61 protein-coding genes (1 of these 61 cut by a window edge) are annotated in these 55,151 nt (G+C 58.5%); 23 read left to right on the top strand and 38 right to left on the bottom strand.

Annotated elements, in window-relative coordinates:
- From Q7U49_RS10960 to Q7U49_RS10915, 10 genes are all read left to right on the top strand, one after another.
- Window positions 1-30: the end of a hypothetical protein gene (locus Q7U49_RS10960; protein WP_304764310.1), read on the top strand. The gene continues 750 nt to the left of window position 1, outside the view; 30 of the gene's 780 nt are visible here — the last part of the coding sequence; its start codon lies off the left edge, out of view; it ends in the stop codon at window positions 28-30.
- 79 nt (window positions 31-109) lie between these two features.
- Window positions 110-667, top strand: coding sequence for a hypothetical protein (locus tag Q7U49_RS10955; protein ID WP_304764309.1), 558 nt, complete (start codon window positions 110-112; stop codon window positions 665-667).
- Window positions 668-673: 6 nt separating this feature from the next.
- On the top strand, window positions 674-1,768 hold the full coding sequence (locus Q7U49_RS10950; RefSeq protein ID WP_304764308.1) for a DUF4238 domain-containing protein: 1,095 nt from the start codon (window positions 674-676) through the stop codon (window positions 1,766-1,768).
- A 503-nt stretch (window positions 1,769-2,271) separates the two neighbouring features.
- On the top strand, window positions 2,272-2,763 hold the full coding sequence (locus Q7U49_RS10945; protein ID WP_304764307.1) for an Lrp/AsnC family transcriptional regulator: 492 nt from the start codon (window positions 2,272-2,274) through the stop codon (window positions 2,761-2,763).
- 427 nt (window positions 2,764-3,190) lie between these two features.
- Window positions 3,191-4,282 (top strand): TRAP transporter substrate-binding protein, encoded by a 1,092-nt coding sequence (locus tag Q7U49_RS10940; RefSeq protein WP_304764306.1) that lies wholly within the window; start codon window positions 3,191-3,193, stop codon window positions 4,280-4,282.
- Between the two features lie 16 nt (window positions 4,283-4,298).
- Complete coding sequence (locus tag Q7U49_RS10935; protein ID WP_304764305.1) at window positions 4,299-4,823, top strand: TRAP transporter small permease subunit; 525 nt, start codon at window positions 4,299-4,301, stop codon at window positions 4,821-4,823.
- Window positions 4,816-6,141 carry a TRAP transporter large permease subunit gene (locus tag Q7U49_RS10930; RefSeq protein WP_304764304.1) on the top strand — a complete coding sequence of 442 codons (1,326 nt, stop codon included), beginning with the start codon at window positions 4,816-4,818 and terminating at the stop codon, window positions 6,139-6,141. The genes Q7U49_RS10935 and Q7U49_RS10930 overlap by 8 nt, the downstream gene beginning before the upstream one ends.
- 20 nt (window positions 6,142-6,161) lie before the next feature.
- Window positions 6,162-6,998, top strand: coding sequence for a sulfite exporter TauE/SafE family protein (locus tag Q7U49_RS10925; protein ID WP_304764303.1), 837 nt, complete (start codon window positions 6,162-6,164; stop codon window positions 6,996-6,998).
- A gap of 145 nt (window positions 6,999-7,143) precedes the next feature.
- Window positions 7,144-8,730, top strand: coding sequence for a gamma-glutamyltransferase family protein (locus Q7U49_RS10920; protein WP_304764302.1), 1,587 nt, complete (start codon window positions 7,144-7,146; stop codon window positions 8,728-8,730).
- A 91-nt stretch (window positions 8,731-8,821) separates the two neighbouring features.
- A complete protein-coding gene (locus Q7U49_RS10915) occupies window positions 8,822-9,400 on the top strand; it encodes an NnrU family protein (protein WP_304764301.1) in 579 nt (192 codons plus the stop codon).
- On the opposite strand, the gene Q7U49_RS10910 is transcribed toward Q7U49_RS10915, so the two are convergent.
- The 3 genes from Q7U49_RS10910 to Q7U49_RS10900 form a co-directional block, all read right to left on the bottom strand.
- Complete coding sequence (locus tag Q7U49_RS10910; protein WP_304764300.1) at window positions 9,401-9,613, bottom strand: DUF2788 domain-containing protein; 213 nt, start codon at window positions 9,611-9,613, stop codon at window positions 9,401-9,403. It lies immediately after the preceding gene.
- Window positions 9,613-10,455 (bottom strand): DUF2189 domain-containing protein, encoded by an 843-nt coding sequence (locus tag Q7U49_RS10905; RefSeq protein WP_304764299.1) that lies wholly within the window; start codon window positions 10,453-10,455, stop codon window positions 9,613-9,615. Before Q7U49_RS10905 ends, Q7U49_RS10910 begins: the two co-directional genes overlap by 1 nt.
- A gap of 142 nt (window positions 10,456-10,597) precedes the next feature.
- Window positions 10,598-11,158: a Spy/CpxP family protein refolding chaperone gene (locus Q7U49_RS10900; RefSeq protein ID WP_304764298.1), complete on the bottom strand. Its 561-nt coding sequence runs from the start codon at window positions 11,156-11,158 to the stop codon at window positions 10,598-10,600.
- A gap of 186 nt (window positions 11,159-11,344) precedes the next feature.
- On the opposite strand from Q7U49_RS10900, the gene Q7U49_RS10895 reads away from it, so the two are divergent.
- On the top strand, window positions 11,345-12,244 hold the full coding sequence (locus Q7U49_RS10895) for a recombination-associated protein RdgC (RefSeq protein WP_304764297.1): 900 nt from the start codon (window positions 11,345-11,347) through the stop codon (window positions 12,242-12,244).
- A 27-nt stretch (window positions 12,245-12,271) separates the two neighbouring features.
- On the opposite strand, the gene Q7U49_RS10890 is transcribed toward Q7U49_RS10895, so the two are convergent.
- From Q7U49_RS10890 to Q7U49_RS10855, 8 genes are all read right to left on the bottom strand, one after another.
- Window positions 12,272-12,868 (bottom strand): rhodanese-like domain-containing protein, encoded by a 597-nt coding sequence (locus tag Q7U49_RS10890; RefSeq protein WP_304764296.1) that lies wholly within the window; start codon window positions 12,866-12,868, stop codon window positions 12,272-12,274.
- 48 nt (window positions 12,869-12,916) lie between these two features.
- Window positions 12,917-13,237, bottom strand: a complete 321-nt coding sequence (locus Q7U49_RS10885) for a hypothetical protein (RefSeq protein ID WP_304764295.1) — start codon at window positions 13,235-13,237, stop codon at window positions 12,917-12,919.
- A 33-nt stretch (window positions 13,238-13,270) separates the two neighbouring features.
- Complete coding sequence (locus Q7U49_RS10880) at window positions 13,271-15,046, bottom strand: DUF3373 domain-containing protein (RefSeq protein WP_304764294.1); 1,776 nt, start codon at window positions 15,044-15,046, stop codon at window positions 13,271-13,273.
- A gap of 43 nt (window positions 15,047-15,089) precedes the next feature.
- The gene (locus Q7U49_RS10875) at window positions 15,090-15,710 is read right to left on the bottom strand and encodes a cytochrome b/b6 domain-containing protein (protein WP_304764293.1); all 621 of its coding nucleotides are present in this window, start codon (window positions 15,708-15,710) and stop codon (window positions 15,090-15,092) included.
- Between the two features lie 14 nt (window positions 15,711-15,724).
- Window positions 15,725-17,236 (bottom strand): tetrathionate reductase family octaheme c-type cytochrome, encoded by a 1,512-nt coding sequence (locus Q7U49_RS10870; protein WP_304764292.1) that lies wholly within the window; start codon window positions 17,234-17,236, stop codon window positions 15,725-15,727.
- A gap of 370 nt (window positions 17,237-17,606) precedes the next feature.
- Entirely contained in the window at window positions 17,607-17,798 is a 192-nt protein-coding gene (locus tag Q7U49_RS10865; protein ID WP_304764291.1) for a DUF2892 domain-containing protein, read from the bottom strand.
- 94 nt (window positions 17,799-17,892) lie between these two features.
- Window positions 17,893-18,561: a Crp/Fnr family transcriptional regulator gene (locus tag Q7U49_RS10860; RefSeq protein ID WP_304764290.1), complete on the bottom strand. Its 669-nt coding sequence runs from the start codon at window positions 18,559-18,561 to the stop codon at window positions 17,893-17,895.
- 12 nt (window positions 18,562-18,573) lie between these two features.
- Entirely contained in the window at window positions 18,574-18,771 is a 198-nt protein-coding gene (locus Q7U49_RS10855) for a heavy-metal-associated domain-containing protein (protein ID WP_304764289.1), read from the bottom strand.
- Between the two features lie 76 nt (window positions 18,772-18,847).
- On the opposite strand from Q7U49_RS10855, the gene Q7U49_RS10850 reads away from it, so the two are divergent.
- Window positions 18,848-21,073 carry a cation-translocating P-type ATPase gene (locus tag Q7U49_RS10850; protein WP_304764288.1) on the top strand — a complete coding sequence of 742 codons (2,226 nt, stop codon included), beginning with the start codon at window positions 18,848-18,850 and terminating at the stop codon, window positions 21,071-21,073.
- Window positions 21,074-21,150: 77 nt separating this feature from the next.
- Here the strand turns inward: Q7U49_RS10850 and minE are convergent, their stop codons facing one another.
- From minE to rquA, 13 genes are all read right to left on the bottom strand, one after another.
- A complete protein-coding gene (gene minE / locus Q7U49_RS10845; RefSeq protein ID WP_296163054.1) occupies window positions 21,151-21,411 on the bottom strand; it encodes a cell division topological specificity factor MinE in 261 nt (86 codons plus the stop codon).
- A 4-nt stretch (window positions 21,412-21,415) separates the two neighbouring features.
- Window positions 21,416-22,231: a septum site-determining protein MinD gene (gene minD, locus Q7U49_RS10840; protein ID WP_304764287.1), complete on the bottom strand. Its 816-nt coding sequence runs from the start codon at window positions 22,229-22,231 to the stop codon at window positions 21,416-21,418.
- A gap of 23 nt (window positions 22,232-22,254) precedes the next feature.
- The gene (minC, locus tag Q7U49_RS10835) at window positions 22,255-23,061 is read right to left on the bottom strand and encodes a septum site-determining protein MinC (protein ID WP_304764286.1); all 807 of its coding nucleotides are present in this window, start codon (window positions 23,059-23,061) and stop codon (window positions 22,255-22,257) included.
- 456 nt (window positions 23,062-23,517) lie between these two features.
- Window positions 23,518-24,861 carry a c-type cytochrome biogenesis protein CcmI gene (ccmI, locus tag Q7U49_RS10830; RefSeq protein ID WP_304764285.1) on the bottom strand — a complete coding sequence of 448 codons (1,344 nt, stop codon included), beginning with the start codon at window positions 24,859-24,861 and terminating at the stop codon, window positions 23,518-23,520.
- The gene (locus tag Q7U49_RS10825) at window positions 24,858-25,325 is read right to left on the bottom strand and encodes a cytochrome c-type biogenesis protein (RefSeq protein WP_304764284.1); all 468 of its coding nucleotides are present in this window, start codon (window positions 25,323-25,325) and stop codon (window positions 24,858-24,860) included. The genes ccmI and Q7U49_RS10825 overlap by 4 nt, the downstream gene beginning before the upstream one ends.
- Window positions 25,322-25,846, bottom strand: a complete 525-nt coding sequence (locus Q7U49_RS10820) for a DsbE family thiol:disulfide interchange protein (RefSeq protein WP_304764283.1) — start codon at window positions 25,844-25,846, stop codon at window positions 25,322-25,324. Before Q7U49_RS10820 ends, Q7U49_RS10825 begins: the two co-directional genes overlap by 4 nt.
- Window positions 25,843-27,810 (bottom strand): heme lyase CcmF/NrfE family subunit, encoded by a 1,968-nt coding sequence (locus tag Q7U49_RS10815; RefSeq protein ID WP_304764282.1) that lies wholly within the window; start codon window positions 27,808-27,810, stop codon window positions 25,843-25,845. Before Q7U49_RS10815 ends, Q7U49_RS10820 begins: the two co-directional genes overlap by 4 nt.
- A 46-nt stretch (window positions 27,811-27,856) precedes the next feature.
- Window positions 27,857-28,300: a cytochrome c maturation protein CcmE gene (gene ccmE, locus Q7U49_RS10810; protein ID WP_304764281.1), complete on the bottom strand. Its 444-nt coding sequence runs from the start codon at window positions 28,298-28,300 to the stop codon at window positions 27,857-27,859.
- Between the two features lie 14 nt (window positions 28,301-28,314).
- Complete coding sequence (gene ccmD, locus Q7U49_RS10805) at window positions 28,315-28,455, bottom strand: heme exporter protein CcmD (RefSeq protein ID WP_304764337.1); 141 nt, start codon at window positions 28,453-28,455, stop codon at window positions 28,315-28,317.
- A gap of 19 nt (window positions 28,456-28,474) precedes the next feature.
- On the bottom strand, window positions 28,475-29,212 hold the full coding sequence (gene ccmC / locus Q7U49_RS10800; protein ID WP_304764280.1) for a heme ABC transporter permease CcmC: 738 nt from the start codon (window positions 29,210-29,212) through the stop codon (window positions 28,475-28,477).
- Window positions 29,209-29,904, bottom strand: a complete 696-nt coding sequence (ccmB, locus tag Q7U49_RS10795) for a heme exporter protein CcmB (RefSeq protein ID WP_304764279.1) — start codon at window positions 29,902-29,904, stop codon at window positions 29,209-29,211. The genes ccmC and ccmB overlap by 4 nt, the downstream gene beginning before the upstream one ends.
- Entirely contained in the window at window positions 29,901-30,536 is a 636-nt protein-coding gene (ccmA, locus tag Q7U49_RS10790) for a cytochrome c biogenesis heme-transporting ATPase CcmA (RefSeq protein ID WP_304764278.1), read from the bottom strand. The genes ccmB and ccmA overlap by 4 nt, the downstream gene beginning before the upstream one ends.
- A gap of 69 nt (window positions 30,537-30,605) precedes the next feature.
- On the bottom strand, window positions 30,606-31,334 hold the full coding sequence (gene rquA / locus Q7U49_RS10785; RefSeq protein ID WP_304764277.1) for a rhodoquinone biosynthesis methyltransferase RquA: 729 nt from the start codon (window positions 31,332-31,334) through the stop codon (window positions 30,606-30,608).
- Window positions 31,335-31,623: 289 nt separating this feature from the next.
- Between rquA and Q7U49_RS10780 the strand changes: the two genes are divergently transcribed.
- From Q7U49_RS10780 to Q7U49_RS10770, 3 genes are read left to right on the top strand one after another with little or no spacing between them, the layout of a single operon-like run.
- Window positions 31,624-31,974: a c-type cytochrome gene (locus Q7U49_RS10780; protein ID WP_304764276.1), complete on the top strand. Its 351-nt coding sequence runs from the start codon at window positions 31,624-31,626 to the stop codon at window positions 31,972-31,974.
- Between the two features lie 26 nt (window positions 31,975-32,000).
- Window positions 32,001-32,591: a NapC/NirT family cytochrome c gene (locus Q7U49_RS10775; RefSeq protein ID WP_304764275.1), complete on the top strand. Its 591-nt coding sequence runs from the start codon at window positions 32,001-32,003 to the stop codon at window positions 32,589-32,591.
- A gap of 29 nt (window positions 32,592-32,620) precedes the next feature.
- The gene (locus Q7U49_RS10770; RefSeq protein ID WP_304764274.1) at window positions 32,621-33,106 is read left to right on the top strand and encodes a cytochrome C; all 486 of its coding nucleotides are present in this window, start codon (window positions 32,621-32,623) and stop codon (window positions 33,104-33,106) included.
- 58 nt (window positions 33,107-33,164) lie between these two features.
- Here the strand turns inward: Q7U49_RS10770 and gstA are convergent, their stop codons facing one another.
- The 3 genes from gstA to Q7U49_RS10755 all read right to left on the bottom strand — a co-directional run bounded on the left by gstA (window position 33,165) and on the right by Q7U49_RS10755 (window position 35,685).
- Window positions 33,165-33,773: a glutathione transferase GstA gene (gene gstA, locus Q7U49_RS10765; RefSeq protein ID WP_304764273.1), complete on the bottom strand. Its 609-nt coding sequence runs from the start codon at window positions 33,771-33,773 to the stop codon at window positions 33,165-33,167.
- A gap of 97 nt (window positions 33,774-33,870) precedes the next feature.
- The gene (locus Q7U49_RS10760; protein ID WP_304764272.1) at window positions 33,871-34,461 is read right to left on the bottom strand and encodes an NADPH-dependent FMN reductase; all 591 of its coding nucleotides are present in this window, start codon (window positions 34,459-34,461) and stop codon (window positions 33,871-33,873) included.
- 9 nt (window positions 34,462-34,470) lie between these two features.
- The gene (locus Q7U49_RS10755) at window positions 34,471-35,685 is read right to left on the bottom strand and encodes a 6-phosphofructokinase (protein WP_304764271.1); all 1,215 of its coding nucleotides are present in this window, start codon (window positions 35,683-35,685) and stop codon (window positions 34,471-34,473) included.
- Between the two features lie 172 nt (window positions 35,686-35,857).
- Between Q7U49_RS10755 and mnmG the strand changes: the two genes are divergently transcribed.
- The 7 genes from mnmG (at window position 35,858) to Q7U49_RS10720 (ending at window position 43,058) form a co-directional block, all read left to right on the top strand.
- Window positions 35,858-37,900, top strand: a complete 2,043-nt coding sequence (gene mnmG, locus Q7U49_RS10750; RefSeq protein ID WP_304764270.1) for a tRNA uridine-5-carboxymethylaminomethyl(34) synthesis enzyme MnmG — start codon at window positions 35,858-35,860, stop codon at window positions 37,898-37,900.
- Entirely contained in the window at window positions 37,900-38,571 is a 672-nt protein-coding gene (gene rsmG, locus Q7U49_RS10745) for a 16S rRNA (guanine(527)-N(7))-methyltransferase RsmG (protein WP_304764269.1), read from the top strand. Before mnmG ends, rsmG begins: the two co-directional genes overlap by 1 nt.
- 35 nt (window positions 38,572-38,606) lie before the next feature.
- Window positions 38,607-39,221 carry a LysE family translocator gene (locus Q7U49_RS10740; RefSeq protein ID WP_304764268.1) on the top strand — a complete coding sequence of 205 codons (615 nt, stop codon included), beginning with the start codon at window positions 38,607-38,609 and terminating at the stop codon, window positions 39,219-39,221.
- Window positions 39,222-39,304: 83 nt separating this feature from the next.
- On the top strand, window positions 39,305-40,090 hold the full coding sequence (locus tag Q7U49_RS10735) for a ParA family protein (RefSeq protein ID WP_304764267.1): 786 nt from the start codon (window positions 39,305-39,307) through the stop codon (window positions 40,088-40,090).
- A 23-nt stretch (window positions 40,091-40,113) separates the two neighbouring features.
- On the top strand, window positions 40,114-40,629 hold the full coding sequence (locus Q7U49_RS10730) for an alpha/beta hydrolase (protein ID WP_304764266.1): 516 nt from the start codon (window positions 40,114-40,116) through the stop codon (window positions 40,627-40,629).
- A 12-nt stretch (window positions 40,630-40,641) separates the two neighbouring features.
- Window positions 40,642-41,646 (top strand): ParB/RepB/Spo0J family partition protein, encoded by a 1,005-nt coding sequence (locus Q7U49_RS10725; RefSeq protein WP_304764265.1) that lies wholly within the window; start codon window positions 40,642-40,644, stop codon window positions 41,644-41,646.
- A gap of 110 nt (window positions 41,647-41,756) precedes the next feature.
- Window positions 41,757-43,058: a cytochrome c gene (locus Q7U49_RS10720; RefSeq protein WP_304764264.1), complete on the top strand. Its 1,302-nt coding sequence runs from the start codon at window positions 41,757-41,759 to the stop codon at window positions 43,056-43,058.
- Here Q7U49_RS10720 and Q7U49_RS10715 read toward each other — a convergent pair.
- From Q7U49_RS10715 to kduI, 5 genes are read right to left on the bottom strand one after another with little or no spacing between them, the layout of a single operon-like run.
- A complete protein-coding gene (locus tag Q7U49_RS10715) occupies window positions 43,012-44,115 on the bottom strand; it encodes a Gfo/Idh/MocA family protein (protein ID WP_304764263.1) in 1,104 nt (367 codons plus the stop codon). The genes Q7U49_RS10720 and Q7U49_RS10715 overlap by 47 nt on opposite strands.
- Entirely contained in the window at window positions 44,112-45,050 is a 939-nt protein-coding gene (locus Q7U49_RS10710; protein WP_304764262.1) for a sugar kinase, read from the bottom strand. The genes Q7U49_RS10715 and Q7U49_RS10710 overlap by 4 nt, the downstream gene beginning before the upstream one ends.
- A 35-nt stretch (window positions 45,051-45,085) precedes the next feature.
- Entirely contained in the window at window positions 45,086-45,886 is an 801-nt protein-coding gene (kdgR, locus tag Q7U49_RS10705) for a DNA-binding transcriptional regulator KdgR (RefSeq protein ID WP_304764261.1), read from the bottom strand.
- A 30-nt stretch (window positions 45,887-45,916) separates the two neighbouring features.
- Window positions 45,917-46,678 (bottom strand): 2-dehydro-3-deoxy-D-gluconate 5-dehydrogenase KduD, encoded by a 762-nt coding sequence (gene kduD / locus Q7U49_RS10700; RefSeq protein ID WP_304764260.1) that lies wholly within the window; start codon window positions 46,676-46,678, stop codon window positions 45,917-45,919.
- Window positions 46,679-46,696: 18 nt separating this feature from the next.
- A complete protein-coding gene (gene kduI / locus Q7U49_RS10695) occupies window positions 46,697-47,533 on the bottom strand; it encodes a 5-dehydro-4-deoxy-D-glucuronate isomerase (RefSeq protein ID WP_304764259.1) in 837 nt (278 codons plus the stop codon).
- 183 nt (window positions 47,534-47,716) lie between these two features.
- Here kduI and Q7U49_RS10690 point away from each other — a divergent pair, with 183 nt between their 5' ends.
- Window positions 47,717-48,064, top strand: a complete 348-nt coding sequence (locus tag Q7U49_RS10690) for a cupin domain-containing protein (RefSeq protein WP_304764258.1) — start codon at window positions 47,717-47,719, stop codon at window positions 48,062-48,064.
- An 8-nt stretch (window positions 48,065-48,072) separates the two neighbouring features.
- Here the strand turns inward: Q7U49_RS10690 and Q7U49_RS10685 are convergent, their stop codons facing one another.
- From Q7U49_RS10685 to uxaC, 6 genes are all read right to left on the bottom strand, one after another.
- Window positions 48,073-49,356, bottom strand: a complete 1,284-nt coding sequence (locus tag Q7U49_RS10685; protein WP_304764257.1) for a TRAP transporter large permease — start codon at window positions 49,354-49,356, stop codon at window positions 48,073-48,075.
- The gene (locus Q7U49_RS10680) at window positions 49,356-49,880 is read right to left on the bottom strand and encodes a TRAP transporter small permease (RefSeq protein ID WP_304764256.1); all 525 of its coding nucleotides are present in this window, start codon (window positions 49,878-49,880) and stop codon (window positions 49,356-49,358) included. Before Q7U49_RS10680 ends, Q7U49_RS10685 begins: the two co-directional genes overlap by 1 nt.
- Window positions 49,881-49,944: 64 nt before the next feature.
- Window positions 49,945-50,928 carry a TRAP transporter substrate-binding protein gene (locus tag Q7U49_RS10675; protein WP_304764255.1) on the bottom strand — a complete coding sequence of 328 codons (984 nt, stop codon included), beginning with the start codon at window positions 50,926-50,928 and terminating at the stop codon, window positions 49,945-49,947.
- Between the two features lie 107 nt (window positions 50,929-51,035).
- On the bottom strand, window positions 51,036-52,106 hold the full coding sequence (gene uxuA, locus Q7U49_RS10670) for a mannonate dehydratase (RefSeq protein ID WP_304764254.1): 1,071 nt from the start codon (window positions 52,104-52,106) through the stop codon (window positions 51,036-51,038).
- A gap of 39 nt (window positions 52,107-52,145) precedes the next feature.
- The gene (locus Q7U49_RS10665; RefSeq protein WP_304764253.1) at window positions 52,146-53,609 is read right to left on the bottom strand and encodes a mannitol dehydrogenase family protein; all 1,464 of its coding nucleotides are present in this window, start codon (window positions 53,607-53,609) and stop codon (window positions 52,146-52,148) included.
- Between the two features lie 16 nt (window positions 53,610-53,625).
- Entirely contained in the window at window positions 53,626-55,047 is a 1,422-nt protein-coding gene (gene uxaC / locus Q7U49_RS10660) for a glucuronate isomerase (RefSeq protein WP_304764252.1), read from the bottom strand.
- Between the last annotated feature and the right edge of the window lie 104 nt (window positions 55,048-55,151).

Raw genomic sequence — 55,151 nt, 5'->3', positions numbered from 1 at the left:
GAGACGATTAAGCAGACGCTGAAAATTTAGCTCTTTTGTTTAAAGGCGTCATAGGCCGAAGGTTATTTTCAATTGACACCTTCGGGTAGCAAAGGAGTATTGATAGTAGATGGACATTCTCACATTCTTGTCAGAAGCAATTAAATCCTTAGCATGGCCAACCGCCGCAGTTATTTTGGCGCTGATGCTCAGGAAGCCTGTCGTTGAGCTCCTGCCATTCCTTCGAAATCTAAAATATAAAGAGCTTGAAATCGAGTTTTCTAAAGAGGTGGCTGAACTAAAAGCCGTTGCGGCGGGATTGGAGCCTACAAAAATACAAGAACAGCTCACGCAAGCCTCCACAGAGGCTCGTCTATTAAATCTTGTTTCGTACTCCACTCGCGCTGCCATTATGGAGGCGTGGCTTGAGGTCGAATCTGCGGCCACCACAATCGCTAGTTCCTTCTGGAATAAGCCACCAAACGAGATATTTAGAAACTATCCAAAACTTGGTGAATACCTGCTTCAATGCAAAGTAATAGACAAAAATCAGCTCGAAACATTCAACAAACTTAGGCAGCTCCGTAATAAAGTTGCACATGCGAAAGAGTTGAATCTCAGTGAAAATGATGCTAAGTCGTATATTGAACTAGCGTCAATGTTAGCAGCGCATATACGGGCCGCATAATTAACCGTGGCCACAAATAAAAACCAGCATTTCGTTCCCAGGTGCTATTTAAAGTCTTTTACCCACAACGGTGAAAACTTGGCCATAAACATTCTTAATTTGGATAGGAATCGCTGTATTTCTGGTGCTCCAGTAAAGAACCAGTGCTCTGGCGATTACTTTTACGGTCAAGATTTCCAACTTGAGAGTGCGATTCAAAGAATAGAAGGTGAGTACGCTGCAGTCGTATCACGGATTCATAAGCCCGGCTACCATTTAACAGAGGCCGATCGCGTTGTTCTGCGGATTTTTATGATCTTTCAGTACATAAGAACTGAAGCCGCCTCACGTCGCAATGTAGAAATGCTCGACAGCATGAATAGCGTCATTGATCCAGGCATACCGGATTTCAAACCATCCATCAAAGAGGCCGTTCAGATGGCGATGCGAAATTTCTCCAGCATGATGCATGTCATTGATGACCTGAAGGTTTGTTTATTGCGTAACAGGACATCCCGACCCTTCGTCACGTCGGACGATCCCTCCGTAATGAGCAACCGCTGGCATATGGTGGATCCCCGGGTGCAGCATAATTCTGCGGGAATGATGGCTTGTGGGGTAACTTTCTTTCTTCCACTGAGCCCCCGTGTAATGTGCGTGGCCTATGACGGCGACGTTTATAACCTTTCACACGAGAGAGGATGGTCGGACTTGCGCAGAGATCGAGATGTTGCTGCAATCAATGAGCATCAGTTCTTAAATGCTCAGGCCAACATTTACTTTCGGGAATGGGAACATCGCGAATGGGTTTACAGAAGTTGTCGTTCTATCGAAAAGCAAAGGTTACTGTTTCGACACCGCGTAAATTATGCTGTTCTCGACCGAGTAGAAGGAGACCACAAAGTCTACCGTACAGTAAAAAGAAAAGAAGCCGACGACCATAATGAGGCATTAATCCATACCGAGTCACTCATGCCGCGCCCGTTATCATGGCCAACTCAATTGAAAATGCGCTCGAATGGGTACGTTTACACAAACGGCACTGGCGCAGGATATATACGCGCTGCGCAAACATCGTTCAGGAATGTGGGTGGCTATTGGAGAGAGTCATCTTCGCCTTGACATCGCATTGATCAATGCGAACCATGTCACTGACGCATTCCATACGACACATGCTTGATGGTACTTCGGGCTGAAGGACTGCAGCAGGCACTCCAATTGGAGGGAGAGGATGCCCGACATGACGCCAAACGGAAGTACATCGCTGTCGGTTTTTTGGCGTCACGTGTAAATGAAATTAACACGCGTAGAGCCAACCATTCGACACACATTACCCTTCGACGATGACAGTCAGCTTAATGATTTTCCTGAGCAAAGTTGAATGACTGCTTCCGCCGACGACGGCTGACAGCTTTGGGCACTCAAGAGTCAGCGACGACGGACCGGTTGACGGCAGCCAAAGTGCTCAGCTCTGGCAAGTTCAGACGCTGCGAGACCCAATCGCGGTGATCAATGGTGTAAAGTTGTTTACGACTTCAACTCGACTATTGTCAATTTGCCAGGCCGCTAACCCGCATGAATGCCAGGTGCCTGTTTACGACTATATTTGCACCGAATAGCAAACCATGACCACACCACCCCCTGTTCCCCAAGAAGCGACCAGCGCCACCTTGAGCAAGCTGGACAGCGCCTTGCTCAATATTTTGGTCAAGGATGGCCGTGCCTCCTTTGCCGACATTGCACGCCAGCTTGGCGTGTCTCGGGCCTATGCCCGCGCCCGTGTGCAGGTGCTCGTTAGCAGTGGTGTGATCGAGCTGTTCGGGGCGGTCATCAACCCGGAAAAGCTGGGCAAAGTGATTTCGACTTTTGTTGACATTCGTGTGGCACCTGCGGCGCTTGAAGCCGTCGCCCAGGAGTTGGCAGACTGCCATGAAGTGGTGAGTCTCTACATCATGAGTGACTTGCAAAGTTTGCACATCCATGCGCTCACCGACAGCATGGAAACTTTTGACGCCTTTGTGCGCAAGCGCATCTTCAACCGGCCTGAAATTTTGTCCGTGGACTGCAAGACGCTGATGACCCGTGTCAAAAACCGGCGCGGTGGCGCCCGCCTTTAGAAATGCAAGCGGGTCAGACCGCTTGCAAAGCGACTTGCTCTGACCTCAGCTGATTAAGGGTTTACCCCGTTGTGGTGCAGGTGCACGTTAGATGTGCACCGAGGGGCTTCGTTGCCAATTGTCATTTTTGGTGGCTGTTTTGAGTCGTTGCGCGAACTCAAGCAAACCAAAGTGGTGCTCATCACCATACAAATGACCTTGAAGACCTCATTTAACAAACATTCGAAACAATCATTTTTTGAAAAACTCGCTTTTTCCGTGTGCGGCGACTTTTCAGGGGCTTCCTTTTTATTTAAATAAACTCTTATAAAACAACAACTTAAATCAATTTTTATGATGGCATGGCTTTTGCATAGGGGTAGATAGACCGCCTTACAAACGGTTTCGTACGACTGTTAACCCTCAATTGCAACTGGAGCCATTTCACATGACACTGATTCGCCGCAAATTTCTCACGACCGCTGCCTTGTCTGGTGGTGTATTGAGCGCACCGTCGCTCGTTCAAGCCCAAAGCAAGGGAACTTTCAACTGGAAAATGACCAGTGCCTACCCCAAGGGGTCGCCGTTTTACTTCGATGGCCCCGGCAGCGCCACCGACCTGGCCAAGCGCATCAAGGAGATGTCTGATGGTCGGCTCAACATTCAGGTGTTTGGCGCGGGTGAGTTGATCCCGGCCTTTGAGGGCTTTGACGCCGTACGCGCCGGCACAGTGGAAATGAACCACGCCAACAGCTATTTCTGGACCGGCAAAACCTTTGCCGCGCAGTACTTCACGGCGGTGCCTTTTGGCATGAACTTCCAGGGCATGAACGGCTGGCTGTACGACGGCGGCGGCATTGACCTGTGGAACGAGGTGTACGCGCCCTTTGGCATGGTGGCCATGCCGTGTGGCAATACCGGGGTGCAGATGACCGGCTGGTTCAAAAAAGAGATCAAGACCGTGGCCGACCTGAAGGGCTTGAAGATGCGTATTCCCGGCCTGGCGGGCAAGGTGTACGCCAACCTGGGTGTCGATGTGAAGGTGCTGCCAGGCGGTGAAATTTTCCCGGCGCTGGAGCGCGGCGTGATTGATGCGGCCGAGTTTGTTGGCCCGTTCCAGGACCGTCGCCTGGGGCTACACAAGGCGGCCAAGTACTACTACACCACCGGTTGGCACGAGTCGGCCACGGTGTCCGAGTTGTTGATCAACAAGGCGGCCTGGCAAACGCTGCCCAAGGACTTGCAGGCCATTGTGCAAAACGCCGCCGCAGCCTGCAACGTGATCAGCGAGGCCTGGTGCCAGAAGGCCAATGCCGATGCCATGGAAGACCTGATCAAGAACCAGAAGGTCATCGCCAAGCCGCTGCCTGAGGGCGTGATCAAGGCGCTGCGGACGGAAACCGACAAGGTGCTGACCGAAGCCGTGGCCAAGGACCCCATGACCAAGAAGGTGCACGACTCTTACATGGCGTTCATGGCCAAGTACCAACGCTGGGCCGATGTCAGCGAAGGTGCTTACCACAGCACCGTGCGCGGTTAAGCCCAGAGTCCCACCCATGCAGAACACGATCACCCGTGCCGTTGTCGGCATCGAAGCGTCGATTGACCACATTGGCAAGCTGACCGCCTGGGTGGCGCTGGCCATGATCTCACTGGTTGCCGTCAATGTGCTGCTGCGCTACGCGTTCAGTCTGGGGTCGGTCTGGGCGCAAGAGCTGGAGTGGCATCTTCTGGCAGCACTCATCTTGCTGGGCATGAGCCATGCGCTTTTGCGTGGGGACAACGTGCGGGTAGACCTGTTTTACGCGCGCTACAGCACCCGCGCCAAGTATGTGGTGGACGTGGTGTCGGTGCTGTTGATCATGGTGGTGGCGCTGCTCTTTGTGGTGCTGTCACTGGGTTATGTGGGTCAGGCTTATGCCATCAACGAACAGTCGCCAGACCCCGGTGGCATCCCCTTTAGATGGTTGGTGAAGGGGCTGATTCCGCTGGGCTACAGCCTGCTGGTGCTGCAGTCGGCCGGGCAGTTGATGCGCATTGTGCAAACCTACCGGGCACCAGGGGAGTTGGACGATGTTTGAACCCCAGACTTACGCCATCTTGATGCTGGTGGGTTTTTTCTGCTTGCTGATGATCGGTATTCCGGTGGCCACCAGCCTGGCCACAGTGGGCTTTGTCTTTGGCTATCTGGGCTTTGGCGATTCGTTGTTCAGTCTGCTGCCGGCACGTTTTTACGGCATTGTGGCGGGTTACCAGTGGATGGCCATTCCGCTCTTTGTGTTCATGGGTGTGATGCTAGAAAAGTCGCGCCTGGCCGATGACCTGCTGGATGTCATGGGCCACATTGCGGGTGGCCTGCGCGGCGGCATGGGGGTGGGCATTGTGTTGTTCGGTGTGCTCATGGGCGCCACGACCGGCATTGTGGGGGCCACGGTGATCACGCTGGGCCTGCTGGCGCTGCCCACGCTGGTGCGCCGCGGCTACGACAAAGGTCTGGCCTGCGGGGTGATTTGTGCTTCGGGCTGTCTGGGGCAAATCATTCCGCCCAGCCTGATCCTGATTTTGCTGTCAGACATCATGCAGTTGTCAGTGGGTACGCTGTTTGCGGCGGCGGTGGGGCCGGGCATGATGCTGGCTGCGCTCTACATCGTCTACCTGCTGGTGCGTGGCATGCTGGACCCGAACGCCATGCCACCGATTCCGCTGGCCGAGCGCAACGACGTCACCCGGCGGGAACTCGGGGTGCGGTTTATCAAGGTGGTGGTGCCGCCGATCATGCTGGTGGTGGCGGTGCTGGGCTCGATTGTGGGCGGGGTGGCTGCCCCCACCGAGGCCGCCTCCATGGGGGCGGTGGGGGCCGTGCTGATCACCGCGCTGTCAGGCCGTTTGAATTGGAAAACCCTGCACGCCGTGGCGCTCGACACCAGCAAAATCACAGCCATGATGATGTTCATCCTGATGGCGGCGCAGGTGTTTGCGTTGTCGTTTCGCGGGCTCCATGGTGAAGACTTGATTGCCCGGCTGTTCGAGATGCTGCCAGGGGGTGTCGACACCGCCGTGTGGTTCATGATGCTGATGATTTTTCTGCTCGGGTTTTTTATCGAGTGGATCGAGATCAGCTACATCGCGGTGCCGCTTTTTTTGCCAATTTTGCTGGCGCAGGGTGTTGACCCGGTGTGGTTGGCCATGTTGATCACCCTCAATCTGCAGTCCTCGTTTTTGACGCCTCCATTTGGCTGGGCCTTGTTTTACCTGAAAGGCGTGGCGCCGGTGGGTATCTCGATCAAGGACATTTACAAAGGGGTACTGCCATTCATTGCCATGCAGGGTGTCGCGCTGGTGATTTTGTTCAAGTTTCCCCAGGTGGCATTGTGGTTGCCCCAGGCGATTGGCTGGTAAGCCTCAACGAGGGCGTTTGCATGGAACTGTTTAACAACTACAGCGCGGCTTGGCTGCTCGGGCTGGCGCTGGCTTTGCTGGCGACCGGCGTGGTGGCGGGCATTCTGGCCGGGCTACTGGGCGTGGGCGGCGGCATTGTCATCGTGCCGGTGCTCTATCACTTGTTTACGCTGCTGGGCGTTGACGAATCGGTGCGCATGCACGTCACGGTGGGCACCTCGCTGGCCACCATCATTCCGACATCCATCATGTCGTCGCGGGCGCACCGCAAGCGCGGCAGCCTGGATCTGGCCTTGCTGAAAAAGCTCATGCCGTCGGTGGTGGTGGGTGTGCTGGTGGGCTCGGTGCTCAGCGGTTTTCTCAGCGGGCGGGTATTGACGGCGGTGTTTGCGGTGATGGCGCTGCTGGTGGCGATCAACATGGCGTTCAAGCGTGACGGTTTTTCTTTGGGTGACGGCCTGCCAGGGCCTGTGGGCACATCGCTGATCGGTGGCGCCATTGGCGGCATTTCCACGCTCATGGGCATCGGTGGCGGCACCCTGAGTGTGCCTATCTTGAATGCCTACCGCACGCCCATGCACACCGCCGTGGGTACCGGGGCGACGCTGGGCATGGTCATCAGTTTGCCGGGCGCTTTGGGCTTTCTCATCAACGGTTTGGGGGTGCCCAACCTGCCGCCAGCCAGCGTGGGGTATGTCAATTTTCTGGGCATGGCGCTGATCGTGCCGGCCACCATGGTGACCACGGCCTGGGGTGCGCGGCTGGCCCATGCCATTGATGCCCGGCGTTTGCGCCAGGTGTTTGCCCTGTTTCTGACGCTGACCTCGCTGCGCATGTTTTACGGCTTGCTGAGCTAGAGACCATGACATCTTCATTAATCAGTTGGGGTCAGAGCACGTCGCTGCGCGAGTGGTCTGACCCGCAAGCCTATCACCCGAGTTGGGGTCAGAGCACGTCACTGCGCGAGTGGTCTGACCCGCAAGTTTTTCCAAGGAGACTCCCATGATTCACACACGCACCGCCCTGGGCGGCATGCAGGTAGCCCCCCACCACCTGGCGGCGCAAGCGGGCCGCGATGTGCTGCGCGACGGTGGCAACGCGGTCGAGGCCATGGTGGCAGCAGCCGCCGCCATTGCCGTGGTTTATCCGCACATGAACGCCCTGGGTGGCGATGGCTTCTGGCTGATCCATGAGCCGGGCAAACCCCCGGTGGCCATTGACGCCTGCGGCTTTGCGGCCGGTCTGGCGGACCGGGCCTTTTATGACGGCCTGGATGCGATTCCGTCACGCGGCCCCAAAGCAGCGCTCACCGTCGCTGGCACCGTGGGCGGCTGGGCCAAGGCGCTGGAGGTGGCGGCACCGTGGGGCCAGGCCCTGCCGCTCTCAAGGCTGCTGGCCGACGCCATACGCCATGCGCACGACGGCGTGGCCGTGACGGCCAGCCAGGCGCAGCTCACCCAGCAAAAGTTTGACGGCCTCAAAGACGCGCCCGGTTTTGCCGACACCTATCTGGTCAATGGTTTGCCGCCACCTGTGGGCCACGTGCTCAAGCAGCCGGCCGTGGGTCGCACCCTGGCGACGCTGGCCGAGCGCGGGCTGGATGATTTTTACCGTGGCGAGCTGGCCCAGCGCATGGGGGCCGAGCTAGAGCGGGTCGGCAGCCCGCTGCGCACCGCCGACCTGGCGGCCTACCACGCCCAGATTGTGGAACCCTTGGCGGTGCGCCTGAATGACTGCACGGTCTACAACTTGCCGCCACCCACCCAGGGCTTGTCGGCACTGATGATTCTGGGGCTGTTTGAGCGACTGGGGGTGACCGAGGGCGAGGGTTTTGCCCACCTGCACGGCCTGGTGGAATCGACCAAGCGTGCTTTCCGGGTGCGCGACCGCGTGGTCACCGACCCCAGGCGCCTGCCCGCCGACCCCAAGAGTTTTCTCACCCCCGAGGCGCTGGACGCGCTGGCCAGCCAGATTGACCCACAGCAGGCGCTGCCTTGGCCCGACATGGCGGCACCCGGCGACACGATCTGGATGGGCGCCATTGACAACAAAGGGCGCTCGGTCAGTTTCATTCAAAGTGTGTACTGGGAGTTTGGTTCTGGCGTGGTACTGCAAGACACGGGTGTGACCTGGCAAAACCGGGGCACCAGTTTCTCGCTCGACCCAAGCGCCCTGAACACGCTGGAGCCCGGCCACAAACCCTTTCACACCCTGAATCCATCGCTGGCCTTGTTTGATGACGGCCGCGTCATGCCTTACGGCACCATGGGTGGTGAGGGCCAGCCGCAAACCCAGGCAGCGGTGTTCACCCGCTATGCGCGCTTTGGGCAAAGCTTGCAGCAAGCGGTGACAGCACCGCGCTGGCTGCTGGGCCGCACCTGGGGTGATGTCAGTACCTCACTGAAGCTGGAGAACCGATTCGCCCCGGCGCTGGTGGCGTCCCTCAAAGCGGCGGGGCATCAGGTCGAGCTGCTGGACGAAGCCTTCAGCGACACCATGGGTCATGCCGGCGCCCTGGTACGCCACCCCACTGGCCTGATCGAAGGCGCTGCCGATCCGCGCAGCGACGGTGCGGCCTGCGGCGTCTAGCCTTGATGCTGGGGATGCCCAGCCTGTGGTCAAATCAAAAGCTTGTTTCATCCACGTCGCACGCTTTGAGCGAAAGATCACCACGCGTCCTATGCTTTACCTGATCCTGGGGCTGTTGCTGTTTGTGGGCACGCATTCGGTGCGGATCGTGGCCGACGGCTGGCGTACCCGCACCCGGGCCAGGCTGGGGGCTTTGCGCTGGCGTGCGCTGTACACACTGCTGTCCTTGCTGGGGTTTGTTCTGATCACATGGGGCTTTGGTCAGGCGCGGCAAATGCCGGTACAGCTGTGGAGCCCGCCGCTGGCGCTGCGCCATCTGGCGCTGTTGTTGACCTTGTTGAGCTTTGTGCTGCTGGCCGCTGCTTACGTGCCGGGCAACCGGATCAAGGCACGCCTGCACCACCCCATGACGGCTGCCGTGATGCTCTGGGCGCTGGCCCATTTGCTGGCCAACGGCAACCTGGCCCATGTCATCTTGTTTGGCACGTTTCTGGTTTGGTCAGTTCTGGTTTTCCTGGCTGCCAAAAAACGTGACGAGCAGGGTGACACACGGTATTCACAGGGCAACACGGGCGCAACTGGCATTACCGTGGCGCTGGGGGTCGCGCTCTGGATCGCGTTTACGCTCTGGCTGCACGGCCTGCTGATCGGAGTTCGGCCTTTTGGCTGACTACTTAATCCCCATCAGCCACTGGATCATGTACTTGGCAACAAAACCCACCATGCCAAAGGCCAGTCCCAGCATCATGACAAAAAAGCCAAACTTGCCCGCCTTGGACTCCCAGGCCAACTGGCCAATGATGAACAACATGTAGAGCATCAGGCCACCGACGCCAAAAGTCATGCCAAAGGCGGCGATTTGCTCCTCGGTAAAACCAAACATCAGCGCTGCTCCTGTTCCGGCAAGGCAGACACGTCCAGCAGGTCGCGGTAAGCGTGCCAGCTGGCATGGCCGAGCAGCGGTACCAGCAGCACCAGGCCGATGAGGGCCGTGGCAAAACCCAACAAGGTCAGCAGCATGATGAGGGCACCCCAAAAGGCCATGGGCACCGGGTTGGCAAAGATCACCTGCCAGCTCGCCGCGATGGCCTGCCCGATGCTGACCTGACGGTCCAACAACAAGGGGATGGTGATGACCGTCGAGGCAAAAATGGGGGCTACCAGCGCCCCACCCAGGGCCAGCCAGATCTCGAACAGCCAACCCTCCCTGGCCAACACCACCTGTTCAATAAAAACCAAGGGCGAGGTGATGGGCACAGGTGCCAGCCAGGTGATCAGCCCCGCAGAAACAAGTACCCAGGCGGTGCCCGCCAGCGCCAGCAAGACACCAAACTGCACCAGGCGCCATTGCGCCTCGCCCCAGGCTTGCACCCGGCCATGTTTCCAGTTGAGCCAGGTTTCCAGCACCTTGGCCAAACCGGGTTTGTCACCACGCTCCAGACCACGGCTCAAGGCATACAGGCTGGTGGCCAGCACCGGGCCCACCAACAAAAAACCCGAGAACGCACCCGCCATGAACCAGAAACGATCATGCGCCAGCCACAGCATGAGCGCGCCAATCAGTGCGATCGCCACCCCGTGCAAAACGCTGATCCAGCCGCAGCGCATCAGGTCATGCCAGGCCCTGAGCAACCACGAGATCGGCTGAGCCGTGCCAATGGTACGGACGATGATCGAGGCGCTGGAGGAAGCCGGATTTCGGGCAGATGGCAAAGAGTTGGACATGGCTGGTAAAAATTGAAACAGGCGAATATTGCCATAAGCGGGCAAGCGGGCCGTTGCGGGTCCAAAAAGACCAGGGGCGGCATCCGCGCTTTGCGAATGCCGCCCCTGAGGGTCTGGCGCCAACAACCCGGCTTGTCAAAACTCAGACTTTGGGTTGCATCATGCCCTTGCCACCATGCATGCCTTTGTGTGACCCGCGGCCTTGCATGGCATGGGCATCAAACACCTTTTGCTGTTCCGGTGTCAGCACCGCATAAAACGCCTTGGTTGACATGGCGCGCTGGTCCATGGCGGCGGTCATCTCGCCCATGTGCTGGGCACGCAGCTCTTTCATTTTGTCCAGGCGCTCGGGCGTGGTGAGCTTGCTCATGTCAGGCATGGCCGCAGGCTGGCCTTTCATGCCGGCAGGACCTTTGTGACTGGCCAGAAAGTCGGTCCAGGCCGCTTCTTGCGTCGGGGTGATCTTGAGTTGCGCTTTCAGGGCTGCATGGCGCTTGTCCATCATGACCTGCATCTTGGCTGGATCCATCTTGCCCATGCCACGCTGGCTCATGCCTTGACCTTGCATCATGCCTTGACCTTGCATCATGCCATGGGGGCCTGACATATCGCAGGGCGCACCCCCCATGGGGCCTTGTGAATAAGCCAAGCCGGCAGCCATCAGCAAACCGGCAACCAGGGAAATTTTGAGATTGGTTTTCATCGTCATGTCCTTCAAGTTAAGACCAATGACCAGAAAGTGGCATCGGCGTGAAGAGAAGTGTGCGCCGCCTGTGTATCGCGACCATAAGGATGCGTGAAAGCTTTGTAAAGTTTTTCAGCCCGTTTTTTCCGGAATTAATGGGATGATTGGCGGTTTCGCATTGTCGTTATCTTTAGAAAGTTCTCTGTGTTCAAGAATGTCATCATGTACCGCATCGCTCCGGGTTGGAGCCTGACCGCCGAGCAAGTGGAGGCCCGCCTGCAAGACAACCCTTTTGTTGAATGTGGTGCCAGTCAGGAAAAATCAGTGGGGTGGGTGGCACCGCGTGGCGAGGCCAACGGACCGCTGCTGGAAGCGGTGGCAGGCCAATGGATTTTGAAGCTCATGCTTGAGGTCCGTGCCCTGCCCGCCTCGGTGGTCAACCGCAAGGCCCAGGAGCGGGTCGCCCAGATCGAAGCCAGCACCGGCCGAAAACCAGGCAAAAAGGAGACTCGTGACCTGAAGGACGACATCCGGTTAGAGTTGTTGCCGATGGCGTTCACCAAACAGTCCAGCACCCGGGTCTGGCTCGACCGGGAAGCGCAGTTGCTGGTGACCGATGCCGGCAGTCAGGCCCGTGCTGACGAGCTGATCACCCTGCTGGTGCAAGGCCTGCCGGGCCTGGCCTTGAGTTTGATCGACACCCAGATCTCGCCGGGCGCCGCCATGGCCGACTGGCTGGTCAGCCAGGAAGCCCCGCAAGGCTTCAGCGTGGACCGGGAGTGTGAACTCAAGGCCGCCGATGAATCCAAAGCGGTAGTGCGTTATGCCCGCCACAGGCTCGATACCGAAGAGGTCAAGCAGCACATCGAGGGCGGCAAAATGCCCACCCGCCTGGCCCTGACCTGGAACGACCGCGTTTCCTTTGTGCTGACCGAGGGCCTGCAGCTTAAAAAGCTGGCTTTTCTTGACGTGGTGTTTGAAGGCGCCAGCGCTGGCAAGGACGACGGCTTTGACGCCGACGTGGCGATTGCCACCGCTGAGCTGCAAAAGGCGCTGCCGGCGCTGCTCGAAGCGCTGGGGGGTGAGCGGGTTCTGCCCGGCTGAGTCAAGCCAGGCACTTACTTGGGCCAATCAGGGCACCGGTCGCGTGCTCAGTGGCCTGTTGACGCTGACCGTGGTCAGGCCCAGCGCCTGCCAGTCCGTCATGCCACCACGGTAGTATGAGATTTTTTCGACCGGATAGCCCATCCTCACGATGATGGCGATGCCGGCGGGACTTTGCAGGCACATCGGGCCATGACAGAACGCCACGATCTTGATGGCTCTGGCGCAGTCCCAGGACTTATCTGAACGGCGTTGACAACCCAGCACATCGAGCCGGTCTTCCAGCTCGTTGTAGGGAATGTGGTAGCTGTTGGGGATGGTGGATTTCAGCGGCTCATCTTCGTCGCGCATGTCGATGACCATGGTGGCCGGGTCGTTGAGGGCGTGCAACACCTCGATCTCGGTGACCGGGGTGACGCCGACCTGCGGCACCAGCGCCTGCACAAAGCCCTTACCAACGCCACTGGCTGTTTTGCTGCGCTTGATCACCAGGGGCCCGCCGGGCGTTTGCACCACAAACTCGGTGCTGTCCCGGGTGATGCGCAGCGGTTGGTCGTCCGTGGCCTGCGCGCATCCGGCCCAGGCCATGCCCAGCGCAACAGCCCAGACCATGCGTTTGTTCATTGCTTGAACCCCAGGGTCAGTGAAAAGCAACCGACCCTGGCGCTGGCCTCAGCATCCGGCCGTCTTCTTGAACGACTTGCTGGTGTTTTTGCCGTCTTTTTCGAAGCGGGCCCGGATCTCGTCGCCTTCGACAATGCGCTTGTCCTTGAATTTCTCCAGGGTCAGGTCATCGGTGATGGTGATGGTGACAGGTGTGCCAGCCTTGACGTCCTTCAGAACGGCGGTGGCCGACTTGCCGTCAGCGGCCATCGTGATCTTGGTGATCGGGCCGACCAGCTTGCCTTCGTCGGCCAAGGCATTGACGCTAAAGGCTGCGCCGGACAGGCCCAGCACGGCGGCGATGATCAGGGAAGAAAGTTTGGATTTCATGGTGTACTCCTAAATGAAATGAATGGGTAAAGATCAGAACTTGACTTCAAAAGTGGCATACAGGTTGGTGGCGTCTTCCAGCGGCGTGGTGGTCATCAGGTTGCCATTGACATCGCCGATGGCAACCGGTGCGCCAACCCAGTTGTTGCTGCCGGTGTAGTCAAACTTGTAGTACTGCACACCAACGCGGAAAAACGCCTTGCTGAAGAAGCTTGAAATGGGCTGGCGGTCCAGTTCCTGGATGTAATAGGCTTCATAAACGTCGCCACGGGTACCCATTTTGGCGGTCCACATGTCGTCTGCGGCCGGGGCAAAGGTGATCCAGTTTTTCGAGCCATGGTTCCACTCGAAACCAAACTTGGACCGCGAAGGCAGGTCATACCGCACGCCAAGGGCCACTGCGGTGCCCTTCTTGGTGCTGGGCGCTTCCGGGTTGAAAAAAGCACCGGTCATCAAACCCTGAAAGCCAAACTGGGCTGACACATTGTTGTTCGGGCGCGTGATGCTCATGCCCACATCGCCAAAAACCTGCAGGGTGCCAGGTCCGACATTCTTGTGCGTGCTCATGAAGCCGACACCAAACCAGTCGATGTCACCCAGATTGGTTTTCGGCGCCGTGTTGCCAAAATAGGTGTTGCTCATGGTGGGCGCATCAAAGATGTTCATGCCGCGGTTCCACTGCAGCCAGACACGCAGCGGGTCGGTGTCGATCGGCACCACAGAGATGCCCACCATGTCGGTGTCTTCGAGCGAGTTGCCGGTAAAGTCGGTAAAACCGCTCTCAAACCCACGACCGTAGCAGAACTTGGCATAGGCACCCGGCAGGGCATCAATCTCGGGTGCATAACCCAGGGTGACGCCGTCAAAGGCGTAGTCCACCAGCAACGAGGGTGTGCCGCCATTGCCGGGTCGAACTGCCGTGTTGTTGCGCAAATTGCTCGGCGCACCGCCGGTCGACGGCCTGCGCCCCACCGACAACCACATTTCCTGGTCGGCAATGTTGCTCCAGGTGGCATAGACGCGGTCCACATTCAGGTTGCTGCTGGAGGGCACATGGCTGAGCGTGCCATCAAAGACACCGACCCGGTCGGCAAAAAACGGCGCGCTGCCGGCATTGGTGACGGCGCTGTCAGTCTGTGAACCAAACACTTTGTACATGGCCAGGTTGGCGGTGACCGACACATCCTGCGTTGCCTTGGCGTTCAGGTTGAGGTTGAAGCGGTTGCTGTAGAGGCTGGAGTTTTTGGGTTTGTAGGCGGGAACCGTCACGGCATAGGCGCCCAAAGCTGGCATCATTCCGTCGACCATCGGCTGGAATGCGACCGCCTGATCGTAGGTTTGGACGCCCATCATGGCACTGCTGAATTGAGCCAACCCAGCCAGGTTCGCTGCGGCGGTGCCGGTCGTATCCGTAAGCATGGCTGTTTGCAGCGAAGTCTGCGCATTGGCAAAGGTTGCCGAGACATCGGTAAAGGTCTTGCTCTGCCCTTCCAGGTAGTCGTAGCGAAAACGGTAATCACCGCCAATGGTGAGCCACTTGCTGAGCGATTTACCTTCCAGCCTGGTGACCTGGCTCTTCAGTTCGGCGACCTCGGTTGACTCGGTCTTGGCGGCCACCGCCTTGACTTGCTCTGCCGTCTGGGCCGACTTGACTTCGTTCGCCTTGACTTGGGCTTTCAAGGCCTCCAGTTCGCGCGACATTGCCTCAATCTTGCTCATCAAATCAGCATCTGCCGCGCTGGCGGCCAGCGGCATCAACATGCCTGTGATCAATGCGACCAGCAGTTTTTTCTGAAACCTCTTGTCCATGAATAACTCCAAGTGTTTAAACAATAAAAATTTATGTGCCGCGTTAATGTTTTTTTCCAGGTGCAGCGTCGTCCCCGAGGTCTTCCCAACCGGTAATCATGGCCTTCACCTGCGAGGTGATCTTGTGGCCGGTGGTGGCCAGATACAGGTGCGAGATCAGGAAGGCCAACATCAGGAAGGCACCCAGCGTATGGCTGGTCGCAATCCATTGCAGTTGCAGTTTCCCCAATCCCCAAGCCTGCCAGTCGGCGTAAAACAGATAGAGCCAGCCGGTCAACCAGAGTAGCGGACTGAGCAGCGTCAGCACGGCCAGATAGGTCAGGCGTTGTAGCGGGTTATGTTTGTTACTCAGGCTGGGGCGGAATGGATGCGGCTCGTCCTTGAAGATGCCCGATGAGTAATATTTCGCAATGACAAAGATATTGTGGGTGGTCGGGATGTAATGGCGCCACTCGCCGGAAGTGACATGCCAGAAGATGGCAAAGATCCACAGCCCCACCAAGGTCCAGGCGGCAATGGTGTGGTAAGCCACCGCCTTTTCGAAGCCGAAGAGGGAATAGGTTCCATGGACTTCGAAACCGGTCAGCAGCATGAAAATGATCAGTGCAGCCTGGCACCAGTGCCAGAACCGCTCGAAGGGTTTGAAGAGATAAACGCGTGCCATGATGGGTCTCCTGATTAACGATTGCGCTTGTTCGCCACGATGCGAATCAAGCCATGACCGAGGACCCCGAGCAGGGTCAGGGTGGCCAGTAACCAACCCCCGATTTCGAGCCACTGGGCGTGGTCGCGGCTGCGGCCCGGCATATAGACACCATCAATCTGGTTTAGCCGACCGGCGTTGGCGTGGCACTCGACACAACCCAGCGCTTTTTCTTTCGGCGCCACCATGTGATTGATCGCCCACATGCTCTCGGTCTCGATAAAGTCCACCTGACCAGAGAACTTGACGCCGCCCTTGGCCATACCAGCCTCTACCGCTTTCACCCAATCCAGGTTTTTCCAATAGGCCGTGTCGTCATTGCCCGCCAGGTGGGTGATGACCAGCGACTTGTTGATGGGATCGTATTGCTGCTTGCCGCGGAACACCTTGATCGGCCAGATCATGGACTTGCCATCGGTCGCGCTGCCCTCAAAGCCGTTGATCTGAATCGGCTTGTCGCCCTTCTCGATCTTGTCGCCGATCAAGGTGTATTTGTTCGTGCCGTTGAACCAGACGTATTCAGGTGTGACGTTCTCGGCCCAGGTGAAGTCGCCCTTGATCGTCATGTAGGTGTCATAGTCGTTTTCGTCGCGCAGGGTCTGGAATTTGCCATCCTTGTCAAGCTTGCCGGCGGTCGACCAGTCCCAGGTCATCTTGGTTGGAACACCGCCACGCGCGAAGGCTGGAATGTGGCAGGTCTGGCATGCGATTTTGGCGGTGTGATCATTGAGCTTGGCCACCTGGTGCGGTGCCTGGCCGTGGCAAGCCTGGCAGGTGGCGGGATTGGTCTTGTTGCCGGCGCCGCGCAGGTGTGCAGCTTCCTTGTCCTTGGCCGTGGGGGCATAGCGACTGCCCGACACCTGGTGGCCATCGGTCTTGTGGCAGGTGGCGCAGGAAAAATTCAGCCCATCGACATCCATGTGCACGTCAAGCGCCTTGTCCGGTGCCTCGAGCGAGCTGTCCAGATCGCCGTGTTTGACGCCGTCACCGCCGCCGCCCTTGAAATGGCATGCACCGCAGGTATTGCGTGTGGTGGGACCGACTTTCTGGGCAATTTCTTTCAGATTGATGCCCCTGACGATCTTGCCCGAACCGGCGGGAAACTCAGTGTCCTTGGCCACCGGGTTGCCGGCAAAACCACTCGGTTTGGAATACTTGCCAGTGTGGTCATGACAGGCCAGGCAGTCCACGTTTTCTTGCGAGGCAAAGTCAAACGTGTCGTCTTTCCAGCCGTAGCCAATGTGGCAGCTGTTGCAGGCCGCTTCGTTTGATTTCACCGACGTACAAAAGTTGTTGACGACGTGTTTTTTACCCAGTACCTGCTTGGTTTCCGGGTTGACGTATTCCCATTTCCAATGCTGGGTCTGATGGATTTGCTTGGAAGCCTCGGTGTGGCAGCTCAAACAAGCCTTTGTCACGTCGGGGCCAGAAGCAAAATCCTGGTCCAGAATTTTGAACTTGCTGTGATCCGCGGTGGATTGAGGCACCTTGAGCGGGGTTGTTTCAGTGACTGCCGAAGCTGATTGAAGCAAAAAAATGGCGGTTAAAACGCCGATTAAGAAATTCGGTATACGCATCAAGAACTCCGTACTAGTCAAATGCTGTTCGCTGGAAGCCGTTGCAAACCAACAGCAACAACATAGGGTTAATACTAATACCGCCCCTGCTTAAATCTCTGATTTAAATCAACACATTTAGAATAATTTATATATTTACATGCTTAGTAAAGCATTTATGGATTTTTCAAAATTCAGTTGTTTTGTTTCCGCTGGATCCTTCGTTCCAGAGTCTGATCGTCGGTTGGAACGAAAAAAAGCGGCTTAAAGCCGCTTTTTGAGCGTTCATTTGTTTTTTCGCCTATTTTTTCACCGAGCAGGTGTTCCAACCAAAGATGGCATAGGGCGGGCACCAGCCAATGGCTCCCGTGGCCAGCGGCACCACACCCAGCCAACCCCAGACACCGATGGTGCCGGTCAGGGTCAAACCAATCAGCACCAGGCCGAGAACAATGCGCAAAATGCGGTCAATACCGCCAACATTTGATTTCATGAAAACTCCTTGAGGTCAGGTGAAAAAACACAGGGCTGATTACAACGCCAATCGGCCAGCAGGTCTGTGACTCAAGTCACCCAGCTGAGCGTGTTCACGTCGGTTGGGTGCTCACGAGGGTCCGCAAGGCGGCGCCATTGACGATTTGAATTTGCTCGCGGCCCAGGCTGACCCAGCCCTCGCGCTCAAAGCGGCGCAGCAAGCGGGTCACCATTTCGCGCACCGTGCCGAGTTCGTCAGCCAGGGTCTGGTGGGTCAGGTTAAGCTGTTGACCGCGCCCCAGCAACGCCGCGGCCAGGCGACGGTCCAGCCGTTGAAACGCCACCGCGTCAATCAGGCTGGTCAGGTCCGCCATGCGTTCGGCAAACAGGCCCAGCACCTCGTCGCGAAATGCGGGCTGTTCAAGCCAGCGCGTGAAAACATCCGGTTTGACCAGCAACAGCGTGCTGGCTTTGGTGGTGATGCCAAAGGCAGTGAGCGGCTGGGCGCGAAACAGGCAGGCGCTTGAGACCAGGCACAACTCGCCCGGGACCACACGGTAAAGTTCCAGCGAGCGCCCATCACCCGAATGGCGCGAGACCTTGATTTCCCCTTGCAACACCAGCGGAAAGCCCTGGCACGGCGCGTTTTCGCTGAACAACACGGTGTTGGCAGGCACCTCAAAGGGCTGCAGCCCTGATTCCGGTGCCGCTGGCGCGGGCTGAACCTGGGCCAGTGACGGGTATAAGTCAATCAGCAGCGCCATCGAAGCCAAAGCGTTCATATATGGCGGGCCTCACGCTGCCACGCTGTAACCTTCTTCAGCGATGGCCTGGGCCAGGGCCTCACGTGGCTGCTCGGAATCCACTTCAACCCTGTTCTGGGTGCGGTCGGCTTTCACCTCTGCGGCGCGGTCGAGCTGTCGCACCGCACGAACAACCGCCTTTTCACAATGCTCACAGGTCATGCCCGTGACGGTAAAAATTTGCTTCATTTCAAATCCCTTGAAAATACGGAGACAACCAAAGCGCGTATTGTGAACCTTGTCAGCAAACTCAGGCTTAAGCTTAATGAACACATCCCAAACTCCAACGGACACCCTGCGTATCGACCTTGGCATCCACGGCATGACTTGCGCATCGTGCGTGGGCCGGGCCGAGCGTGCCCTGAAAAAAGTGCCTGGGGTGCAAGAAGTCAGCGTCAATCTGGCCACCGAATCGGCCCGTGTGATGGTGCTGCCGTCGGACCAGATCGAGGCACGGCTGCGCCGTGCCGTGCGCGATGCCGGCTACGAGCCGGTAGCTGCCAATGCCGCCATCGACGCACCTGCTGAATCAAGTTGGGCCGGCTTTGGTCCTGTAGCACTCGGCCTGGCGTTGTCTTTGCCGCTGATGTTGCCGATGCTGGGTGATTTGTTTGGCCAGCACTGGATGTTGCCGGCCTGGCTGCAGTTCGTGCTGGCGACGCCGGTGCAGTTCATTCTGGGCGCACGTTTTTACAAGGCGGGCTGGCATTCACTCAAGGCGCTGAGCGGCAACATGGATCTGCTGGTGGCCATGGGCACCAGTGCCGGCTGGGCGCTGTCGGTCTGGCTGTGGCTAAGCGCTGACCCCGGCACCATGCCGCACCTCTATTTTGAAGCCTCGGCCGTGGTGATCACATTGGTGCTGTTGGGCAAGTGGCTCGAGGCCCGCGCCAAGCGCCAGACCACCTCGGCCATTCGCGCGTTACACGCCTTGCGGCCCGAGACAGCGCATTTACTGGGGCTGGACGGCGAGGTCGATGTGCCGATTGACGAAGTACTGGTCGGCGACGAACTGGTGGTGCGCCCGGGTGAGCGCTTTGCCGTGGACGGCCGGGTCAGGGAGGGCCAAACCCAGGTTGATGAATCGATGCTCACAGGCGAACCGCTGCCGGTAACCAAAACGCTCAACGACAAGGTGACAGGTGGCACGCTCAATGGCGATGGCCGGGTCATCGTGCAGGTAAGCGCCACCGGTGTCGACACCGTGCTGGCGGGCATCATCCGGCTGGTGGAAGATGCGCAGGCGGCCAAAGCGCCCATTCAGCGCCTGGTCGACAAGGTGAGCGCCGTGTTTGTGCCTGTGGTGCTGGTGCTGGCGCTGCTCACGCTGCTGGGCTGGTGGCTCAGTGGCGCAGCATTCGAAGTGGCTGTCATCAATGCCGTCACCGTGCTGGTGATTGCCTGCCCCTGCGCCCTGGGGTTGGCCACGCCCGCGGCCATCATGGCGGGCACCGGCGTGGCCGCCAAACACGGTATTTTGATCAAGGACGCGCAGGCGCTGGAGCTGGCCCACAAGGCCGAAGTGGTGGTGTTCGACAAGACCGGTACGCTGACGCTGGGACAGGCGCGCCTGACTGATTTTGTGGTGCCGGACAATGCCGATCAGGATGCACTGTTGACCCTGGCCGCTGCGTTGCAAAGCGGCAGCGGTCACCCGCTGGCCCGAGCCGTGGTCACAGCGGCCCAGGATAAACAACTGGCCTTGCCTGCGGTGACTCAATTGCAAAGCACACCGGGCAAGGGCCTGCGTGGCCAGGTCAATGGCGGCGATTACGTCATTGGCAGCGTGCGCTGGATGGATGAGCTGGGCGTGCATTTTGGTGAACTGGATGAACGCCGAAAAATCTTGGCAACCCGGGGAGCCACGCTGGCGGCGATGGCGCAACAGACCCCGGCAAGCTTGCGGGCGCTGGCGCTGCTGGCTTTTGGCGATGAACCCAAGGCCGAGGCCAGCGCCGCCATTGCCACGTTACGGGCACGCGGTATCCGGGTCATGATGCTGTCGGGGGACAACTCAGGCGCGGCACAGGCCATGGCTCAACGCGTCGGTTTACAGCCCGATGAGGTCATCAGCGACGTGCTGCCGGGCGACAAGGCCGAACATATCACCCGCCTCAAGCAACAGGGCCTGACCGTGGTGATGGTGGGCGATGGGGTCAACGATGCCCCTGCGCTGGCCGCTGCTGACGTCGGCATGGCCATGGCCAATGTGGGCGGTGGCACCGATGTCGCCATGCACGCAGCCGGCATCACGCTGATGCGCGGTGACCTGGCGCTGGTGGCTGCTGCGCTGGATATTTCGGACCGCACTGTCGCCAAGATACGGCAAAACCTGTTTTGGGCCTTTGTTTACAACGTGGCAGGTATTCCGCTGGCCGCATTCGGCTTTTTGAACCCGGTGATGGCCGGTGCCGCCATGGCGCTGAGTTCGGTGAGCGTGATGAGCAACGCACTGCTGCTCAAGCGCTGGCAACCCAAGGCATCTGACTGATCAAGTCAATCGCGGCGAGGGCGCCACTCCTAAAAATCTGTAGCCCGGATGCCAATCCGGGGGTTGTGTGATGCCGTTCAACGGGCGTCTGGCAGCTCGATCTTGACTTCCAGCACCTCAAGATTGTCCTGGCGTTCCAGATTGACTTTGATGTCGTCGGGATTGATCTTGATGTACTTGCTGATGACGGCAATCAATTCGCGTTGCAGGTCCGGCAGATAGTCTGGCGTGGCCGGGCTGCGGCCATTGCGCTCATGCGCCAGAATGATCTGCAGACGCTCTTTGGCAAGGCTGGCGGTTTTCTTTTTCTCGCCCAGAAAAAATGAGAAAAACGACATGGCCTCACTTCCCTCCAAACAAGCGCTTGAGCAAACCTTGCTTGGGCGGCTCGGTGAAGCGCATGGGCTTTTCTTCACCCAGGAAACGGTCAATCACGTCCTTGTAGGCTTCAGAGACATCACTGCCTTCCATGTGCACGGCCGGTACCCCCTGGTTGGAGGCCTGCAGCACCGATTCGCTCTCGGGAATCACACCGATCAACTTGATGCGCAAAATGTCCTGAATGTCTTGCAAGGACAGCATTTGCCCCTGGTTGACCCGTGCCGGGTTGTAGCGCGTGATTAACAAATGCTCCTTGATCGGATCGAGCCCCTGCATGGCACGGCGGGTCTTGCTGGACAACATGCCCAGAATACGGTCTGAGTCGCGTACCGAAGACACCTCGGGGTTGGTCACCACCAGCGCTTCATCGGCAAAGTGCATGGCCATCAAGGCGCCAGTTTCAATACCGGCGGGAGAGTCACACACGATGAACTCGAAATCCATGGCAGCCAGATCGGACAGCACTTTTTCGACACCGTCCTGCGTCAGAGCGTCCTTGTCACGCGTTTGCGAAGCCGCCAACACATAAAGTTTGTCGCACTGCTTGTCCTTGATCAGGGCCTGGTTCAAGTTGGCTTCGCCATGAATCACATTGATCAGATCGTAGACCACGCGGCGCTCACAACCCATGATCAGGTCAAGGTTACGCAGACCCACGTCAAAGTCAATGACGGCCGTTTTGTGACCACGCATGGCGAGACCGGTAGAAAAACTGGCGCTGGTCGTGGTTTTACCCACCCCCCCCTTGCCAGAAGTCACCACAATAATTTTTGCCATTGGTAAAAGGTCTTTCAAAAAAATTAGGAATTCAGCGCTTCGAAGAGCAGCTTGTCTTGCCCGTCGCTACTCAAGCGGACTTGTGCCGGCTTGCCTTGAATGTCCTTGGAAAGCGGATTTTCGCTGGTACGGTAAACGCCGGCAATAGAGATCAATTCGGGTTCAAGACACAGTGAAAAAATACGCGCCTGGGTGTTGCCGCTGGCTCCTGCCATGGCTTTGCCACGCAAGGGGGCATAAACATGAATATTGCCGTCAGCCACCACCTCGGCACCCATGTTCACCATGGCCAGAACCACAAGATCAGCACCTCGGGCATAAACTTTTTGGCCTGAGCGCAAGGGCTTGTCGATCACCAGCGTCGATTGGGCAGGGACTTCGCGTATCACTTCACGAACAACTTCCCTGACCGACTCGACCACTGGCTTTTCAACTTGCTTCTTTTGCGTGACAGGCTTGCCGCGCGGCATGTCTGCTGGCGCTTCAATCAACCCACAGGCCAGTGCTTCATCGGCAATGGTCTTGCCGGCATTTCTAAACGCAATGGGCTTCAAACGACATTGTCGTAATTTAGTCAGAAACTGCGGCAGAGCTTCAGTCCGACTGAGTGATTCCAAATTGGAAAAATCAAGAACCAAAGCATCGTTATCAAAGAAATCAGGACTTTGACTGTCCGGACCGAACTGCTCGTCGAGATCTTCCATGAGACGAGCAAGCTCAGGTGTTTTTAGCAGCAACGCGACCAAGGGCAACTGCGTGCTTTTGATTTCAAAGGTGTTTGCCACGAAGCCTGAAAAAAAATGGATGAAAAGTAGCTGGACAAATGGCAAGTGCCAAGTTGCTGTTTGCGGACAGGCAAATCTTACTTGATTCAGCTGCAAAAAAGGTCGTGAGCCAGCTTTTATTGTTTCTATGCACAGGATTTTTTTGATTTTTTAAATGTTGCAAAAAATGGTTAAAAAATTGCCTTTATTGTCTTCAACTAATTTATATTTTAAAGTAGTCGTAGTAGATAGAGTCTTCCAATTTCCGTGGATAAGTCAATTAACATTATAAAAATCATAAACTTAGGCATGCTCTTCTGTTGTTGGGTACCATGCTTTTGATCTGCATCCTTAATTTGGATAACTTGAGATTTTTTAAAAAAATGTGGATAACTTTTGTTTTCAAGTTCATTTATCCACAACTTTATACAGTTTAAAAATTCGCGTAATTCTTGACGGGTTAAAAAAAAATGACCAAAAAAAAGCCCGGTAAAACCGGGCCTGGGGATGGGGACTGGGTACTTAGGGCTTGCCAGTGCTGCCGATCCTGGCTTGAGCGTCGGCAATTTCAGCTTTGATGAGCTCGGTGTCGGGTGAATTGGCCGGCAAGACTGACAGGACGTTCTTCCAGTGGCTGATCGCGGTCGCGTAATGGCCGCCCTGATAAGCTGCCTGGCCGGCCATCATCAAGGCCATGGGGTGCCTGGGTGCGATGGCCAGGGCTTTCTGGACCAGTTCGCCAGGTTGACCCAGCAGGCTCTTGTTGCGCATGGCCAGGGCATCAGCATATTGCGTTAGCAAGTCTGGGTCGGTGTCGAGCAACTTGCCGGTTTTGGCATAGGCGGCAATCGCTTCATCCAGGCGGTTTTGCACCTTGTAAGCGCGTGCCAGGCGTGCCCAGCCAGCCAGGTCGTCCGGATTGTCTTTCAACCGCGCCGCCAGCCGATCCACCATCTGGTTGATCATCTCCGGGGTCATGCCGGCGGCCGCGCCAGCGGGCACCGGTGGCAGTGCGTTACTCGCACCGGCAGACAGACCGCCTTTGGCGCGAGCATCGTCTATATTGGCTTGCACTTGCTGCGCGTCGGGAGAGCCGGGTTGCAACAGGTCCAGCAATTTTTCCCAACGTGTCACGGCATTCTTATAGTCACCACTTTGGTAAAGAGCGACACCGTCCATCATCAGCGCCATGGGATTCATGGGGTCCAGGCGCAAAGCTTCTTCAATCATCTGTTTTGGTTTGCCTGCAAGATTGTTGCCGGCAAGCACGCCCAACACGTCGGCATGATCCAGCAGTAGTTCAGGATCGGTTTTAACGATGTCGCCCGCTTTCTCAAAAGCCTGTTGTGCTTCTTCGAAACGTTCCATGGCCTTGTAGGATTTGGCCAGCATGACCCAACCTTTGCTGTCGTTCGGGTTGTCCTTGAGTCTGGCTGCCAGGGTGTCCACCATTTTGGCAAGCTGCTCGTTTTGGGTGTGGTCAGCCGCGACAGGATTGATGGCTTCGGGTGTGCCCAATTGCAGATAGAGCCCCAAGGCCATGACCGGCAAGCTGATGCCAACCGCGACAGAAGTACGCCTGGCAGTCCAGAAGCCCGGTGTCTTTTCCTTCGGGCTGGCTTCAAAGCTTTCCGTGTCGTCGAGCAAGCGCAGTTGCAGCTCGTCACGGGTGGTTTCAAAGTCTTGTTGGGTAATCACACCACGTGCCAAGTCGGCTTCCAGGGCGCGCAGTTGATCGCGGTGGATGGCGGCGTTGAGCTTTTCGCTTGAAATGCCTGCCACGGTATGTTTACGCAGTAGCGGACGCACGAGCCAAGCCACCACCAGCAGCGTTAAAAGCGCTGAAATGCCAATAAATACATTCATTTGGAAGAATCGGTTTCTTGAAGGAGTGCCTGTGCCTTGGCCCGTTGAGTGGCGTCGAGAACAGGTGTTTCTTTTTGTCTTTGATTACGCTTGATAATGCTGATCAGCAGCCACACGGCACCGATCAAGAGCAGCAGCGGTCCGAACCAGAGCAACCAGGTGGTCGGTTTGACCGGGGGCCGATACAAAACAAAGTCGCCGTAGCGACTGACCAGAAATTCCTTGATTTCTGCATCGGTCTTGCCAGCCTTGATCAGGGTGCGTACCTCACGGCGCAGGTCCATGGCCAGGTCAGCGCGCGAGCCGGCGAGCGATTCGTTTTGGCACACCAGGCAGCGCAGTTCTTCGGCAATGACGATCAGGCGCTGCTCTACCACCGGGTCTTCGGCCAGTGGGGCGGCTTCGTTGGCGTGCACCCCAATGGCGCATTGCAAGGCAAGAAACAGGGTGATCAGGAGTTTCATAGTTGGAGTTGCTTGATCAGCGGCACCAGTTGCTCACGCAGGGCTTCTTCGGTGAAGGGGCCGATTTGTTTGTATCGGATGATGCCTTGCTTGTCGATCAGGAAGCTTTCAGGCACGCCATAGACACCAAAGTCGATGCCGATGCGGCCGTCCGCATCAACGATGGCACGGGTATAGGGGTCGCCGTAGCGGGCCAGCCATTGCATGCCGTCTGACTCCTTGTCTTTGTAGTCCAGACCGATGATGGGCAGCGGATTGGTTTTGACAAATTCAACCAGCAGCGGGTGCTCCACCCGACAGGCCACGCACCAGGAAGCCCAGGTGTTAAGCAACCAGACTTGGCCCAGCATGTCTTTGTTGGAAAACGTCTCACCCGGCTTGCCCAGCACCGGTGCAGTGAAGGCGGGTGCGGGCTTGCCAATCAGGGGCGACGGTATTTCATGTGGCTTGAGCGTCAGCCCCACTGCTAAAAAGCCCAGCAAGACAACAAAAATAGCCAGCGGGATGTACGCTTTTTTCATGCCACCGCGCCCTTGACATCATTCAGGCTCAATTTAGCCGCCACTTTTTTGCGGTAGCGTTTATCGACGACGGCCATACCGCCACCAAACGCCATCAGGAAGCAACCGAGCCAGATCCAGGTGATGAAGGGCTTGTGATAAACGCGCATGGCCCAGGCGGGTTTACCTTCACCTTCCAGTCGCTCACCCAGCGACACGTAAACATCGCGCGTCAGACTGCTGTCAATGGCGGCTTCGGTCATGGGCATGGTCGACGAGAAATAGGTTCGTTTTTCAGGGTGGAGCACGCGCAGCACACGGTCGCCCTGGATCAGTTCTACATCGCCCCGGTCAGCGCTGTAGTTCGGTCCCGGTACCTGATTGATACCGGTCAGGCGGAAGGTGTAGCCGCCGACCTCGACGGTGTCGCCAATGGTCATGCGCACATCTTTTTCGGTTTCGTAGCCCTTGACCATGGTGATGCCAACCACACACACGGCAATACCGATGTGCGCCACATGCATGCCCCAGTAGGAAATGGGCGTTGATTTCCAGTTCGCGGTGTCCTTGAACTGGCGGTACATCTGTACGAAAGATGCCAGCACGATCCAGATCGACAAAGTCAGACCCATGGCCACCAGCGCCGACCATTCACCCGCCAGCAGGGGTGCCGTACAACCGAGAAGCACCGAGACGATGGCAATGGGGCGCAGTTTTTGGGTCAGGTTGGCCACGGTGTCATTTTTCCAGCGGGCATAACTGCCGATGACCATGAACAGCAGCACGGGCGTCATGATGGGTGCGAAGACAGCATTGAAGTACGGTGGTCCCACCGACAGCTTGCCCAGGTTCAGGGCGTCAATGATCAGCGGGTAGAGCGTGCCCAGCAACACGGCTGCCGCGGCCGTGGTGAGCAGCACATTGTTGACCAGCAAAAAAGTCTCGCGAGAGACCAGTGAGAACGAGCCACCCGCGCGCACTTTGCCGGAGCGTGCGGCAAACAAAATCAGTGAGCCGCCGACCACCACCGCCAGAAACAACAGGATGAAAACACCGCGTTTGGGGTCGGTGGCAAATGCGTGGACCGAGGTCAACACGCCCGAGCGCACCAGGAAGGTGCCCAGCAAGCTGAGCGAGAAAGCAATCAGCGACAGCATGATGGTCCAGCTTCGGAACAGGCCGCGCTTTTCCGTGACAGCCAGCGAATGGATGAGCGCAGTGCTGACCAGCCAAGGCAAAAACGAGGCGTTTTCAACCGGGTCCCAGAACCACCAGCCGCCCCAGCCCAGTTCGTAATAAGCCCACCAGGAACCCAGCGCAATACCGATGGTCAGGCAGATCCAGGCCGCGGTGGCCCATGGACGGGTCCAGCGCGCCCAAGCGGCGTCGAGCCGGCCATTGAGCAAGGCGGCAATCGAAAACGCAAACGGAATGGCGAGACCGACGTAGCCCATGTAGAGCATGGGCGGATGGAACACCAGGCCCGGGTCCTGCAACAAGGGATTCAGGTCGCGGCCGTCGGCGGGGATGTCGCTCAGGCGGACAAACGGGTTGGAGGTGATCAACATGAAAAGCAGAAAACCTACCGCAATCAAACCCAGCACACCCAGCACGCGGGATACCATCACATCTGGCAATTGGCGCGAAAAGATGGACACCGCCATCATCCAGCCGCACAACATCAGCAGCCACAGCAACAGCGAGCCCTCGTGACCACCCCAGACGGCGGATATGCGGTACATGATGGGCAACTGCGAATTGGAGTGCTGCGCCACGTACATCACCGAAAAGTCATTGGTGTAAAAAGCGTAGCTCAGGCATAAAAATGAAAAGGCGGTGAGCCACCATAAGATCTGGGCGCCGGGACGGGCCATCGCCATCCAGTCAGTCCGGCCGGTTTGGCCGCCCGCCAAACTCAGGATGCCCAGGATGGCAGCCACCGGCAGGGCAAGAATGAGTGCGAAATGTCCAAGTTCAGGAATCATGGTGCGTCTCGGGTGTGGAAAAATGGGCTGTCAAACAGCCAGTGCGTTACTTCAGCGTCTTGCCGGTTTTTTCGATTTCAGCCTGGTCCAGCGCGTGCTGGGCTTCGGGTGGCATGTAGTTTTCATCGTGTTTGGCCAGCACTTCCGAGGCGTTGAATTGGCCATTGTTACCCAATTGGCCCTGCGCGACGACGCCTTTACCTTCCCGAAACAAATCAGGAAGGATGCCGGTGTAGGTGACAGGGACTTCCTTGATGCTGTCAGTCACGATGAATGCCACCGTCAGGTTGTCGCGTTTGACGGAGCCTTCCTTGACCAGGCCGCCAATGCGAAAGGTTCGGTTTTGTGGTGCTTCGCCGGCGCCCACTTGCGAGGGCGTGAAGAAGAAAACCAGATTGCTTTGAAAAGCATTGAGAACGAAGTAGGCGGCCATGGAAATGGCAGCCAGGGCGCCAACAATCATGGCAGTGCGTTTGTGACGAGGTTTCATGGTCTTGAGTAAAGTCAATTGGGATGTGAGTCGGTTTCGTTCAAAAGGTTTCGCAGAATTTCGCGCCGTTTGGCGCGCAGTTGCCAGATTTCGGCCACAACGACCAAGGCTGTGATGCCAAAACTGCCCCAGACATAAAAGGCGTAACCGCCCATATGAAAAAAGTCTTCAACGCTAAGCCACTGCATGTTTTACCCACTCCGTGTGACGTTCCCGATCCAGAATAATGTTGCGCACCCGCAGCAGCGCGATGGCGATGGTGTACATCCAGAAGGCCAGTACCATGATGAGCATGCCTGCCAGCATGGTCGAGGCCATGGAGGAACCTTTCAGGGAGACTGAAGCGCCCTGGTGAAGCGTGTTCCACCACTGGACCGAAAAATAAATGATGGGCACGTTCACCGCACCCACCAGGGCCAGGATGGCACAGGCTTTGTCGGCGCGCCTTGGATCGTCAATGCTGGATTGAAGGGCCAAAAACCCCAGGTACAAAAACAGCAAAATCAGCTCGGAGGTCAGGCGGGCGTCCCACACCCACCAGGTCCCCCACATCGGTTTGCCCCACAACGACCCCGTCACCAGGGACAAGAAGGCAAACAGCGCGCCGGTAGGTGCCAAAGCCGAGGCCATCATGCCTGACAAGCGGGTATTGAAGGCCAGTCCAAAGCCCGCCCACCCGGCCATCACAAGGTAGATGAACATGGACATCTGCGAAGTGGGCACATGAACAAAAATAATGCGATACCCCTGGCCTTGTTGGGCATCCACGGGTGCCACGAAGAAAGATATCCACAAGCCCACCAATGCCAGCACAGTGGCCAACGCGGCAAACCAGGGCCACATCTTGCCTGCCAAATGGTAAAAGTTCTGGGGTGATGAGAACTTGAACCAATGAATCACACGTTTTTTCATTCCAGGGAAATCCTCAAAGCGGCTGCGGTAGCCAAGGGTGAGAAAAAGAGCGAGAGCACCAGCAAGGCCGACATCAATGACAAGTGGCCGCCAATCCCCAGGCCGGCGGCGTCGGCTTCAACCGCACCTGCACCAAAAATCAACACTGGAATATACAGGGGCAGGATCAACAAGGACAGCAAAACCCCTGCACCGCGTACGCCCAAAGTCAGGGCCGCACCAATGCTGCCAATCAGGCTCAGGGTGGGGGTCCCCAGCAGCAACGACAGCATCAGGATGCCCAGGGCTCGGGTATCCAGACCAAATTGCAGCCCCAGCACAGGCGCCATCAGCACCAGCGGCAGGCCGGCCAGGACAAAGTGGGCCAGTGCCTTGGCCAGTACCAGCAGCGCCAGTGGGGTGGTGGACAGTGCCATTTGTTCGAGCGAACCGTCGGCGTAATCGGTGGCGAACATGCGCTGCAGCGACAGCATGGCCGCCAATAGCGCGCTGACCCACAGCACACCGGGTGCCATGCGCAGCAGCAAGGCCGATTCAGGCCCGACGCCAAGTGGGAACAGGCTGGCGATCACGACAAAAAACACCAATGGGGTCAGTACCTCGCCCTTTTGCCGCATGCCCAGCGAGATCTCGCGCCTGAGCATGGCCAGCAGCACAAAACCCAGTCCGACAGGTTTGACGGTGCTGATCATGGCGCTTGCAGCTCCAGCATCTGGGCCGGCACATTGCCAATGGGCACCCGCTGGTGGCTGGTCAGCACCGCCAGGCCACCCTCGGCCAAGTGCTTGGCAATCAGGTCGGCCAGCAAAACAATGCCAGCCTCGTCCATCGCCACATAGGGTTCATCAAGCACCCAGAGCTTGGCCGGACTCAAGGCCAACCGGGTCAGGGCGACACGGCGTTTTTGTCCTTGCGACAGGTGACGCACCAGTTGCCGACCACGCCCGCGCAAGCCAAAGCGCGTCAACACCGCTTGTGCCTCGGCCTTGTCAGGGGTAAAGCCGCCCAGCGCCGTGATGAAAGCCAGGTTTTCATCGACCGTCATCGACTCCTGCAGCGCGTTCAAGTGGCCCAGGTAACAAAGGTCTTGCCGGAAGGCCTCGCGTTGGGCATGAATGGAGAGGCCGTTCCAGAGCACATCGCCGGCCTCAATGGAGGCCAGGCCACAGACCATGCGCAGCAGGCTGGTCTTTCCGACACCGTTGGCGCCCGCCACATACAGCCAGCGACCGGCTTCAAGTTGGCAGTCCACGTTCGTGAAGAGTTGCCGCCCACCCCGGGTGCAACCAAGCTTGGAAAAAGTCAGTGATGGAATGGTGTTCAAAAGCAGTGTGGTCGCAGGAGCAAAAGTCGGATTATCCTACGACACGCCGCGCGGGCTATTTAATCCAGATCAACGTGTGATCACCACCTTTTGGTACAGGCCACCGAAGTAAGTTTGCTTGTTGATGTGCAGGTTTTGGCAGTCTGCAGGCAGCCAGTCTGTGATTTGGCCGTTCCATAAATCCATGGCAAAAGGCTCCAACGTGGTCAGGATCGGCACCATGATGTAGCGGAACGGGTTGATCGCCCTGGGCTTGTGGTAGTCGACAAAGACGATCTTGCCACCCGGCTTGGTTACGCGCATGGCCTCGGCAATGGTTTTGCGTCGCACGTCGGCCGGTTGTTCGTGCAGCAGGAAAAACACCACCACGGTGTCATGGCTGGCATCGTCAAAGGTCAAAGCTGAAGAATCCTGTTGCAACACCGTGACCTGCTTTTGATGGCCCAGTTTGTCATGCAGGTTGGTGATTTGCACTGGCGCCACGTCAATCACATTCAGATGGCCCTGCGGCCCCAGACGGCGCACCAGATGCTCCGTGAAATTGCCATAAACACAGGCCACTTGCAGCACGTCGCCGTTGATGACATCGCCCATTTCCTGTAGGGCCAGGTCGCGCAGGCGAGAAAAATTACCCCACAAGATCAGGTTGACCAACCATTGACGCTCGAACACGCGCACTGCGTTTGGGTGCGTGTAAGCCCACCAATAGGTAGATTCCAGGTAATGCGGAACCGTCACCGGAGCGATCGCGACAGAGGGAAGTTCGCCGGGCTTGTTGCTGGCTTTGTTGAAAATCATGATTTGATCAAAAAAATGGCATACACCGGGAAGTGTTTTGACGCCAGAGAAGAAACGAAAAAATTGGTTGGATGCTAACCGAAATCGAAAAAAATGCCCGGCCGTCAAATTCTTTGCCAATTGTCACGGGCGGACATTGCCTGGTTTGGCGCTGGGGCCATGAGCTTAAAACCTGCTTCATTGATTTAAATCAAAAATCGACCTTCCTGCGAATTTTTTACTTGGGGTAATATGGCGCCATGAATACATTAAGTTTTTTTTAAGTCAGTTAATGTGCCAAAGGATTTTCATGAACCAAGTCAAGTTTTCCCGTTTTTTACGTGCTTTGTTGACTGTTGGCTTGACCAGCGGTTCTTTTGCATTGCAAGCCCAGGCCGTTGACGTGGCTGCAGCAGAAGCCTTGCTCTTGTCGAACAAATGTGCCAAATGCCATTCTGTCGACAAGAAAAAAGATGGCCCGGCCTACAAGGCCACAGCGGCTAAATTAAAGGGCAAGGCGAATGCCGAGGCCGAGCTGTTCACGCACCTGACCACCGCGCCCACCATTGAAATTGATGGGGTCAAGGAAGAGCATCAGAAGATCAAGGCCAAGGATGATGCGGCGGTCAAAAACCTCATCAAATACATCCTGTCGCGTTAAGTAGCCCCCCAGTTCGATTGCGCGAGATGCGTCAATTTATTAAAAAAATCCTCCATCACTGGAAGCTGGTCCTGGGCGGGCTCGTCGCGCTTTTTGTCTTTGCTGTGTCGTTCGGCATTTCGGGTGCTTACGTGTTGGCGCATACCAGTACCGAAGAGTTCTGCGTGAGTTGTCACGAAATGTCGTACAACTTTGCTGAATACAAAGGCACGATCCATGACAGTAACCGAACTGGCGTGCGGGCCATTTGTACCGATTGCCATGTCCCGCACGAGCCGGGACCGTTGGTGTGGGCCAAGATCAAGGCGACCAAGGACCTGTATTACACCTACATATCACCGTCCATCGACACCCCGGAAAAGTTCGAGGCCAAGCGCGCCCACATGGCGCAGAACATCTGGCGCGAAATGAAGGCGAACGACTCTCATACCTGCCGTAGCTGCCATCGGGACGACAAGATGGATCCGAATTTGCAGTCTGAAAGAGCGAAGTTACGCCATGCCAGAGCCAAACTTGAAGGCAAGACTTGCATTGAATGCCACTTTGCCATTGCCCACAAGGAACCTGAAGGTCCCGGACCCGCAGAGCTGTTCAGCAACGCGGCTACCAGGCCATAGTAGTTTTTTAACCCGAAGGAGATGAAATGATGAAATTGAAGTTGTTCGCCATCATGGCAGGTGCTGTGGTTGCCTTGCCTGCCATGGCCGCCGATGTGACCTATCGCAATGATGTGGCACCACTGCTGAAAAAATATTGTGCCGAATGCCATGCTGCGGAGGCTGATGCGCCTTCCATGGCCGAGTTCAAACTGGACGAGGAAAAATACAAAAAAGCCAAGGTCGGGCCGCGTAGCGACACCTATGAGCACTTGTTGCAGCTGGTCAACGGAAATTCCACCGGTGCGTTCATGCGCCGCCTGGACGATGGCACCAACCCCTACGCCAAGGGCAAGCCTGGCAACATGTACAAGTACCTGGGTGAAACTGAGGCCGAACGCGCCGCCAACTTCAAGATTGTCAATGCCTGGGTGGTGGGTGAGGGCAATAAATGGGATATGAATGGTATTGGCCAGCGTGGCGAGATGCCTCCCATCACCCTGGAGCAACTCAGAAGAATGAAGCTCAAGTATTGAGTTGATTTTCTGATTGTAAAAAGCCGCTGATTTCAGCGGCTTTTTTGCGTGCGATTCGTTACTTGATCAAACCCTCTGCTCGTAACGCATCCTGCACGGAAGGCCGCGCAGCGACGCGCGCCATGAAGGCGCCCAGATGACTCAAGCCAGAGATGTCAACGCCAACATGTTTGCCCCAGCCTGCCACCACAAACAGGTAAGCATCGGCTACGGTAAAGGTGTCGTCCATCAGGTAAGTTTTGCCTGCCAGTTCGCCGTCGACCCAGGCCAAGCGAGACATCAGCCGTGTCCTGGCCATTTCCTTGGCTTCCGTGGGCATGCCGGGCGTGAACAGGGGCGAAAAACCTTTGTGCAGCTCAGTGCCGATGGTGTTGAGCCATTCCTGCAGCTTGTAGCGTTCCCAGCTGCCGTTGGCAGGGGCCAGTTGCTTGTCCGGCACCTGGTCGGCAAGGTACTGCAGGATGGCCGGGACTTCGTGCAGGGTGCGGCCGTCGTCGAGCACCAGGTAAGGCACATAGCCCAGTGGGTTGATGCTGTAGTAGTCGGTGCCGTCAGCCAGCTTGTGGGTCTTGGTGGGCGCGGCAATGGCTTCAAAGGCCAGGCCCGACTCTTTGAACACAATATGCGTTGACAGCGAGCAAGCCCCGGGTGAGTAGTAAAGCTTCATGAGAAAAATCCAGTAAAAGTTTGCTGTGCATCGACACGATTTGTCAATCCTGTCATGCTAACGCGAGTCGACCCGGTTTGCCCATGCGGGCGTTAATTCACGGCAGTGGCTGGGGGCTGAGTCGCTCGGCAGCCCACAGCACCTGTTTGACGACTGACTCGACGCCAGCACGCTGCTTGTCGATCAGCAGTTCGCCTTGGGCATCGAAGGCCGTGCCCGCTTGGCCCAAGGCGAATTGCTGCGGTGTTACCCAGCATTGCAGGTTGAGCAGTAGCGGCGTCAGGTGAGCCAGGGAGCGCAGGCCGCCCAAGGCGCCCGGTGAGGCCGACAACAAACCCACCACCTTGCCCGTAAAGGCTTCGGTACCCTGCTGCCAGCGTGGATCACCCTTGACCGGGCTCGAGGCCCAGTCCAGGGTGTTTTTCAGTAGCGCGGTATAGCTGCCGTTGTACTCCGGCGAGCAGATGATCCAGCCCGGATGCGCGAGCATGATTTCTTTCAGGCGAATCACATCGGGGGGCGTGCCAAGGGCTTCCAGGTCGGCGTTGTACAGCGGGATCGCCAGGCTGGAGAGCTCCAGCAGCGTGACTTCGGCCCCGGCCTGCCTGGCCAGACGGCCCGCCACTTTGGCCAGCTGGCGGTTGAAGGATTGGGCGCGGGTGCTGCCAGCAAAAATCAGAAGTTTCATGGGGTTTGCCTATTTTTTGAGCACGCGAGCGACCGGGTGGTGGCGCAACCGGAAGGCATCGGGCATGCCCGAGCCCAGCAAGGGACGCAGGTACATGCGAAACGCGTCGGTGACATCGGTGCCGCTGGCGGTGATGAACTCGTCTTCCATCACGCGGGTTTTACCGGCCACAGCCTCCAGCGGCAGCAGTTCGTAATCCACCGAGTAAAAGCCGGTGCGCTTGATGGCCACTGAGCCATCGCGCCCGCCCCACATGGCAAATTGCACCGCTTTTTCGCCCACTTCGCGGGCTTCGCGCTGGTCCACATCCGACACGCAGCCAATGAACGAGCGCTGCAGGTAGCCAAAAGTGTCACCCCGGACGCGTTTGATCTTGAGCTTGGCCTTGATTTCTTCGCACAACAAATCTGCCAGTGCGCCGTTGCCCGAGAGCTGCACGTTGCCATGCGCATCGTGTTCCATTTCCTTGGCCAGCAGTGCCGCGATGGGTGTGCCGCTGGCATCGTGGATGCCTTCGGAAACCGCAATCACGCAGCGGCCGTGGCGCTCATACATGGTTTTGACGTCGAGTAAAAACTGGTTCAGGTCGAAGGTCCGCTCCGGCAGGTAAATCAGATGCGGGCCGTCATCCGGGAATTTTTTGCCCAGGGCGGACGCCGCTGTCAGAAAACCAGCGTGGCGCCCCATGACCACGCCCACATAGACGCCAGGCAGGGCGGCGTTGTCGAGGTTGGCGCCGGCAAAGGCCTGCGCCACAAAACGTGCGGCCGAGGGAAAGCCGGGAGTGTGGTCATTGCCGACCAGGTCGTTGTCAATGGTTTTGGGGATGTGAATGCAGCGCAGGTCGTAATTGGCCGCTTGCGCCTCCTGGCTGACGATGCGTACTGTGTCGGACGAGTCATTGCCGCCAATATAGAAAAAATGGCCGATCTGATGCGCTTGCAAGACCTTGAAAATCTCGTGGCAATAAGCCGCGTCGGGCTTGTCGCGGGTCGAGCCCAAAGCGCTGGAAGGTGTGTTGGCAACCAGCTCCAGGTTGTGGCTGGTTTCCTGCGTCAGGTCGACAAAGTCTTCGTCGATGATGCCGCGCACGCCATGGTGGGCGCCATAAATGTGGCCGACCTGGCTGAAGCGCCGGGCCTCCAGTGCCACCCCCACCAGTGATTGGTTGATGACGGCGGTGGGGCCGCCGCCCTGGGCGACGAGTATTTTTCCGGAGGCCATGGGCTGTTCCTTGAAGAGGGGAAAAGAATGCTGAATTGTGCCTCTGATGCGGGCTAAGTTTTGCGGGTTCGCCGCGCTGAGCAGTTTTTTGGGTGCGTCGGTAAAATCACTGCTTTGCTTGCATGCTCCGTATCTGCGTTGCTTGTAATTTCTCCTCATTGGACGGACCACCATGCTCTACCCACAACATTTCGACGTGATCGTCGTTGGCGGCGGCCATGCCGGGACCGAAGCTGCGCTGGCAGCCGCCCGCATGGGTTGCAAAACCCTGCTGTTGAGCCACAACATCGAGACCCTGGGGCAGATGAGCTGCAACCCGTCCATTGGCGGCATCGGCAAGGGGCATCTGGTGAAAGAGGTGGATGCGCTGGGTGGTGCCATGGCGGTGGCAACCGATGAAGCCGGTATTCAGTTCCGTATTCTCAACTCAAGCAAGGGCCCGGCGGTGCGTGCCACCCGTGCCCAGGCGGACCGCATTTTGTACAAGGCGGCCATTCTCCAGCGTCTGGAAAACCAGCCTAATTTATGGCTGTTTCAGCAAGCGGTCGACGATCTGATGGTGGAAGGCGATCGTGTGGTCGGCGCGGTGACGCAAGTGGGCATTCGCTTCAGCTCGAGCACCGTGGTGCTGACGGCCGGCACCTTTCTGGACGGCAAGATCCATGTCGGGCTCAACAATTATGCTGCCGGGCGCGCTGGTGACCCGCCGGCGGTGTCCCTGAGCGCCCGCCTGAAGGAACTTAAATTACCGCAGGGCCGCCTGAAAACCGGTACGCCACCACGGTTGGACGGTCGCAGCATCGACTTCAGCAAGTGCATTGCGCAGCCGGGCGATGGCATGCCGGGTGGCATGAGCCCGCAGATGCCGGTGTTCAGCTTCATGGGCCGACCCGAGCAACATCCGCAGCAAATGCCGTGCTGGATCACGCACACCAATGAACGCACCCATGACATCATTCGCAGCGGTTTTGACCGCAGCCCCATGTTCACCGGCAAGATCGAAGGGGTGGGGCCGCGCTATTGCCCCAGTGTGGAAGACAAGATCAACCGCTTTGCCGACAAGGACAGCCACCAGATTTTCCTGGAGCCTGAAGGCCTGACCACCCACGAGTACTACCCCAATGGCATCAGCACCAGTTTGCCATTTGACATTCAATATGCGCTGGTGCGCTCCATGCCGGGGCTGGAAAACGCCCACATTCTGCGGCCCGGTTACGCCATCGAATACGACTACTTTGACCCAACGCAGCTGAAAAGCTCGTTTGAAACCAAGGCCATCGGCGGTTTGTTTTTTGCCGGCCAGATCAATGGCACCACCGGCTATGAAGAGGCGGCGGCGCAGGGCTTGTTTGCCGGCATCAACGCCGCGCTGCAGGTGCGCGCCATGGGCGGCGGCAATGCCCAGGCCAGTGCGGCGGGCGCCATCAGCTACACCGGCGATATGTGGTTGCCTGGCCGTGACGAGGCTTACCTCGGTGTGCTGGTGGATGACCTGATCACCAAAGGCGTGACTGAGCCCTACCGCATGTTCACCAGCCGAGCCGAGTTCCGGCTGCAGCTGCGCGAAGACAATGCCGATGCCCGTTTGACCGAGTTCGGTCGGCAGTTGGGGCTGGTGGATGATGCTCGCTGGCAAGCCTTTAACCAGAAACGTGACGCTGTTTCACGTGAAACAGAGCGTTTGCGGTCGATTTGGGTCAGCCCTAAAAACCTGGATGCGGCTGAAGCCGCGCGGGTGCTGGGCAAGGCCATTGACCACGAATACAACCTGGCTGAACTGCTGCGCCGGCCTGAGGTGACTTATGAGTCGCTGATGTCCCTGAATGGCGGCAAGTATGCGCTGGCGGAACTACCCGTGGGTGTTTCACGTGAAACAGGCGTGTTGTCACCGGCTGGGGCCCTGGCGGCAACGGTGATCGAGCAGGTCGAAATTGCCTCCAAATACTCGGGTTACATTGACCGCCAAAAAGACGATGTGCTGCGCGCCGCCCACTATGAAAAGCTCAGGCTGCCGCAAGACCTGGACTACATGCAGGTGGGCGCCTTGAGCATTGAGGCGCGGCAGAAATTGAACCGCCACAAGCCGGAAACACTGGGTCAAGCGTCGCGCATCTCAGGCATCACCCCGGCGACCATTTCCTTGTTGACCATCCATTTGAAAAAGACCAAGTTCAAAGGTTTTGCAAGCATCGCATCCGAGAGCGAGGCCGCCTGATGCAAACGCTGGCAGCCAGATTGCGCGCCGGTCTGGTGGCGCTGGACCTGAACCTGAGCGATGCGCAAGTCGACAGTTTGTTGGCTTATCAGGCACTGATCGGGAAATGGAACAAGGTCTATAACCTGACGGCGGTGCGCGACCCGGACGACATGCTGACACACCATCTGCTGGACAGTCTGGCAGTGATTCCGACCTTGCGTCGGCAACTGGCGCTGCTGGCTCCGAGTCCGCGAGTCGAACCAGTTCGTTTGTTGGATGTGGGCTCCGGCGCCGGTTTGCCTGGGGTGGTGATCGCCATTTGCTGCCCCGACATCCGGGTGGATTGTGTTGATACCGTGGGCAAGAAAGCGGCTTTCATCCAGCAGGCAGCGGTGACGCTCAAGCTACCCAACTTGCGGGGCGTCCACGCGCGGGTTGAGAGTTTGACGGATAAATACCAGGTGATCAGTTCGCGCGCCTTTGCTTCGTTGGCAGACTTCACCCAATGGTCAATGCAGGCGTTGGCGGTACAAGGCGTGTGGATGGCCATGAAAGCCAGGTATCCTGCCGATGAGCTGGCGGCTTTGTCGCCAAGCATTAAAGTGTTCCACGTGGAACAACTCACGGTGCCGGGGCTGGATGCCGAACGGTGTTTGATTTGGATGAAGCCCATCGCGCATTGCGAATGAGTGATCGGCTGATGGCCACATAACAAGGGGTGGACATGTTTGGTATTTCAGATTACGGCGCGTTTGTGCTGGCTTTCATCGTGTTGCTGTTCATTCCCGGACCGGGCAATCTGGCCATCATCACGTCCACCACCAAGGGTGGCATTCTGGGCGGGTTGGCTGCCACCTTCGGCCTGATGCTGGGGGACCAGGTGTTGTTGTGGCTGGCGGTGGCAGGTCTTGCCGCGCTGCTCATGGCTTACCCGACGGCGTTCAATGCAGTGCAATGGCTGGGTGCTGCGTATCTCGCCTGGCTGGGCTTCAAGATGCTCATGGCCAAGCCCGGGGCGCCCGCCATCATCCACATCAAGCCGCGCCATTATTTTCAGCAAGCCCTGGCCATCACGGTGCTCAACCCGAAAGCGATCGTGTTTTACATGGCCTTCCTGCCGCTGTTCATTGATCCGGTTGCGCACCGCGGTTGGTTGACCTTTGGCGTCATGGCGCTGACCGTGGCGGTGTTGGCATTCATTTATTGTTTTGTCGTGGTGTTGTTGACATATTTTTTGGCCGAACGCTTGCGCGCCAGCCCTGTGGTGTCCTCGGTCTTGCAGAAGCTGGCCGGTGTTTGCCTGATTGGTTTTGGAGTCAAGCTGGCGATATCGCGTTAAAACACAAGCCGCAGAGCCCAATTACACTAGCGCCCATGTTTCACGTGAAACATGTCCTCGATTCTCCAACCGGGTAAGCATTCATGGCCAAAATTTTCTGTATTGCCAACCAAAAAGGGGGTGTGGGCAAGACCACCACCACAGTCAATTTGGCAGCAGGTTTGGCCAAGGTGGGGCAGCGGGTGTTGATGGTCGACCTGGACCCGCAGGGCAATGCCACCATGGGCTCGGGGGTGGACAAGCGCAAGCTGGACTTGACGGTATATGACGTGCTGCTGGAGTCCGCTTCCATTGCCGAGGCTCGGGTTCAAAGCGGCAAGCTGGTCGATGCCGGGTGTGGCTATGACATTCTGGGCGCCAACCGCGAACTGGCTGGGGCCGAGGTTGAAATGGTGGAGCTGGAGCGGCGCGAAAAACGCCTGAAAAATGCGCTCGCCCAAGTTGCCCAGGACTACGACTTCATTTTGATTGACTGCCCGCCCAGCCTGTCGATGCTCACCCTCAACGGCTTGTGCTGTGCCCATGGCGTGATCGTGCCGATGCAGTGCGAATACTTTGCGCTCGAAGGCCTGGCCGATCTGGTCAACACCATCAAGCAGGTGCATGCCAACCTGAACAAGGAACTGGCCATCATCGGTTTGCTGCGCGTCATGTTTGACCCGCGCATCACCCTGCAGCAGCAGGTGAGCGAACAACTCAAGGCGCGTTTTGGCGACAAGGTGTTCAACACCGTGATTCCGCGCAATGTGCGCCTGGCCGAAGCGCCCAGTTACGGGGTACCGGGGGTTGTTTTCGATCCGTCGAGCAAAGGCGCCCAAGCCTTCCTGGCGTTTGCCGAGGAAATGGTGCTTCGGATTAATTCACAGTGACGGATTGCGCCAACATTCTCATCTTGCCGGGCTGGCAAGGCTCGGGCCCGCAGCACTGGCAAAGCCTGTGGCAAGCCCGGCATGGCTACCCGCGGGTGGAGCAGCACGACTGGATGCGGCCGCTGCGTGGTGACTGGATTGCCCGTCTCGAAGACGTGATCTTGTCCACCAACGCGCCTGCGGTGCTGGTGGCGCACAGCCTGGGCTGCATGCTGGTGGCGGCCTGGGCGTCGCACAGCCGCAACACACACCGTGTCAAGGCGGCATTGCTGGTGGCGCCAGGTGATGTCGAGCACGAGTCGCTGCGTCCGGTGCTGGCCAGCTGGTCGCCGATCCCGCTGCAGCCCCTGCCTTTCAAAAGTACGCTGGTCGCCAGTCAGGACGACCCTTGTTGCAGCTTGGCGCGAGCTCAAGGCTTTGCCGCCGCTTGGGGCGCGACCTTGGTGGACGCTGGCGTTGCAGGGCACATCAACGCCGACTCCGGCTTGGGCGACTGGCCGCAAGGTCAGGTTTTGTTGAACGAACTCTTACACAGTTAAAAAGGGCTTGTCATGGTCACAAAAAAACTCAAAGGCCTGGGTCGCGGTCTGGAAGCCTTGTTGGGCCCCACGGTCGCTGAGTCGCTGGCGCCTGACAGCGCTGCGGCCTCGGCTGCCAACAGCGGTCTGCCTGCCACCTTGTTGTTGTCCGATTTGGTACCTGGTCAATACCAGCCGCGCACGCGCATGGATGAGGGCGCACTTTATGAGCTGGCCGAATCCATCAAGGCGCAAGGCATCATGCAACCGATCCTGGTGCGCCGCCTGAGCGATGCCGACGCCGAACTCAAGCGCAGCCAGCAGTCGCCAGACTTTACTGGCGGCACCAGTGGCGGTGGCATGGTGCGCCCGGTGTACGAAATCATTGCGGGTGAAAGGCGGTTTCGGGCTGCCAAACTGGCGGGTCTCGAAAGTGTTCCGGTGCTGGTACGCGACGTCCCCAACGAGTCGGCCGCGGCCATGGCGCTGATCGAGAACATCCAGCGTGAAGACCTCAACCCGCTCGAAGAAGCGCAGGGCGTGCAACGCCTGATCAAGGAGTTCGGTCTGACGCACGAGACCGCCGCGCAGGCCGTGGGCCGCTCGCGCAGCGCCACCAGCAACCTGCTGCGCCTGTTGAATTTGGCGGAGCCGGTACAAACCATGTTGATGGCGGGTGACATCGACATGGGTCACGCCCGGTCGCTCTTGTCGCTGGACAAGGCCACCCAGATCACTGCGGCCAACCAGATTGCCGCCAAAAAAATGTCGGTGCGTGAGGCCGAAAGTCTGGTCAAAAAGATCAGCGCAGAGTTTTCTCTGGTGGCCTCCAAGCCCAAAAAACACAAGTCGCGCGACTTGAAGCGGGTCGAGGAAGAGCTGTCGGACCTGCTGATGGCCGAGGTGGAGGTGCGGGTGAAAAAGCGTGTCAAGCGCGCCGGACGCATCGAAGAAATGGGTGAACTCAGCATCCAGTTTGGCTCGCTCGACGAACTCAACGGTCTGATCGACAAGTTGCGTGGGACGGCGCCGCGCTAAGTTGGCCAGGTTTGACATTTGTCAATAAGTTGCCAGTTCGAAAATTAAAAAACTTAAGCTAACCATAGAATGTCTTTTCAGGGGTTGAGTCCCCCGCAAGGAGAGTTCAAATGGTTCAAAGTACGCTGACCACCTTGGTGGCCTTGCTGGCAATTTTTGCAGCGCCCTTGGCATGCGCCAGTGATTCGGCGTCGGTGGTGCGCGGTGGGCGTTTGTACGACAACTGGAGCCTCGAAGCCAAGGGGCGCGCGCCCAATCACCCGAATCCGGCATTCAAGTCGAAGCAAGCGCCCATCGCCCCGGCTGACAGCTGGCGCTGCGTCACATGCCACGGTTGGGACTATCAGGGTGCGGAGGGTGTCAAGGGCATCAGCAGCCGGGAAAAGACCGATCCGCTGGTCATTGCCGCCTTGCTCAAGGACGCCAATCACGGTTATGGCGAACTCCTGAGCGAGCTTGACCGGCTTGATCTTGGTAACTTTGTAGCGAGCGGTCAGACCGACATGCGCAAATTACAGGCGCTGGCGCTGCGGAGCAAGCCGGGGCAGGCCACGTCTGACAAGGTGTACGCCACAGTTTGTGCCAATTGTCATGGGCTCGATGGTGCTCTGCTGCGTCAGGTTCCCCCGCTGGGCGATTCTGCCCGGCAACGGCCCCAAGAAGTCCTGCACGTTGCCCTGAACGGCCACCCGGGCGGCAACATGCCGGCCCTGCGCACCCTGGGCGAAGAAACGGTGGCAAAAATGCTGGCTTATCTGCAGACTCTGCCGAGTATCAATCTGGCGGCTTCCATCGCCAATGGTGGGCGTCTATACGATGACTGGCAGGTGCACACCGGTGGTCAGCGTCAGGCCTTGCCGCATCCCGCCTATCCGCCCACGGCTTACTACGCCAATGCTGCGTCTGAGACCTGGCGCTGCAAGGAGTGCCACGGCTGGGATTACAAGGGCCATCAGGGGCAATATGCCCGTGGCAAGCATGCCACGGGGATCAAGGGGGTTCGTGCCCTGGTCGGTGTTGAGCCAGACAAAATCATCGCCACGTTAAACAGCAGAAGCCACCTTTATGGCGCCGTTCTGAAGCACCGCGATTTGCAAGACCTGGCGAATTTTGTGAGTTATGGGCAAATTGACATGGACGCCCTGATCGATGGCCGCACCGGTCTTTCGCGCGGTGACGCCGCCCGGGGTGCGGCACACTATCGCACCATGTGTGCCGGTTGTCACGGCCTGGAAGGTGCATTCGTTGCCAAGCGCCATGTGGGTCGCGTCACCCGTGAGGACCCCTGGCACAGCCTGCATAACATGCTGAATGGTCATCCAGACGACACCATGCCGGCGCTGCGGGAAATCGACCCGAAAGTGATCAGCGACATCCTGGCGCACATGCAGACCTTGCAGGAGCGGCGCTAGTTTGACCAAGGTCGACCGGGCGACCTGATTGTGCGGAAGTCATGATGGCCTCGATGACCTGCTGCGCCGCCAGCGCCGAACGTCCGCTCACGGCAGGCTCCCGGCCCTGGCGCACGGCTCCGATGAAATCTTGCAAGATAGTGCGGTGCGCGGCATGGTCAAAAGCCATCGGGTCGGCGCCGCCACCGCTGTCTTGCTGACTTCCAATCGACAGGGTTTGCCCATTCATGAACGCCGCTTGCAGCACCCCGGCCTCCAGGCTGGCGCTGCCCAGCGTGCCGTTGAGCTCGATGCGCTCGGGAAAACCGGGGTAGGCGGCCGTGGTGGCTTGGACGGTGGCCATGGCGCCGTTGGCGTAGTGCAACAGGGCGCAGGCGCAGTCTTCGCCCTCCATGCTGTGCACCGGGCTGGTGCTGGCCAGGCCCATGACCCGTGTGGGCAAGCCGGTGTAACTGAGCAGCAGGTCCAGGGTGTGGATGGCCTGAGTCATCAGCACACCACCGCCGTCGCGGGCCAGGGTGCCGCGCCCAGGCTCGTCGTAATAACTTTGGGGTCGCCACCAGCGCACGCTGGCCGAGGCGCTGACCAATTGCCCCAAGTCACCAGCGTTGAGCAAGGCGCGCAAACGAAGGGCCGCCGGGCGCAAGCGGTGCTGTAGCATCACAGCCAGCTTCACACCTTGTTTCTCGCACACCTGGACCAGGCTTTGGGCACGTGCCAGATCGATCTCAAGCGGCTTCTCCACCAGCACATGTTTGCCGGCGTGCGCCAGCCGTTGAACCAGGGCGAGGTGGGTGTTCGGCGGCGTCAGCACCAGCACGGCCTGGACCCTGGGGTCTTCCAGAATGTCCTCCAGCCGGGTGGTCTTGGTGGCGCCGTGGGGCACCCGCGCCGCAGCCAGTCGCGCGGCGTCGCGCGCATGCACCCACCCCACCTCCGCCTCATGGTTGAGATCGAGCAGGCTTTTGAAGTGCGGGCCGGAGCCCAGCCCGGCCCCGATCACGGCCAGCCGCAAACGGTCCGAAAAAATGTCAGTTGCGTCTGCCACAGTCGTCATAACAAGTCTTTCATGGCGTCCAGCGGGATGATGGCGCCACGGTGCCCTATGACACGGGCCGCCAGGCGGTTGCCGAATTGCGCCGCTTCCTCTGGCGGCGTGCCGCGCAGTCGTCGGCTCAGGTAGCCCGCGGCAAACGAGTCCCCTGCGGCCGTGGTATCCACCACGTTCGCCATATCCTGGGTGGGCACACTGTGCCAAGGGCCATTGCCCGAGCGCACCAGGGTCGGCGCGGCACCACGTTTGATGACCACCTCGGGCACCTCCAGTGCCTGCGCGGCAGCCACGGCAAGTTCCAGTGAGGCAAAGCCAAACAGCGCCTGATGGTCGTCAGCGGTGATCAGGGCCGTGTCCGCCACCGCAAAAGCCCGGCTGAAACAGTCGCGCGCCACCGCAATGTCGGGCCACAGGCTGGGTCGGTAGTTGTTGTCAAACACCACCGAGGCACCACGCTTTCGCAAGGCCTGGGCAAAGGCCAAAAGCCGAATGCGTCCGTCAGCCGGCAAGATGGCCAAACTGATGCCCGAGAAGTAAAACGCGTCCCATTCGGCGATGCGCGCCTCCAGCGGGGTTTCTGCGACCTCAAAATAGGCCTTTACGGCGCTGTTGTCGCGCCAGAAGCTGAATCGGCGCTCTCCCTGAGCGTCGACCTGGATCTGGTACAGGCCTGGCATGCGACCGGGGATGTGGCGTATCAGGTCCAGCGCCAGTCCGTCCTGCTCCCAACGGCGTTCCAGTTCCAGGCTCAGGGGGTCGTCCCCCAGGGCGGTCGCGTACCACGGCTTGATGTTGCCACCACCGCAGCGCGACAGGTACACCGCGGTATTGAAGGTGTCACCGCCGTAACTTTGCTGCATGGCACCAAAGGCGGTGCCATTGAGTTCCAGCATGCATTCACCAAAAAACGCGACTTTGATTGGATTGTTCACAGTCATTCAACTTTTGACACACAAGGGATCAACACGGGCGATCACGCATCCAGCGGAAATTGGGTACAACCCAGGCGCGCCGAAATGTCGCGGCTGGCGTCGCGCAACATGGCGATCACTTCCTGGGCCCGCGCCGGGTCATAGCGAAAGATCGGGAAAGAAATGCTCATGCCGGCCACCGGGCGATTGAGCCGGTCAAAAATCGGTACCCCCACACAGCGCACGTGGTCTTCAAACTCTTCTCGGTCTTCGCCAAAACCTTGCGCCTTCACCAGCCGCAGTTCTTGTTCGTAGGCCTGCCGGTCGACAATGGTGGTGTCGCGAAATCGTTTGAACTCGGCTCCCTGCAAAACGTGGTCACGGCGCTCAGGGTTCTCCCACGCCATCAGCACCTTGCCAATGGCGGTGCAATGCAAGGGGGCGCGGCGCCCAACCCGGGAATACATCCCCAGGGCATGGCTGGAGTCGACCTTGTGCAGGTAAATGATTTCACTGTCGATCAGGGTACCCAGGTGCACGGTTTCGCCGGTTTTGTCGGCCAGCGCTTGCATGTGGTTTTTGGCCAGGTCCACCAGTTCCGGGTATTGCAAGGCCTTGGTGCCCAACTCGTAGACCTTCATGGTCAGGGCGTAGCGCTCACTGTCGGCCTCCTGTCGCACATAACCAAGCGTGATCATGGTTTGCAGGAAGCGGTAGACCGTGGCCTTGGGCATGGCCAGGCGCATCGACAGGTCCGAAATGCCGGACTCGCTGCGATCGGCCAAGGCTTGCAACAAGCCAAAGGTTTTTAAAACAGCGGCAACCGATTCGGGTTGTTTGCCGGCTAAAGAGTCATCATCCATTTTCTTATTCCCTCAATCCCTGAAAACAGGCTAGCGCGCCAACCAGCCACCGTCCACGGCCAGAGTGTGACCGTGGACGTAGTTGGAGGCTGAAGATGCGAGAAACACCACGGGACCTGCCATGTCGTCGGGTACACCCCAGCGGTTGGCTGGAATGCGCGCCAGAATCGCAGCGTTGCGGTCGGCGTCGGCCTGCAGGGCCGCGGTGTTGTCGGTGGCCATGTAGCCGGGCGCAATCGCGTTGACATTGATGCCGCGCGTGGCCCACTCGTTGGCCAGCGCACGGGTGATGCCGAGGATGCCGCTTTTTGACGCCGTGTACGACGGCACCCGTATGCCACCCTGAAACGACAACATGGAGGCGATGTTGATGATCTTGCCACCACCCCCTTGGGCGATGTATTGCCGCGCCACCGCCTGGCTCAGGAAGAACACGTTTTTCAGGTTCAGGTTGATCACGTCGTCCCAGTCCTTCTCACTGAAATCAATGGCGTCGGTGCGGCGGATGGTGCCCGCGTTGTTGACCAGAATGTCGATCCTGCCGGTGAGCGCCAAAGATTGTTCGACCAGCGCGTTCAGACCACTGGTTTCTGCCAGGTTGGCGCGCAGGTCCAGAAAGCGTCGCCCCATGGATTCGACAACGGTGCGCGTCTGGTTCGGCGCGCTGCTGTTGATGCCCACGATGTCGGCCCCGGCCTGCGCCAGGGCGATGGCCATGCCTTGGCCCAGCCCCTTGTTGCAGCCGGTGACGATGGCGGTGCGCCCCTCAAGTTGAAAGTTGTCAAGTGCCATGCTGCGTGCCTCAAATGCTCAGCGCAAGGTGGTCATGGGCACATGGTCCATGTCCTTGAACACCTGGTTCTCGCCGACCATGCCCCAGATGAAGGTATAGGCCTGGGTGCCCACACCACTGTGGATGGACCAGCTCGGGTTGATGACCGCCTGCTCGTTGCGCACCACGATGTGCCGCGTCTGGGTTGGTTCACCCATCATGTGGAACACGGTGGCATCGGGGCTCATGTCAAAGTAAAAATAGACCTCCATCCGGCGGTCATGGGTGTGGCAGGGCATGGTGTTCCAGACGTTGCCGGGCTCCAGTTGCGTCATGCCCATCGACAGCTGACAGGTCGGCAGCACATCGGGCACCAAGAACTTGTAAATGGTGCGCCGGTTGCTGGTGGCGGGTGAACCCAGGGTTTCCGGCGAGGCCTGCGCCAGCGTGACCTTGCGATGCGGGTAGGCGGTGTGCGCGGGCGCGCAGTTGAAGTACAGCTTGGCGGGCTGCCCGGCGTTGACGCTGAAAAACTCCAGCGCCCGTGCACCCTGGCCAATGTAGAGCGCTTCGCGCGCGTCAATCTCAAAGGTCTCGCCATCCACCACCACGCGGGCGGCGCCGCCAATGTTGATCAGGCCGAGTTCGCGCCGCTGTAAAAAGAAGTCGGTGCCGGTGTGGCGCCCGAGGTCGGCCGAGAACGACACGCCGCCTGCGACTGGCATGATGCCGCCCACGATGATGCGGTCAATCTGACTGTAGGTCAGCGTGACCTGATCGCTCTGGAACAGGTCCTGCACCAGAAAATGCCGGCGCAAGCCCTCGGTGTCGAGGCTGCGCATGTGCTCGCTATGGATGGGTTGACGAATTTCCATGATGACTCCAGGGTTCGTTGATCGTCAAAAAGTAAGGGCATGCGGTTTGGAATGCCGACTTCTAGTTAATGAAACAACAGTTCAAAAAAAATTCTTGCTGCTATAGTAGCATCAAAAAAAACGGTAAACACAGCTGCAGACGCGTGACTAATTTCCACATTTCCAGACTCAAAAGGTGAATCCATGCGCTACTTTGAACACACTGCCACCCCTTGGACCGAACTGGGCGACGGCCTGCGGCGCAAGATCATCGGCCACACGCCGCAACTCATGTCGGTGCTGATGCAGTTTGACAAGGGCGCGGTCGGCACGCCCCACGCGCACGATGTGCACGACCAGATTGCCTACGTGGTGGCCGGCTCTTTTGAAGCCACTGTGGATGGTGAGGTTCGTGTGTTGCGGGCGGGTGATGCGTTCATTGCGCCGCATCACACGTCCCATGGCGTGCTGGCACTGGAGCAGGGCAGCCTGCTGCTGGACCAGTTTTCGCCGCGCCGTGACGACTACCTGCCGCCGGACGCCCAGGCTTGATCGGTCGCTCATCTCAGCAGCAGGTTGGGCAGCCACATGGAGATCGCGGGGATGTAGGTCACCGCCATCAGCACCGCAAACAGCGCGATAAAGAACGGGTACAAGGCCTTCACCACCGTCTCGATGGGCAGTTTGGCCACCGCCGCACCGACAAACAGCACCCCCCCCACCGGTGGCGTGATCAGGCCCATCGCCAGGTTCAGCATCATGATCATGCCGAAGTGCACCGGATCCACACCCAGCGTGGTGACGATGGGCAGCAAAATTGGCGTCATGATCAAAATCAGCGGCGCCATGTCCATCAGCGTGCCTAGCACCAACAGCAGCACGTTGATCATCAGCAAAATCACATACTTGTCGCTGGAGACGCTGGTAAACAGGGTGGTGATCTGCTGCGGAATTTGCATCAAAGTCATGATGTAGCCAAAGCTGGCGGCAAAACCGATCAGGATCATCACGATCGCCAGGGTTTTGACGGTGCGGTGCACCAGCTTGGGCAACTCGCGCCACTTGTAGTCGCGGTAGACAAACATGGTGACCGAAAACGCCCAGAGCACGGCCACGGCGGCAGACTCGGTGGCGGTAAACACGCCACTCAAAATGCCACCCAGGATGATGAAGATGGTCATCAAGCCCCACAGCGCATCGACCACAATCTTCAGCGCCTCTTTCATCGGGATGGCTCGACCTTTTGGGAAGTCTTTCTTTTTGGCAATGAACAGGCACATGATGGCCAGCGTCAGTCCGAGCAACAGGCCGGGTAAAACACCCGCCAGAAACAGCGCCGCGATCGACACCGAGCCGCCGGCTGCCAGCGAGTAAATCACCGCGTTGTGGCTGGGCGGAATCAAAATCGCCTGCACCGAGCCGCCGATGGTGACTGCGGTGGCAAAGGCGCGCGGGTAGCCTTTTTTCTCCATCTCCGGGATCAGCACTGAGCCAATCGAGGCGGTATCGGCCATCGACGAACCTGAAATGGCACCGAAAAAGGTCGAGGCCAGAATGTTCACCAGCGACAGCCCGCCGCGCACAAAGCCCACCAGCACCTCGGCAAAGGCGACCAGCCGGCGCGCCATGCCGCCTTCGGCCATGATGGCACCGGCCAGCACAAAAAACGGAATAGCCAACAAGGAGAACTTGTTCACGCCACCGGCGATGGCAATCATGATGGCATCGGGTGGGATGTCGATCCACCAGCCACCGATCAGCGCCGACAGGCCCATGGCGTAGGCCACCGGCATACCCATCAGGATCAGCAGCATGAACGAGCCGAGTAATACAAAAGCGTCCATCAGACCACCTCTTCTTTCTTTTCGTGGTCAAACGTCACCACGGCCCGCTTGCTCTGTTCACCCAGAAATATGTGTTCCAGTACAAAAATCAGGGTGGTCAAACCACCCAAAGGTACCGGTAAATAAGTGACGCCGACCGGCATCCAGGGCAATTGCCCGATGACCTGGTTCATGGTTTCGATACACAGCTTGGCGCCGTAGACCAGCGTGAACAAGGCCACGATCAGCATCAGCACGTCAATCACGCTGGCCAGCGGGCCTTGCAGCTTTTTCGGCAAGCGCTCGGTCACCATGGCGACCGCAATATGGCCTCGGGCACGGTAGGCCGCCGAGGCACCGAAAAAAGTGAACACCACCATCAGCATCACGGCCACAGGCTCGGGCCAAGGCGAACCGGTGCCCAGCACGTAACGGGTAAAAATGCCCCACGGGACGATCAAGGACATGACCAACACCGAGAGCCCCGAGGTCCAGATGCAGGTCAGATAAATGATGTCGTTGAAGCGCAGTATTTTGTTTTTCATGGCAATGCCTGACAGGGTTCACCAGGCCTGCGGCGGCTGCCGCGGGCCTGGCTGGGGCAACGATTTACTTGACGTCGCCGATGCGCTTCATCAGATCAGCAAAATTGGCGCCGTATTTGGCGCGCACCGGGGCGGTGGCATCAAAAAATAGCTTTTGGTCGACCGGCACAAACTCGATGCCGGCGGCTTTCAGCTTGGCAGAGTAGTCGGCCACGCTCTTGTCCCACAACACGCGTTGGTCCATTTGGGCTGCACGCGCTTCTTTTTTTACCAGCGCCTTGTCAGCGTCCGAGAGCTTGTCCCAGGTCACCTTGGACATCACCAGAATTTCCGGAATGATCAGGTGGTTGGTCTGGGCGTAATACTTGGTGCCGGCGGTGTAATGATTGGAGGTGTACAGGCTCGGCGGATTGTTTTCAGCGCCGTCGATGACCCCGGTCTGCAAGGCACTGAACACCTCGCCGTAGCCCATGGAAATACCGTTGCCGCCCATGGCGTTCATGGTATCGACAAACAGCGGGTTACCCATCATGCGCACCTTCAGGCCCTTGAGGTCGGCCGGGGTTTGCACTTTTTTCTTGGTGTACAGACTGCGGGCACCGCCGTCCATCCAGGCCAGACCGACCATGCGGGCTGAGCTGTTGCTGACCTTGTCCAGCAATTCCTGGCCCACGGCGCCGTCAATCACCGCACGCATGTGGGGAATGTCGCGGAACACGAAGGGCATGTTGAACACGTTGACCTCGGGCACGATGGGGCCGATCACACCCAGCGAGATGCGGGCCATCTGGATGGCACCGATCTGCACTTGCTCGACCACGGCTTTTTCTTCACCCAGCACGGCGCCGGGGAACATTTGCACCTTGATACGACCATTGGTGGCGGCATCCAGCTTCTTGCCCATGTTCTCCACGGCCACCACGGTGGGATAACCCGCGGGGTGGGTGTCGGAGGATTTGAGCACCACGTTCTGGGCACTGGCGGTGAAACTGGCCGACAGTGCTACGACGGCAACTGCGGCGGCGAGAAGGCTTCTGCGAAAGGTCATGAGGATCTCCTTAATTGACTTGGTTGAAAAACTGACAGGGACAGGGAAAAATAGCGGCTCCGAAAAGCCGACGAACGGGGAACTCTGGGGACAGGAACATGGTGCGTTCAGGCGGGCTGAGGCGCCGGGGCGGCAGCGGGCGCATATTTGCTGACCGCCTCCCACAGGCCGTTGAGGTAAACCGCGCCCAGGGCGCGGTCGTACAGACCGTAACCGGGCTTGCCGGTTTCTCCCCAGATCATGCGGCCGTGGTCGGGGCGCACATAGCCCTCGAAGCCGACGTCATGGTAAGCCTTGACAATCTCGGCCATGTCGAGCGAGCCGTCGCAGGAGTTATGGGTGGACTCGTAAAACGTGCCGTCTTCCTCGACCTTGACGTTGCGCAGGTGGCCAAAGTGGATGCGCCCCTGGCCGCCGAACTCGCGCACCAGCGACGGAATGTTGTTGCACAGGTCGGCGCCGAGCGAGCCCGAGCACAGCGTGATGCCGTTGGCCTTGGAGTCGACAATCTTGACCAGACGCGCCAGGTCGTCACGGTTTTTCACGATGCGTGGCAGGCCAAAAATGGGGCGCGGCGGGTCGTCCGGGTGCATCGCCATCTTGATGCCGGCTTCTTCGGCCACCGGAATGATGGCTTTCAGAAAGTATTCCAGGTTCGCCCACAAGTTGTTTTCACCCACGGCCTTGTACTCGTCAAGCAGGCTCTTGAGTTGTTCGGGTTTGTAACTGGCGTCCCAGCCCGGCAGGGAGATGCCTTTTTCGGGGTCGATCTCGGCCACTGCCTGGGCATCAAAGGCCAGAGTGAAGGAACCGTCGGGCAGTTCCTTGGCCATCTCGGTGCGGGTCCAGTCAAACACCGGCATGAAGTTGTAACAGATCACTTTCACGCCCACGGCGGCGCAGTTGCGAATGTTCTGCTGAAAGTTGGCAATCAGGCGGTCCCGCGTGGGTTTGCCCAGCTTGATGTCTTCGTGCACCGGCACGCTCTCGACCACCTCGAACTTGAGGCCCACGCCTTCGATGCGCGCGCGCAGGGCTTGCAGCTTGTCCAGCGGCCAGACCTCGCCCACTGGCACGTCGTAAATGGCAGAAACAATGCCGTACATGCCGGGAATCTGGCGGATGTATTCCAGCTTGACGGGGTCAGATTCGCCATACCAGCGAAAAGTCATTTTCATTGCTTGAACTCCTGAGTTATGTGTGGTGAAGAGGGCGGGTCAAAGGGCGATTTGCGACGCCGCAGCTACTTGCGGTTGCGCTGCCAGGCGGCGCAAGGCGTCCAGCAATTCCGCTTTGAAGCCGTCGTGGGTTTTTAAGTCAGAACCAAAAATCTTGTCAATGCCGAGCAAGTTGTCAATGATGGCAGTGCTGTCATTGCTGACGCTGGCTTGCGCCAAGATGTCGGCGGACAGCGGGTCATTGAGCACCGCACCCGGGGTGTGCGCGGTTTTGACGGCAAAGTGCATCCAGGCGGCAATCGCGGTGGCCAGGGCCGGGGACGGCAGGCCCGCAGCCATGCGCTCGCGCAGCGTGGCCAGCAGGCGTTGCGGCAGTTTCTGCGAGCCATCCATGGCAATCTGCGCCGTGCGGTGCTTGAGCGCCGGGTTGCAAAAGCGCTTTTTCAGTTGCTCGACATAATCCCTCGGGTCCACACCCGCCGGGGCGTGCAGCACTTGCAGCACCTCCGCCCACAAGGCGTCCAGAATGCCCGTGATCAAGGGCAACTGCATGGCCTCATTGACGGTCTCGCGCCCGGTGAGCTGGCCCAGGTAAGCCAGCGTGGAGTGGGCGCCATTGAGGCAACGCAGCTTCATGTTCTCCCAGGCCTCGATCTCGTTGGAGAACACCGCACCACCCAAAGTCCAGTCGGGCCGGCCCATGGTGAAGTTGTCTTCAATCACCCATTGCACAAAACCCTCGGTCACGATCGGCCAGGCGTCCCGCATGCCGAGTTGGTCATTGACATAGGCACGGTCGGCATCGGTGGTGGCCGGCGTGATGCGGTCCACCATGGAGCAGGGGAAGCTCACACCGGCTTCGATCCAGGACGCCAGTTCTGCATCGACTTCGCGGGCAAAGGCCAGCACCGCCGCTTTGGCAGTCTTGCCGTTGCTGGGCAGGTTGTCACAACTCAGCACCGTGAACGGTGCGATGCCGTTGGCCTTGCGGTGCTTGAGCGCCTGCACGATCAGGCCCAGAATGGTTCTGGGCGCGCCTGGTGTGGCCAGGTCGGCCTGGATGGCGGGGGCCTGCAACTGCAGCTTGCCGCTGGCCGGATCCAGGTAGTAGCCTTTCTCGGTGACGGTCAGGCTGACGATGCGGGTGCTGGGCGCGCACATGCGTGCCAGCACCTGGCTGAGGTCGGCCGCGCCCCCCAGCAGTTCGGTGATGGCGCCCACCACCTGAAGTTGTTCTGCGCCTTCGGAGCGAATGACCAGCGTGTACAGCCCGTCTTGCGGTGCCAGCGCGTCCTTGGTGCCGGACGTCATCAAACCGGCCCCCACAATGCCCCAGGCCAGGTCGCCCGAGGCCAGCACGGCCTCGGTCATCACGGCCTGATGCGCGCGGTGGAAGGCGCCCACGCCCAGATGCACGATGGCGGGCACCACCTGGCTGCGGTCATAGCGGGGCCGTTGCACCGTGGCCGGTAGTTGGTTCAGGTTTTGGTTGCAGAGTTGCATGCTGGGCGCCTTGGTCTCAGTCGGTCACGCCGGGGATGGCGAAATAATTTTTGGCATTGCGGTAGCTGATGTCCTGCACCATGCCACCAAAGGTCTCGAAATCGGGCGGGATCTCGCCGTTTTCCATCCAGCCGCCCACCAGCGCACACAACACCCGGCGGAAATACTCATGGCGCGGGAACGACAAGAAACTGCGCGAATCGGTCAACATGCCGACAAAGCGCGACAGCAGCCCAAGGTTGCCCAGGCTCAGCATCTGCTGGCGCATGCCCTCGATGTGGTCGTTGAACCACCAGGCTGAGCCCATCTGGATCTTGCCGGGGCTGGAGCCGTCCTGGAAACAGCCCATGACCGTGCCCAGCACTTCAAGATCGTTCGGATTCAGCGAATACAAAATGGTTTTGGGTAGCAGGTTCTCGCTTTGCAGCGCGTTCATGAAGGCGGCGAGCTTGGCCGCAATTTGCTCGTCATTGGCGGCGTCATAGCCAGTGTCCGGGCCGAGCTTGGCAAACATGGCCGAGTTCAGGTTGCGCACCGCCGCCAGGTGCAGCTGCATGGCCCAGCCGCGCTGGGCGTTCATGCGCCCGACATCCAATAGCACAGCGGTCTTGTAGGCGTCGGCCTCAGCGGTACTCAGGGCGGTGCCGCCCAGCAGTTTGGCAAAAATGGCATCGAGTACCTGCGGGCTGGCGAACGTGGCAAAGGGTGCTGCCAGGCCATGGTCAGAAGCACGACAACCCAGGCTGTGAAACACCGCGTGGCGGGTGTCAAGGGCGGTGATCAGCGCGGCGTAAGAGCCAATCGACACATTGGCCGCAGCACCCAGCCGCTCGATATAGGTTTTCCACACCGCCAGGTCGTCGGTGGCCAGCGCGCGGTCGGGGCGGAAGCTGGGCACCATCACGGGTTCGCCCGCTTGACGCGCCGCGGCGTAGGCCATATGGTGCTCCAGTGAGTCCGCCGGGTCGTCGGTGGTGCCGACAGCGCGCACATTCATGCGCATCAGCAGTGAGCGGGCGCCGAATTCGGGTTGGGTGATCTGGGCATTGCAAGCCTCCCAGATGGCCGGCGCGGTTTTTTCCGACAGGGCATCATGAATGCCGAAGTAGCGCTGCAGCTCCAGGTGCGTCCAGTGGTACAGCGGGTTACCCACCAGGCGCGGCACGGTTCTGGCCCAGGCCAGAAAAGTGGCGTAGTCCGGTTCGTGGCCGGTGATGTCGGCCTCGGGCACACCATTGGCGCGCATGGCGCGCCACTTGTAGTGGTCGCCCCCCAGCCAGGCGTGGGCGATGTTCTTGAACCCGGCGTTGCTGGCGATGTCGGCGGGTGGCAGGTGACAGTGGTAGTCAAGGATCGGCATCGAAGCCGCGTAGTCATGGAACAAGCGCCTGGCGCAGTCGTCTGGCAGCAGAAAGTCGGGGTTCATAAAGGGCTTCATGGGTTTCGCTCCATCTGTTTTGAAGTTTGCAAGCTTGTTTTCTTGCAATTCTTGTTGATAGGCGCGGACTCTACATCAAATAGAACAGGAATTCAAGTGAAATG

It is taken from the genome of Rhodoferax sp., from assembly GCF_030653815.1.
In the GTDB taxonomy this organism is placed as follows: domain Bacteria; phylum Pseudomonadota; class Gammaproteobacteria; order Burkholderiales; family Burkholderiaceae_C; genus Rhodoferax.
This window is presented reverse-complemented; position numbering and strand designations above follow the sequence as displayed.

Coding starts and splice junctions, on each gene's coding strand:
- Q7U49_RS10780 (WP_304764276.1), top strand. CDS start 31,624: ATGAACCAAGTCAAGTTTTCCCGTTTTTTACGTGCTTTGTTGACTGTT.
- Q7U49_RS10860 (WP_304764290.1), bottom strand. CDS start 18,561: ATGAACGCTTTGGCTTCGATGGCGCTGCTGATTGACTTATACCCGTCA.
- uxaC (WP_304764252.1), bottom strand. CDS start 55,047: ATGAAGCCCTTTATGAACCCCGACTTTCTGCTGCCAGACGACTGCGCC.
- Q7U49_RS10910 (WP_304764300.1), bottom strand. CDS start 9,613: ATGTTTGGTTTTACCGAGGAGCAAATCGCCGCCTTTGGCATGACTTTT.
- rquA (WP_304764277.1), bottom strand. CDS start 31,334: ATGATTTTCAACAAAGCCAGCAACAAGCCCGGCGAACTTCCCTCTGTC.
- Q7U49_RS10890 (WP_304764296.1), bottom strand. CDS start 12,868: ATGAACAAACGCATGGTCTGGGCTGTTGCGCTGGGCATGGCCTGGGCC.
- Q7U49_RS10760 (WP_304764272.1), bottom strand. CDS start 34,461: ATGAAACTTCTGATTTTTGCTGGCAGCACCCGCGCCCAATCCTTCAAC.
- Q7U49_RS10940 (WP_304764306.1), top strand. CDS start 3,191: ATGACACTGATTCGCCGCAAATTTCTCACGACCGCTGCCTTGTCTGGT.
- Q7U49_RS10885 (WP_304764295.1), bottom strand. CDS start 13,237: ATGAAATCCAAACTTTCTTCCCTGATCATCGCCGCCGTGCTGGGCCTG.
- Q7U49_RS10865 (WP_304764291.1), bottom strand. CDS start 17,798: ATGAAATCAAATGTTGGCGGTATTGACCGCATTTTGCGCATTGTTCTC.
- Q7U49_RS10955 (WP_304764309.1), top strand. CDS start 110: ATGGACATTCTCACATTCTTGTCAGAAGCAATTAAATCCTTAGCATGG.
- Q7U49_RS10930 (WP_304764304.1), top strand. CDS start 4,816: ATGTTTGAACCCCAGACTTACGCCATCTTGATGCTGGTGGGTTTTTTC.
- Q7U49_RS10820 (WP_304764283.1), bottom strand. CDS start 25,846: ATGAAAAAAGCGTACATCCCGCTGGCTATTTTTGTTGTCTTGCTGGGC.
- Q7U49_RS10680 (WP_304764256.1), bottom strand. CDS start 49,880: ATGAAAAACAAAATACTGCGCTTCAACGACATCATTTATCTGACCTGC.
- kdgR (WP_304764261.1), bottom strand. CDS start 45,886: ATGGATGATGACTCTTTAGCCGGCAAACAACCCGAATCGGTTGCCGCT.
- Q7U49_RS10690 (WP_304764258.1), top strand. CDS start 47,717: ATGCGCTACTTTGAACACACTGCCACCCCTTGGACCGAACTGGGCGAC.
- Q7U49_RS10825 (WP_304764284.1), bottom strand. CDS start 25,325: ATGAAACTCCTGATCACCCTGTTTCTTGCCTTGCAATGCGCCATTGGG.
- Q7U49_RS10905 (WP_304764299.1), bottom strand. CDS start 10,455: ATGTCCAACTCTTTGCCATCTGCCCGAAATCCGGCTTCCTCCAGCGCC.
- Q7U49_RS10675 (WP_304764255.1), bottom strand. CDS start 50,928: ATGACCTTTCGCAGAAGCCTTCTCGCCGCCGCAGTTGCCGTCGTAGCA.
- Q7U49_RS10855 (WP_304764289.1), bottom strand. CDS start 18,771: ATGAAGCAAATTTTTACCGTCACGGGCATGACCTGTGAGCATTGTGAA.
- Q7U49_RS10735 (WP_304764267.1), top strand. CDS start 39,305: ATGGCCAAAATTTTCTGTATTGCCAACCAAAAAGGGGGTGTGGGCAAG.
- mnmG (WP_304764270.1), top strand. CDS start 35,858: ATGCTCTACCCACAACATTTCGACGTGATCGTCGTTGGCGGCGGCCAT.
- Q7U49_RS10875 (WP_304764293.1), bottom strand. CDS start 15,710: ATGGCACGCGTTTATCTCTTCAAACCCTTCGAGCGGTTCTGGCACTGG.
- Q7U49_RS10915 (WP_304764301.1), top strand. CDS start 8,822: ATGCTTTACCTGATCCTGGGGCTGTTGCTGTTTGTGGGCACGCATTCG.
- Q7U49_RS10775 (WP_304764275.1), top strand. CDS start 32,001: ATGCGTCAATTTATTAAAAAAATCCTCCATCACTGGAAGCTGGTCCTG.
- Q7U49_RS10710 (WP_304764262.1), bottom strand. CDS start 45,050: ATGACTGTGAACAATCCAATCAAAGTCGCGTTTTTTGGTGAATGCATG.
- Q7U49_RS10715 (WP_304764263.1), bottom strand. CDS start 44,115: ATGACGACTGTGGCAGACGCAACTGACATTTTTTCGGACCGTTTGCGG.
- Q7U49_RS10725 (WP_304764265.1), top strand. CDS start 40,642: ATGGTCACAAAAAAACTCAAAGGCCTGGGTCGCGGTCTGGAAGCCTTG.
- Q7U49_RS10900 (WP_304764298.1), bottom strand. CDS start 11,158: ATGAAAACCAATCTCAAAATTTCCCTGGTTGCCGGTTTGCTGATGGCT.
- rsmG (WP_304764269.1), top strand. CDS start 37,900: ATGCAAACGCTGGCAGCCAGATTGCGCGCCGGTCTGGTGGCGCTGGAC.
- Q7U49_RS10945 (WP_304764307.1), top strand. CDS start 2,272: ATGACCACACCACCCCCTGTTCCCCAAGAAGCGACCAGCGCCACCTTG.
- minE (WP_296163054.1), bottom strand. CDS start 21,411: ATGTCGTTTTTCTCATTTTTTCTGGGCGAGAAAAAGAAAACCGCCAGC.
- Q7U49_RS10665 (WP_304764253.1), bottom strand. CDS start 53,609: ATGCAACTCTGCAACCAAAACCTGAACCAACTACCGGCCACGGTGCAA.
- ccmC (WP_304764280.1), bottom strand. CDS start 29,212: ATGAAAAAACGTGTGATTCATTGGTTCAAGTTCTCATCACCCCAGAAC.
- Q7U49_RS10935 (WP_304764305.1), top strand. CDS start 4,299: ATGCAGAACACGATCACCCGTGCCGTTGTCGGCATCGAAGCGTCGATT.
- Q7U49_RS10720 (WP_304764264.1), top strand. CDS start 41,757: ATGGTTCAAAGTACGCTGACCACCTTGGTGGCCTTGCTGGCAATTTTT.
- Q7U49_RS10740 (WP_304764268.1), top strand. CDS start 38,607: ATGTTTGGTATTTCAGATTACGGCGCGTTTGTGCTGGCTTTCATCGTG.
- uxuA (WP_304764254.1), bottom strand. CDS start 52,106: ATGAAAATGACTTTTCGCTGGTATGGCGAATCTGACCCCGTCAAGCTG.
- ccmB (WP_304764279.1), bottom strand. CDS start 29,904: ATGATCAGCACCGTCAAACCTGTCGGACTGGGTTTTGTGCTGCTGGCC.
- kduD (WP_304764260.1), bottom strand. CDS start 46,678: ATGGCACTTGACAACTTTCAACTTGAGGGGCGCACCGCCATCGTCACC.
- minD (WP_304764287.1), bottom strand. CDS start 22,231: ATGGCAAAAATTATTGTGGTGACTTCTGGCAAGGGGGGGGTGGGTAAA.
- Q7U49_RS10925 (WP_304764303.1), top strand. CDS start 6,162: ATGGAACTGTTTAACAACTACAGCGCGGCTTGGCTGCTCGGGCTGGCG.
- ccmI (WP_304764285.1), bottom strand. CDS start 24,861: ATGAATGTATTTATTGGCATTTCAGCGCTTTTAACGCTGCTGGTGGTG.
- Q7U49_RS10920 (WP_304764302.1), top strand. CDS start 7,144: ATGATTCACACACGCACCGCCCTGGGCGGCATGCAGGTAGCCCCCCAC.
- Q7U49_RS10755 (WP_304764271.1), bottom strand. CDS start 35,685: ATGGCCTCCGGAAAAATACTCGTCGCCCAGGGCGGCGGCCCCACCGCC.
- Q7U49_RS10770 (WP_304764274.1), top strand. CDS start 32,621: ATGAAATTGAAGTTGTTCGCCATCATGGCAGGTGCTGTGGTTGCCTTG.
- gstA (WP_304764273.1), bottom strand. CDS start 33,773: ATGAAGCTTTACTACTCACCCGGGGCTTGCTCGCTGTCAACGCATATT.
- ccmE (WP_304764281.1), bottom strand. CDS start 28,300: ATGAAACCTCGTCACAAACGCACTGCCATGATTGTTGGCGCCCTGGCT.
- ccmD (WP_304764337.1), bottom strand. CDS start 28,455: ATGGGCGGTTACGCCTTTTATGTCTGGGGCAGTTTTGGCATCACAGCC.
- kduI (WP_304764259.1), bottom strand. CDS start 47,533: ATGGAAATTCGTCAACCCATCCATAGCGAGCACATGCGCAGCCTCGAC.
- Q7U49_RS10685 (WP_304764257.1), bottom strand. CDS start 49,356: ATGGACGCTTTTGTATTACTCGGCTCGTTCATGCTGCTGATCCTGATG.
- Q7U49_RS10850 (WP_304764288.1), top strand. CDS start 18,848: ATGAACACATCCCAAACTCCAACGGACACCCTGCGTATCGACCTTGGC.
- Q7U49_RS10880 (WP_304764294.1), bottom strand. CDS start 15,046: ATGGACAAGAGGTTTCAGAAAAAACTGCTGGTCGCATTGATCACAGGC.
- Q7U49_RS10815 (WP_304764282.1), bottom strand. CDS start 27,810: ATGATTCCTGAACTTGGACATTTCGCACTCATTCTTGCCCTGCCGGTG.